General features: G+C 69.0%; 49 protein-coding genes and 1 tRNA gene (1 of these 50 running past the window's edge). 37 read left to right on the plus strand and 13 right to left on the minus strand.

All coding sequences use genetic code 11. The features are described 5' to 3' along the window. Positions 1–159: 159 nt before the first annotated feature. Both FJ108_00675 and FJ108_00680 read right to left on the minus strand, forming a co-directional pair. Positions 160–1,323, minus strand: a complete 1,164-nt coding sequence (locus tag FJ108_00675) for a hypothetical protein (protein ID MBM4334412.1) — start codon at positions 1,321–1,323, stop codon at positions 160–162. Further along, a complete protein-coding gene (locus tag FJ108_00680) occupies positions 1,323–2,450 on the minus strand; it encodes an acyl-CoA dehydrogenase (protein ID MBM4334413.1) in 1,128 nt (375 codons plus the stop codon). Before FJ108_00680 ends, FJ108_00675 begins: the two co-directional genes overlap by 1 nt. A gap of 480 nt (positions 2,451–2,930) precedes the next feature. Between FJ108_00680 and FJ108_00685 the strand changes: the two genes are divergently transcribed. Further along, entirely contained in the window at positions 2,931–5,714 is a 2,784-nt protein-coding gene (locus FJ108_00685; protein MBM4334414.1) for a vitamin B12-dependent ribonucleotide reductase, read from the plus strand. 33 nt (positions 5,715–5,747) lie between these two features. After that, a complete protein-coding gene (locus FJ108_00690; GenBank protein ID MBM4334415.1) occupies positions 5,748–6,311 on the plus strand; it encodes a DUF3617 domain-containing protein in 564 nt (187 codons plus the stop codon). Here the strand turns inward: FJ108_00690 and FJ108_00695 are convergent. Genes FJ108_00695 through FJ108_00705 form a run of 3 tightly spaced genes read right to left on the minus strand, consistent with a single transcriptional unit; the run spans position 6,308 to position 11,042 of the window. After that, positions 6,308–7,429 carry an NAD(P)/FAD-dependent oxidoreductase gene (locus FJ108_00695; protein MBM4334416.1) on the minus strand — a complete coding sequence of 374 codons (1,122 nt, stop codon included), beginning with the start codon at positions 7,427–7,429 and terminating at the stop codon, positions 6,308–6,310. The genes FJ108_00690 and FJ108_00695 overlap by 4 nt on opposite strands. Position 7,430: 1 nt before the next feature. Then, positions 7,431–9,146, minus strand: a complete 1,716-nt coding sequence (locus FJ108_00700; protein ID MBM4334417.1) for an electron transfer flavoprotein-ubiquinone oxidoreductase — start codon at positions 9,144–9,146, stop codon at positions 7,431–7,433. 6 nt (positions 9,147–9,152) lie between these two features. Continuing rightward, entirely contained in the window at positions 9,153–11,042 is a 1,890-nt protein-coding gene (locus FJ108_00705; protein ID MBM4334418.1) for an MFS transporter, read from the minus strand. A gap of 84 nt (positions 11,043–11,126) precedes the next feature. Here FJ108_00705 and FJ108_00710 point away from each other — a divergent pair, with 84 nt between their 5' ends. Next, positions 11,127–11,324, plus strand: a complete 198-nt coding sequence (locus FJ108_00710) for a hypothetical protein (protein ID MBM4334419.1) — start codon at positions 11,127–11,129, stop codon at positions 11,322–11,324. Here FJ108_00710 and FJ108_00715 read toward each other — a convergent pair. Both FJ108_00715 and FJ108_00720 read right to left on the minus strand, forming a co-directional pair. After that, the gene (locus tag FJ108_00715) at positions 11,314–12,096 is read right to left on the minus strand and encodes a prolipoprotein diacylglyceryl transferase (protein MBM4334420.1); all 783 of its coding nucleotides are present in this window, start codon (positions 12,094–12,096) and stop codon (positions 11,314–11,316) included. The genes FJ108_00710 and FJ108_00715 overlap by 11 nt on opposite strands. A gap of 15 nt (positions 12,097–12,111) precedes the next feature. Beyond that, positions 12,112–13,554, minus strand: a complete 1,443-nt coding sequence (locus FJ108_00720) for a hypothetical protein (GenBank protein MBM4334421.1) — start codon at positions 13,552–13,554, stop codon at positions 12,112–12,114. A 256-nt stretch (positions 13,555–13,810) separates the two neighbouring features. On the opposite strand from FJ108_00720, the gene FJ108_00725 reads away from it, so the two are divergent. The 5 genes from FJ108_00725 (at position 13,811) to FJ108_00745 (ending at position 17,356) form a co-directional block, all read left to right on the plus strand. Further along, positions 13,811–14,416 carry a lytic transglycosylase domain-containing protein gene (locus FJ108_00725; protein MBM4334422.1) on the plus strand — a complete coding sequence of 202 codons (606 nt, stop codon included), beginning with the start codon at positions 13,811–13,813 and terminating at the stop codon, positions 14,414–14,416. Continuing rightward, entirely contained in the window at positions 14,413–14,925 is a 513-nt protein-coding gene (gene moaC, locus FJ108_00730; GenBank protein MBM4334423.1) for a cyclic pyranopterin monophosphate synthase MoaC, read from the plus strand. Before FJ108_00725 ends, moaC begins: the two co-directional genes overlap by 4 nt. Positions 14,926–14,986: 61 nt before the next feature. Then, positions 14,987–16,198 (plus strand): hypothetical protein, encoded by a 1,212-nt coding sequence (locus FJ108_00735; protein MBM4334424.1) that lies wholly within the window; start codon positions 14,987–14,989, stop codon positions 16,196–16,198. Positions 16,199–16,273: 75 nt separating this feature from the next. Continuing rightward, on the plus strand, positions 16,274–16,957 hold the full coding sequence (locus FJ108_00740) for a JAB domain-containing protein (protein MBM4334425.1): 684 nt from the start codon (positions 16,274–16,276) through the stop codon (positions 16,955–16,957). Between the two features lie 36 nt (positions 16,958–16,993). Next, entirely contained in the window at positions 16,994–17,356 is a 363-nt protein-coding gene (locus FJ108_00745) for a TIGR02266 family protein (GenBank protein MBM4334426.1), read from the plus strand. On the opposite strand, the gene FJ108_00750 is transcribed toward FJ108_00745, so the two are convergent. Further along, complete coding sequence (locus FJ108_00750; GenBank protein MBM4334427.1) at positions 17,353–17,784, minus strand: single-stranded DNA-binding protein; 432 nt, start codon at positions 17,782–17,784, stop codon at positions 17,353–17,355. The two genes, FJ108_00745 and FJ108_00750, sit on opposite strands and share 4 nt — an antisense overlap. 247 nt (positions 17,785–18,031) lie before the next feature. Between FJ108_00750 and FJ108_00755 the strand changes: the two genes are divergently transcribed. From FJ108_00755 to FJ108_00800, 10 genes are all read left to right on the plus strand, one after another. Next, positions 18,032–20,308, plus strand: coding sequence for a DNA translocase FtsK (locus FJ108_00755; GenBank protein ID MBM4334428.1), 2,277 nt, complete (start codon positions 18,032–18,034; stop codon positions 20,306–20,308). Beyond that, positions 20,277–20,954, plus strand: a complete 678-nt coding sequence (locus FJ108_00760; GenBank protein MBM4334429.1) for an outer membrane lipoprotein carrier protein LolA — start codon at positions 20,277–20,279, stop codon at positions 20,952–20,954. The genes FJ108_00755 and FJ108_00760 overlap by 32 nt, the downstream gene beginning before the upstream one ends. A 511-nt stretch (positions 20,955–21,465) precedes the next feature. Then, entirely contained in the window at positions 21,466–23,298 is a 1,833-nt protein-coding gene (arc, locus tag FJ108_00765) for a proteasome ATPase (GenBank protein ID MBM4334430.1), read from the plus strand. Between the two features lies 1 nt (position 23,299). Next, complete coding sequence (locus tag FJ108_00770; protein ID MBM4334431.1) at positions 23,300–24,787, plus strand: proteasome accessory factor PafA2; 1,488 nt, start codon at positions 23,300–23,302, stop codon at positions 24,785–24,787. A gap of 15 nt (positions 24,788–24,802) precedes the next feature. Continuing rightward, a complete protein-coding gene (locus FJ108_00775; GenBank protein MBM4334432.1) occupies positions 24,803–25,060 on the plus strand; it encodes a ubiquitin-like protein Pup in 258 nt (85 codons plus the stop codon). A 4-nt stretch (positions 25,061–25,064) separates the two neighbouring features. Next, positions 25,065–25,847, plus strand: a complete 783-nt coding sequence (prcB, locus tag FJ108_00780; protein MBM4334433.1) for a proteasome subunit beta — start codon at positions 25,065–25,067, stop codon at positions 25,845–25,847. After that, on the plus strand, positions 25,847–26,536 hold the full coding sequence (gene prcA / locus FJ108_00785; protein ID MBM4334434.1) for a proteasome subunit alpha: 690 nt from the start codon (positions 25,847–25,849) through the stop codon (positions 26,534–26,536). Before prcB ends, prcA begins: the two co-directional genes overlap by 1 nt. A 13-nt stretch (positions 26,537–26,549) precedes the next feature. Continuing rightward, positions 26,550–27,956, plus strand: coding sequence for a Pup--protein ligase (locus FJ108_00790; protein ID MBM4334435.1), 1,407 nt, complete (start codon positions 26,550–26,552; stop codon positions 27,954–27,956). 4 nt (positions 27,957–27,960) lie between these two features. Then, positions 27,961–28,347: a hypothetical protein gene (locus FJ108_00795; protein MBM4334436.1), complete on the plus strand. Its 387-nt coding sequence runs from the start codon at positions 27,961–27,963 to the stop codon at positions 28,345–28,347. Positions 28,348–28,449: 102 nt separating this feature from the next. Continuing rightward, positions 28,450–29,484, plus strand: coding sequence for a rod shape-determining protein (locus FJ108_00800; GenBank protein MBM4334437.1), 1,035 nt, complete (start codon positions 28,450–28,452; stop codon positions 29,482–29,484). A gap of 6 nt (positions 29,485–29,490) precedes the next feature. Here the strand turns inward: FJ108_00800 and FJ108_00805 are convergent, their stop codons facing one another. The 4 genes from FJ108_00805 to FJ108_00820 are packed head-to-tail and all read right to left on the minus strand — an operon-like array spanning position 29,491 to position 33,105. Beyond that, entirely contained in the window at positions 29,491–30,090 is a 600-nt protein-coding gene (locus tag FJ108_00805; GenBank protein ID MBM4334438.1) for an SCP2 sterol-binding domain-containing protein, read from the minus strand. Then, positions 30,074–31,147, minus strand: a complete 1,074-nt coding sequence (gene mltG / locus FJ108_00810; protein ID MBM4334439.1) for an endolytic transglycosylase MltG — start codon at positions 31,145–31,147, stop codon at positions 30,074–30,076. The genes FJ108_00805 and mltG overlap by 17 nt, the downstream gene beginning before the upstream one ends. Then, complete coding sequence (gene ruvX, locus FJ108_00815; GenBank protein MBM4334440.1) at positions 31,144–31,560, minus strand: Holliday junction resolvase RuvX; 417 nt, start codon at positions 31,558–31,560, stop codon at positions 31,144–31,146. The genes mltG and ruvX overlap by 4 nt, the downstream gene beginning before the upstream one ends. Before the next feature lie 45 nt (positions 31,561–31,605). Next, positions 31,606–33,105 carry a hypothetical protein gene (locus tag FJ108_00820; GenBank protein ID MBM4334441.1) on the minus strand — a complete coding sequence of 500 codons (1,500 nt, stop codon included), beginning with the start codon at positions 33,103–33,105 and terminating at the stop codon, positions 31,606–31,608. 183 nt (positions 33,106–33,288) lie between these two features. On the opposite strand from FJ108_00820, the gene FJ108_00825 reads away from it, so the two are divergent. From FJ108_00825 to FJ108_00860, 8 genes are all read left to right on the plus strand, one after another. Then, positions 33,289–33,753 (plus strand): phosphatidylglycerophosphatase A, encoded by a 465-nt coding sequence (locus FJ108_00825; protein ID MBM4334442.1) that lies wholly within the window; start codon positions 33,289–33,291, stop codon positions 33,751–33,753. Beyond that, on the plus strand, positions 33,720–35,084 hold the full coding sequence (locus tag FJ108_00830) for a competence/damage-inducible protein A (protein ID MBM4334443.1): 1,365 nt from the start codon (positions 33,720–33,722) through the stop codon (positions 35,082–35,084). Before FJ108_00825 ends, FJ108_00830 begins: the two co-directional genes overlap by 34 nt. After that, the gene (thpR, locus tag FJ108_00835) at positions 35,081–35,680 is read left to right on the plus strand and encodes an RNA 2',3'-cyclic phosphodiesterase (GenBank protein MBM4334444.1); all 600 of its coding nucleotides are present in this window, start codon (positions 35,081–35,083) and stop codon (positions 35,678–35,680) included. Before FJ108_00830 ends, thpR begins: the two co-directional genes overlap by 4 nt. A gap of 9 nt (positions 35,681–35,689) precedes the next feature. Beyond that, the gene (gene recA / locus FJ108_00840; protein MBM4334445.1) at positions 35,690–36,760 is read left to right on the plus strand and encodes a recombinase RecA; all 1,071 of its coding nucleotides are present in this window, start codon (positions 35,690–35,692) and stop codon (positions 36,758–36,760) included. 90 nt (positions 36,761–36,850) lie between these two features. After that, complete coding sequence (locus FJ108_00845; protein MBM4334446.1) at positions 36,851–38,023, plus strand: type IV pilus twitching motility protein PilT; 1,173 nt, start codon at positions 36,851–36,853, stop codon at positions 38,021–38,023. A 64-nt stretch (positions 38,024–38,087) separates the two neighbouring features. Beyond that, the gene (gene alaS, locus FJ108_00850; GenBank protein ID MBM4334447.1) at positions 38,088–40,721 is read left to right on the plus strand and encodes an alanine--tRNA ligase; all 2,634 of its coding nucleotides are present in this window, start codon (positions 38,088–38,090) and stop codon (positions 40,719–40,721) included. 94 nt (positions 40,722–40,815) lie between these two features. Continuing rightward, on the plus strand, positions 40,816–42,729 hold the full coding sequence (locus FJ108_00855; protein MBM4334448.1) for a ShlB/FhaC/HecB family hemolysin secretion/activation protein: 1,914 nt from the start codon (positions 40,816–40,818) through the stop codon (positions 42,727–42,729). Positions 42,730–42,731: 2 nt separating this feature from the next. Next, positions 42,732–49,649 carry a filamentous hemagglutinin N-terminal domain-containing protein gene (locus FJ108_00860; GenBank protein ID MBM4334449.1) on the plus strand — a complete coding sequence of 2,306 codons (6,918 nt, stop codon included), beginning with the start codon at positions 42,732–42,734 and terminating at the stop codon, positions 49,647–49,649. 2 nt (positions 49,650–49,651) lie between these two features. Here FJ108_00860 and bamD read toward each other — a convergent pair whose 3' ends face one another. Next, a complete protein-coding gene (bamD, locus tag FJ108_00865) occupies positions 49,652–50,575 on the minus strand; it encodes an outer membrane protein assembly factor BamD (protein ID MBM4334450.1) in 924 nt (307 codons plus the stop codon). A 51-nt stretch (positions 50,576–50,626) separates the two neighbouring features. Between bamD and FJ108_00870 the strand changes: the two genes are divergently transcribed. From FJ108_00870 to dnaB, 11 genes are all read left to right on the plus strand, one after another. Beyond that, positions 50,627–50,902, plus strand: a complete 276-nt coding sequence (locus tag FJ108_00870; GenBank protein MBM4334451.1) for a hypothetical protein — start codon at positions 50,627–50,629, stop codon at positions 50,900–50,902. Next, positions 50,895–51,548 (plus strand): CDP-alcohol phosphatidyltransferase family protein, encoded by a 654-nt coding sequence (locus FJ108_00875; protein ID MBM4334452.1) that lies wholly within the window; start codon positions 50,895–50,897, stop codon positions 51,546–51,548. The genes FJ108_00870 and FJ108_00875 overlap by 8 nt, the downstream gene beginning before the upstream one ends. A gap of 89 nt (positions 51,549–51,637) precedes the next feature. Further along, positions 51,638–52,744 (plus strand): 4-(cytidine 5'-diphospho)-2-C-methyl-D-erythritol kinase, encoded by a 1,107-nt coding sequence (locus FJ108_00880; GenBank protein ID MBM4334453.1) that lies wholly within the window; start codon positions 51,638–51,640, stop codon positions 52,742–52,744. Then, positions 52,735–52,809 (plus strand) — tRNA-Gln (locus FJ108_00885). The genes FJ108_00880 and FJ108_00885 overlap by 10 nt, the downstream gene beginning before the upstream one ends. A gap of 26 nt (positions 52,810–52,835) precedes the next feature. After that, on the plus strand, positions 52,836–53,786 hold the full coding sequence (locus tag FJ108_00890) for a ribose-phosphate pyrophosphokinase (protein MBM4334454.1): 951 nt from the start codon (positions 52,836–52,838) through the stop codon (positions 53,784–53,786). Between the two features lie 21 nt (positions 53,787–53,807). Beyond that, entirely contained in the window at positions 53,808–54,479 is a 672-nt protein-coding gene (locus FJ108_00895; GenBank protein MBM4334455.1) for a 50S ribosomal protein L25, read from the plus strand. Between the two features lie 20 nt (positions 54,480–54,499). Further along, a complete protein-coding gene (locus FJ108_00900) occupies positions 54,500–55,102 on the plus strand; it encodes an aminoacyl-tRNA hydrolase (protein MBM4334456.1) in 603 nt (200 codons plus the stop codon). A 69-nt stretch (positions 55,103–55,171) separates the two neighbouring features. Beyond that, positions 55,172–55,651, plus strand: coding sequence for a 30S ribosomal protein S6 (gene rpsF / locus FJ108_00905; protein ID MBM4334457.1), 480 nt, complete (start codon positions 55,172–55,174; stop codon positions 55,649–55,651). 6 nt (positions 55,652–55,657) lie between these two features. Continuing rightward, entirely contained in the window at positions 55,658–55,933 is a 276-nt protein-coding gene (gene rpsR, locus FJ108_00910) for a 30S ribosomal protein S18 (GenBank protein ID MBM4334458.1), read from the plus strand. 10 nt (positions 55,934–55,943) lie between these two features. Further along, complete coding sequence (locus FJ108_00915) at positions 55,944–56,477, plus strand: 50S ribosomal protein L9 (protein MBM4334459.1); 534 nt, start codon at positions 55,944–55,946, stop codon at positions 56,475–56,477. A 70-nt stretch (positions 56,478–56,547) separates the two neighbouring features. Further along, a protein-coding gene (dnaB, locus tag FJ108_00920) for a replicative DNA helicase (GenBank protein MBM4334460.1) crosses the window boundary here: on the plus strand, positions 56,548–57,671 show its 5' portion. It continues 277 nt past the right edge of the window; only the first 1,124 of its 1,401 coding nucleotides appear in the window; the start codon lies at positions 56,548–56,550; the stop codon falls past the right edge of the window.

A 57,671-nucleotide genomic window follows, 5' to 3' on the forward strand; every position in this document is an offset into this window, starting at 1 on the left:
GCTTCGGTTCGCGAATCAGGGGCGCCACTCGCTCCCAGTCCCGATCCGTGAGGTCCACGCACCTCCCCCTTCGAAAGGGGAGACGAGTCTCGCGTCAGCACCCGCTGCCCGAACTCGCGTTGGCTACACCGTAGCGCAACATCTATTTTGGGACCGCTTCTAGTCCTTCGGCAGGTGCAGGATGCGCTCGGCGATGATGTTCTTCTGGATGTTGGGCGTGCCGCCGCCGATCACCACTTCCGGCCAGTTGAGCGCGCCGGTCGCCCAGCGCCCGCCGTCGACGGCCTCGTCGGCGCCGCGCACGTACTGGTGGGCGCTGCCCAGGAGCTCGAGTGCGAAGTCGCCCATTTCGACCTCGAGCTCGGCGCGGTGCAGCTTGTTCACGCTGGTCTCGCTGGAGAGCGGCTCGCCGCGCAGCTGCTTGGTCAGGTAGCGCAGGCCGTTCAGGCGCATCGCCTCGATCTTCGCCTCGAAGACCGCGAGCTGCCTTCGCACGCGCGCGTCCTTCGCGGCGGGCGCGCCGTTACGCGTGGTCTTCTTCGCCAGCTCCGCGAGCTCCTCGAGCTTGCGGAACATGGCGGTGACCTCGGCGATGCTGGAGCGCTCGCTCGCCAGTGCCGATACCGTCACCTGCCAGCCCTGGCCCTCGGCGCCGAGCCGGTTCTCCACCGGGACGCGCACGTCGTTGAAGAACACCTCGGCGAACATCGCCGTGCCCGACATGTTTTGGATCGGCCGCACCTCGATGCCCGGCGTCGACATCTCGACCAGCAGACACGTGATGCCGTCGTGCTTCGACTGCGAGCTCGCGTCGGTGCGCACCAGCAGGATCATCCACTTCGACCACATCGCGATCGAGGTCCAGATCTTCTGGCCGTTCACCACGTACACGTCGCCCTCGCGTTCGCCCTTGCACGAGAGCGCGGCGAGGTCGCTGCCGACCGCGGGCTCCGAGTAGCCGGTGCACCACTGGTACTTGCCGTCGAGGATGTCGGGGATGAAGCGCTGCTTCTGCGCTTCGGTTCCGTACTGCACGATCGACGGGCCCACCCAGGCCAGGCCCATGAAGCAGGTGCCGAGCGGCGGGGCGTGCCGCTTGGCCATCTCCTCCTTCAGGATCACCTGCTCGACGATTCCGCCCCCGCCGCCGCCGACCTCCTTGGGCCAGGAGAAGCCGACCCAGCGCTTCTCGCGCACCTTGCGGCTCCACTCCGCGATGAAGGCGAAGTCGTTGCGGTTGGCGTCCGCGGGCAGGTTCGCGTCGAGGAACGCGCGAACCTCGTCGCGGAAGGCCTCTTCTTCGGGCGTGAACTTGAAGTCCATCACAGGCCTCCGAGCCGGGCGACGCGCTCGTAGTGGAAGTCGGAATCGCCGAACGCCGGCCGGGCCCACTTCGAGCGCTTCAGGTAGAGCTGGATGTCGTACTCCGCGGTGTAGCCCACCGCGCCGTGCAGCTGCACGCCGTCGATGCCGATGCGGGCGAACGCGTCGCTGGCGTAGGCCTTCGCGAGCGACGCCGAGCGGGGCACCTCGGCCGGGCTCTCGCCGAGCGCCCAGGCCGCGTAGTAGAGCAGCGACTTGGTCGACTCGACGTCGACGTACATCTCGGCCAGCGGGTGCTTCACGCCCTGGTACTTGCCGATCGGATGGCCGAACTGGATCCGGTCCTTCGCGTACTGGACGGTGAGCGCGAGCGCGGCTTCGGCGGCGCCGATCATCTCGCCGGTGGTCGCGATCGCGCCGCGGTCGAAGAGCCGCTCGATCGCGGGCCAGGCGCGGCCGGGCGGACCGAGCAGCGCGCTCTTCGGCACGCGAGCGCCGTCGAGCGCGAGCGTTCCGACGCGCTTGGTCTGGTCCATCGTCGCCTGGCTCGTCGCGCGCACGCCGGGCGCGCCGCCGTCGAGCACGGCCAGCGCGAGGTCCTCGGCGCCCGCGCCAGTGCGGAACGCGACCACGAACAGGTTCGCGGCGCCCGCGTCGGCGACGAAGTGCTTGCGGCCGGAGAGCAGGAACGAGTCGCCGTCGGGCTTGCCGAGCAGCGTGATGCCGGACGGCGCGATCAGGTCGCTCGCCTCGAGCAGCGCCAGCGTCCCGATCCGGGTGCCGTCGGCGAGCCCGGGCAGCCAGCGCGCCTTCTGCTCCTCGCTTCCCGAATCGAGGATCGCGGCGGCCGCGAGCGTGGTCGAGACGAGCGGCGATGGGAACAGCGAGCGCCCGGTCTCTTCGAGCAGCACGACGAAGTCGATCCAGGAGAGGCCCGCCCCGCCGAACGCCTCGGGAATCGTGAGGCCGAGCCAGCCGAGCTCCGCGAGCTCCGACCAGAGCTCGACCGAGTAGCCCGGCTCGGTCGCCATGAGCTTTCGCACCTGCTCGAGCGGGCAGCGCGCGTCGAGCAGCTTTCGCACCTCGGCGCGCAGCAGGTCCTGTTCCTCGGAGAAGCCGAAATCCATGCCGCGTCCTCACGTCCTAGTCGGCGGCGATCATCTCACGGTTCGGAGCATGGTTCAGGGCGGCCCGCGGCCCCGGAGATGAAACCCGAGTGTTCTCGCGCGCTTGCGGGAACGGCCCCGAGACGGGCCCGCGTGGAACCACATGAGGGGGATCCCCGCCGGTCTGGAAACCCTAGAAAACTCAACATCTTGGAGATCAGACTCCGATACACTCAACATCTTGTGGTGTTGCACGTTGACCCGACCCCAGGCCAGGAGTACAAAGAATCTCCGGGATTCAAGGATTCTTCCTCGGCAGCCAGGGGGGCTACGGGCGGCAGAGGGGAAGCGGGCGGAGCGCTCAGGAGGAGGGCTTTCGTCCGGGGGCCCTGAAGGTCAGGGCCTCTCCTTGGCCCGGAAATTCTCCGTTTTCGGGTTCCCAGGCGTGCGGTTTCCAGGCGAGCGGTTCGGGGGGGTGTGAGAGTGGCGGAGTACCAGGCGATGACGGGCGGATCGGCGGGCGGCGGCGGCGCGAACGAGGGGAGCGTCCTGCGCGAGATTCCGATCCGCCGGCACTTCACGCGCGCGGGCGAGGACGTGTACGCGTCCGTCGAATGGGCCCGGCGCGCGGCGAAGATCAGCGCGGAGAACGGCGACGCCGTCTTCGAGCAGCCCGACGTCGAGGTGCCCGAGAGCTGGTCGGCCATCGCCACGAACATCGTCGCCTCGAAGTATTTCCGCGGGCATCTCGGTCAGCCTTCGCGCGAGTCGAGCGTGAAGCAGCTGATCGGCCGGGTCGTCGAGACGCTGCGCAAGTGGGGCCGAAGCGGCGGCTACTTCGCCGACGCCGAGCAGGAGCAGACCTTCGTCGACGAGCTCACCTATCTGCTCCTGCACCAGAAGGTCTCGTTCAACTCGCCCGTCCGGTTCAACCTGGGCGTGGCCGATCCCGACGGGCGGCTGGTGCCGCAGCAGGCCAGCGCCTGCTTCATCAACTCGGTCGAGGACTCGATGACCTCGATCATGGACCTCGCGAAGACGGAGGCGCTGCTCTTCAAGGGCGGGTCCGGCGCGGGAACGAATCTGTCGACGATCCGCAGCTCGAAGGAGACGCTCGCGGGCGGGGGAATCGCCAGCGGCCCGGTCTCGTTCATGCGCGGCTTCGACTCGTTCGCGGGCGTGATCCGCTCCGGCGGCAAGACGCGGCGCGCCGCGAAGATGGTGATCCTGAACGCCGACCACCCCGACGTGCTCGACTTCGTGCGCTGCAAGGCCCAGGAAGAGACGAAGGCGTGGGCGCTGATCGACGCCGGCTTCGACGGGCGCTTCAACGTGCAGGGCGGCGCCTACGACTCGATCCAGTACCAGAACGCGAATCACTCGGTGCGCGTCTCCGACGTGTTCATGAAGTCGGTGGTGAACGGCGGAACCTGGCAGACCCGCGCCGTCACGAGCGGCAAGGTGGTCGACACGCTCCCGGCGCGCGACCTGATGCGCGAGATCGCGACGGCCGCGCACGTCTGCGGCGACCCCGGCCTGCAGTACGACACCACGATCAACCGCTGGAACCCGGTCAAGAACTCGGGCCGCATCAACGCCACCAATCCGTGCAGCGAGTTCATCTTCCTGGACGACACCGCGTGCAATCTCGCGTCGTTCAACCTGCTGAAGTTCGCCGACGAGTCGGGCACGTTCAGGACGGAGGACTTCGCGCAGGCGGTCGACACGATGATCCTGGCGATGGAGATCATCGTCGATCCGGCCGACTACCCGACGCCGAAGATCGCGAAGAACAGCCAGACGCTGCGGCCGCTCGGGCTGGGCTACGCGAACCTGGGCGCGCTGATCATGCTGAACGGCCTGGCCTACGACAGCGACGAGGGCCGCAACCTCTGCGCCGCGATCACGTCGCTCATGACCGGGCGTTCCTACCACCGCTCGGCCGAGATCGCGGCGCGGATGGGTCCGTTCGCGGAGTACGAGAAGAACCGCGCGCCGTTCCTGGAAGTGATCGGCCTGCACAGCGAGTACGGCGATCGCGTGCCGGCCGAGGGCGTGCCGGGCGACCTGCACCGCGCGGCGCGAGAGAGCTGGCACCGCGCGCTCGAGGCCGGGCGGCGCTCGGGCTTCCGCAACGCGCAGGTCACCGTGATCGCTCCGACCGGAACGATCGCCTTCATGATGGACTGCGACACCACGGGGATCGAGCCGGACATCGCGCTCGTGAAGTACAAGCAGCTCGTCGGCGGCGGCATGCTGAAGATCGTGAATCGCACCGTGCCGGCGGCGCTGGCGCGGCGGGGCTACTCGAAGACTCGGATGGAGGCGATCCTCGAATACATCAACGAGCACGACACGATCGAGGGCGCGCCCGGGCTCGAGCCCGAGCACCTGTCGATCTTCGACTGCGCGTTCACGTCGGCGCACGGCATGCGCTCGATCCACTACATGGGTCACATCCGCATGATGGCCGCTGCGCAGCCGTTCCTCTCCGGCGGAATCTCGAAGACCGTGAACCTGCCGAAAGAGGCGACGATCGCGGACATCGAGGAGGCGTACACGGAGGGCTGGCGGCTGGGGCTCAAGTCGCTCGCGGTCTACCGCGACGGCTCGAAGCGCACGCAGCCGCTGAAGACGAAGGCGGACGCGAGCGAGGCGAAGGCCGCGGTCGCGCTCGTCGCCGCGCCGGCGGCGGCCGAGCCGGAGCCGCGCCGACGCAAGCTCCCGGACGTGCGCAACGCGCGGACGCACAAGTTCTCGATCCAGGGCCACGACGGCTATCTGACCGTCGGGCTGTACGAGGACGGCACGCCCGGTGAAGTGTTCCTGAAGATGTCGAAGGAGGGCTCGACCGTCTCGGGTCTGGTGGACACGATCGCGGTCATGACCTCGATCTCGCTGCAGTACGGCGTGCCGCTGAAGGCGCTGGTCGACAAGTTCAGCCACACGCGCTTCGAGCCCTCGGGCTACACGCCCAACCCCGAGATCCCGTACGCGAAGTCGGTGACCGACTACGTATTCCGCTGGCTCGGTCTGAACTTCCCGACCGGCGAATCCGCGGGGAGCGACGACGACGATCTGGCCGACGACGTGATCCTGGAGTCGCCCGCGCGCGCGAGCGGCGGCGAGCGCGTGGTCCCGATCCGCGGCGGAAGCGCGAGCGAGCCGCGCCGGAGCAGCAGCCAGGATGACGCGCCCGCGTGTCTCAGCTGCGGCTCGATCATGGTTCGCACGGGCACCTGCTACGGCTGCCCGAGCTGCGGCGAGTCCGGCGGCTGCGGCTGAGCTGCGGCTCCGATCCTCGTCGAAGGGAGCACCGTGAAAGCGAATCTCGCGCTCGTCGTCCTCGCGATCGCAGCAACCGCGATCTCCGCAACCGCGTCCGCACAGCAGCTCGAGCCCGGCCTCTGGGAAGTCAGCAGCAAGATGACGAGCGCCAGCGGAGAGCTCGAGAAGGCCACCGCCCAGATGCAGAAGGATCTGGCCGCCATGCCGCCCGAGCAGCGCAAGATGATGGAAGACATGATGGCCAAGCAGGGCATGAAGATGGGCGCGGGCGGCCCGGGCGAGATGATCGCGAGGACCTGCATCACCGCGGAGATGATCGAACGCAACGAGATCCCGGCGCAGCAGGGCAAGTGCAAGACCACCGCGAAGCCGCGCTCCGGTAACACCACGAAGATGAGCTTCGTCTGCACCGACCCGCCCTCGAGTGGAGAGGGCGAGTTCACCGTCGTTGGCCCGCAGGCCTACAGCTCGAAGATGGTGGTTCGCACGACCGCGCAGGGAAAGCCCGAGACGATGAACATGGATTCGTCCGGCAAGTGGCTCGGCGCGGACTGCGGGAGCAGCAAGCCGATGGCGTCGCCGGCGAGTCGCTAGCCGTCGCTTCGAGAGCCGGGCGGGCGAAGCGCGTCGCGAAGCAACCGCCGACCGAGCCCGGTGTAGGGTTGCGCGACCATCAGCATGTCGGCCATCAGCAATCGCGCGCGCCGGCTACGGGCGGCGAGCGCCAGCGAGAAGTCGACGGTGCGAGGGCGGTAGAGGCGACGGGCGAGTCGTGCGCAGGCCTCGAGCTCGCCACCCGCGCCTTCGCTCCACCGCTCGGTGTAGAGAGCGGGCGCGGCGTCGGCGCCCGCCTCGTCGAGCGCGTCGGCGAGAAGCGCGGCCGAGTCGAGCGCGTGCTGGATGCCCTCGCCGCTGATCGCGTCGTTCGCGTTGGCCGCGTCGCCGATCAGCGCGAAGCGCGCGCCCGCGACGGGTCCCCCGCCGACGGGAATGCTCGCGGCGTAGGGCTCGCGCGCGAGCTCGAGGCTCCCCGGGTAGCGCTTGGCGAGCATCTCGACCACGCGCGCCGAGAGCTTCGCGCCGCTCTCGGCGCCGATCGGCGCGGCAACTCCGACCGAGCAGTGTCCGGGCCGCGGGAACACCCACAGGTAGCCCGCCCACTCGCGCACGAACTCGATGTAGATCTCGCGTTCGTCCAGACCTTCGACGTGGAAGCCGGCCGTGGCGTAGCTCGCGGGGCCGCCGGGCTTGGCGCCCAGGAGCGAGCGGCGCACGATCGAAGCCGCCCCATCGGCGCCGACGACGAAGTCGTAGCGCGCCGAGTCGACCCGCGCGCCCGCAGCGTCGGCGGAGATCTGCCGCGCCCGTTCGACCCGAAGCTCCGCGCCGGCCTTGCGCGCGCGGTCGAGCAGGAGCGAGTCGAAGATCCGGCGCGAGAAGATCTCGATCGGGCGGGCGAGCGGTACGGTGAGCACGCGATCGCGTGGCCCGCGCATGCGCACGACCGAGGCGGGGCGACCCGAGCTCCGGATCGAGGCGAGCTCCGGGTACTTCTCGAACGCGCCCGGCGTGACTCCGCCTCCGCAGGGCTTCTCGCGCGGGTGGGAGGGATCGTAGATCGTGACCGCGAAGCCGGCGCGCGCGAGGCGCTCGGCGCAGAAGGCGCCGGCCGGGCCCGCGCCGATGACCGCGACCGAACCCCGCGGGCTCATGTCACATGTTCGTGTAGTCGGGCCCGTCGCCGCCTTCGGGCGTGGTCCAGGTGATCTGCGCGTACGGATCGGCGACGTCGCAGGTCTTGCAGTGCACGCAGTTCTCGTGGTGGATCACCAGGCGCCTGCCGTTCGGCGCGGCGGCGTCGGGGATCATCTCGTAGACGGCGGCGGGGCAGAAGTTCTCGCAGGGGTTTCCGTACTCACGCGTGCATCGGGTCGCGCACAGGTCCGTGTCGGCGACCTTCAGGTGGTGCGGCTGGTCGACCTCGTGCCGCGATCCGGCGAGCGCGACCGCGGTCACCTTGTCGAAGGTCAGCTTGTTGTCGTAGGCGACCTTCTGCTTCTTCGCCTGCTCCTTCGGCGTGAGCTCCGAGAGCTTCATCATGTGCTCGTGGTCGGGGTGCGTGTGCACCTGCTTCAGCAGGCCGCGGCCGCCCGTGACCATCGGGAGCGCCTGGCCGTTCACGAGCCACGGCAGCTGGCGCAGCCAGCCGAGCCAGCGCGGCATCTTCGACACGTACTTGAACGAGCCGTGGAAGTTTCGCGCCTTGAAGTGCTCCTTGGCGAGCCAGCTCTCGTGGAAGAGCCGCGAATAGCTCTCGAGCGTCTGCGCGGAGTAGTCGTCCTTCCGGATCGCCCCCACGAGCGCCTCGGCCGCGAGCATTCCGCTCTTGATCGCCAGGTGCACGCCCTTCAGACGCTCGCCGTTGCAGGTGCCGGCGGCGTCGCCGATCAGCAGCGCACCGTCGGCGAAGAGCTTCGGGAACGAGAAGTAGCCGCCGGCGGGCATGGTCTTCGCGCCGTAGCGGATGCACTCGCCGCCCTCGAGCAGCTCGCGCATGCGCGGGTGCGTCTTCCAGCGCTGCATCAGGTCGTGCGGATCGGTGTGCGGGTTGTCGTAGTCGAGTCCGGTCACGAAGCCGATCGAGATGCACGAGTCCTTGAGATCGTAGATCCAGCCGCCGCCGAACGTGGTCGGGTCGTGAGGCCAGCCCATCGTGTGCACGACGCGGCCGGGCCGGTGGTTCTCCGGGCGGATCCGCCAGATCTCCTTGATTCCCGTCTCGTACGCCTGCGGGTTCGAGCCGGCGAGCCCGAGCTCGTCGATCAGGATCTTGGTGCAGGATCCGCGCGTTCCCTCTCCGAAGATCACGCACTTGGCGTGGATCTCCGGCCCGGCCTCGAAGACGGACTTCGGGCTGCCATCCTTGTCGACGCCTCGGTCCTGGACCTGCACGCCGACCACGCGCTTGCCGTCGAAGATCGGCTTCGCGGCCGCGAAGCCGGGGTAGATCTCGATCCCGCGCTCCTCCGCTTTCGCCCCCAGCCACTTCACGACGTCGGACAGCGAGATCGCGTAGTTGCCGTGATTCACGAACGGCGGCGGCGTGACCGGAACCGTGATCACCCGGTTCGGCGTCATCGCCCAGGTGTAGTCCTCCGTGCACTGGTAGTGGAACGGGAACCCCTGCTCCAGGAAGTCCGGCATCAGCTCCGCGAGGCCGCGCGGATCCATCATCGCGCCGGAAAGCTGGTGGCCGCCGATCTCGGGCGCCTTCTCGATCACGAGCACCGCGGGCATCTCGAGGTTCTGCGCCTTGCACAGGTCGGCCAGGCGAATCACGCTCGCGAGCGTCGCCACGCCCCCACCCACGAAGAGAAGATCCACGTCCAGTCGCTCGCGCTCCACGGTCTCACTCATGGCGGCGAGCATACCGGATCAGGCTTGGGGCAGCAGCACCCGCGAGAAGGCCAGGAAGACCACGAGCGCGCCGAGCAATGCGATGCCGGCGAACAGGAACGGCGCCCCGGGGCCGATCGACGCGAAGACCCAGCCCCAGCACAAGGCGCCGATCGTGCGGCCCGTGTGCAGCATGGCCTGGCTCTGCGACATCGTCTCGCCCGCCTCGTGCGCGCCGCAGACCTTCGAGAACAAGCTCGTGAACGCCGGGATCGTGATCCCCGCGCCGAGCGCCATGCCGACCGAGCAGAGCGAGAGCGTCGCGAAGCCGTGGCTTGCGGACATTCCCGCGATCGAGATCCCCGTCAGCGTCAGGCCGACCATGGTCATTCGCGTCTCGCCGAGCGCGCGAGAGAGGCGGCCGACGAGCAGCCCCTGGCTCGCCCCCAGCACGATCGCGACGGCCGCGATGAAGAGCCCGGTCTGCGTCTCGTTCCAGTCGAAGCGAGCGGCCGCGAAGAGCGGGAACATCGCGTCGACCACGGAGAACGCGAAGAACATGTGGAAGAACAGATATAGGAAGAGGCGCTGGCTGCGCCCGTGGACGCTCGCCATGACGAGAAGCGGAGCGGGCACCAGCGCGCGCGCGAGCCCGCGCCAGCCGCCACGCGCGGGAACCGGGGCCTTGGATTCCGGGAGCGCGAACAGGGCGAGCACGAAGTTCAGCGCGGCCACGCCCGCCGTCGCGTAGAACGGCAGCGCCGGATCGATGCCGCCGAGGATTCCCCCGAGCGCGGTGCCGAGCACGATTCCGACGCCGGAAGCCGCGCCGATCAGACCCATTCCCTGCGCGCGTGAATCCTCGTCGGTGAGGTCGGTCATGTACGCCTGCGCCGTGCCGATGCTCGCGCCGAAGAATCCGCCGAGAAATCTCGCGATCAGCACGGTCGGCAGCGTCTGGGCGATCGCGAGCATCACGAACGAGAACACCGTTCCGAGGAGCGAGACGAGCAGCACCGGCCTTCGCCCCACGCGATCCGAGATCCAACCCCAGAGCGGCAGGAACAGAACCAGGCCCAGCGCGTAGAGCGCCGTGATCAGGCCGATGTGGAACGCGTCGATTCCGAGCCTCTCGACGAAACCGGGCAGCACGGGGATCAGGATCGAGAAGCCGACGAAGTCGATCAGGATCGTGGTGAAGATGATTCCGACGGCGAGGCGGCGGTGTCGCTTGGCTTCACTCATCGTTGTCTGCATTCTAGGGGGCAATCCGCCGAGGCGGGAGGTCGATACGTGGAGCTCCGCGAGCGAAGGCTTGCCCAGGTGGTGCGCGACTTCATGGAGGCGTTCGTGCTCGCGCGAACCCTGGGCGAGGATCTGCGCGCGGGACGGCTCTCGTTCCAGACCGTCACGCGCTTGGTGGGCGACGCGGAGGACAGCGCGCTCTACCGACTGAAGGAGGAGTGCCACGCGCTCTTCCGCCTCGATTTCGAACGGCCGAGGACCGAAGTCCAGGCCGAGGAGTTCTTCGACCTCGCCGTGGGCGCGCTCTTCCACGAGACCATGAAGTTCCGCGAAGGGTTCTACCTGACCGACCGCTACGGCCCACGGCTGCAGAAGATGATGGCCGAGGGATCGGCGACCGGGCCCCTCGCCGACACCTTCTGGCGCGTCGTCGAGGCCGGCCGACGCCGCATGCTCGAGTCCGAATCCGAGGCCGAGACCCTGTTCTCCGAGACGCGGGATCAGCTGCTGGTCCTGCTGCGTCAGCTCGAGTCGTCGGGCGCCGTGGCGCGAAGCCTGGTCGAGGATCCGGCGCGCGCGCAGCAGGTCTTCGGCCTTCCGCTGGCGCAGCTGCTCGCGGATACCTACGGCTCGGCCGAGCGCGGCTACCAGCTCGCGATCGACAGCCTGATCGACAACGGGCATTTCGAGGAGGCCGCCGCGGTGCTCGATCGCCCGGATGCGAGGGCCGCCGGTGTCACTGACGGTGCGCTCGACTTTGCGCGAGGCATGGCGAGCTACTATGCGGGTGACAGTCTGGCGACGGTCGAGTCACTCTCGAGGTGGAGCAAGAAGGGAACGGTTTCGTCCCCGGCCTGGCATCAGCGGGCCGCTCGCGTGCTCTTGGCGCTCGCGAAAAGCGTCGAGCTCACGGACCCGAAGCTGGCGAAGCACGCGAGCGCGCTCGCGCGCGACTTCAGCCCTTAGCGCGTGTCGCGGCTGCGGCCGGATTCGCCCGCAGCCACAGCCAGCCCGACGCGCCGATCGCGATGCACACCAGCGCGACGACCTGCGCATTCGAGAACGGGCCGACCAGGATCGGATTCAAGCGATAGCTCTCGATCACGAGCCGGCCGATGCCGGAGAGCATCAGGTACTCGCCGAACAAGAACGGCGAGCGCGCGCGCCGGCGCCAGAGCAACGCTCCGACGGGGAGCAGCCAGAGCGTCTCGTACAGCATCGTCGCATGGACGCGGAAGACCTCGTTCGTCGCGGGGTCGATCGTCGGCGGAAGGCCCTGCGGGAAAGCCACCGCCCAGGGGACGTCGGAGCGCACGCCGTAATCGTCGCCGACGAGGAAGCAGCCGATCCGACCCAGCGCCTGACCGACGGCGAGTGAAGGCGCGGCGCAGTTCGCGGCCGTGAGCAGCGGCACCTTGCTCGAGTGCGCGGCCCACAGACCGAGAATCGTCCCGCCCAGAAATCCGCCGTACCAGGTGATCCCGCCGCGAGAGGTGAGCAGCTCGAATGCGCTCGCGCCCCCGTCGCGCGCGACCTGCTCCGCCACGTACCAGAGCTTCGCGCCGAGCAGGCCGCCCACCACGCACCAGGTGACCATGTCCCAGGCCGCCTTCCCCGGCAGGCCCGCCCGTTCGAAGGAACGCGCCGCGAGAAAGCCACCGGCGAGAAAGCCGGCCGCGACCATCACTCCGAAGGTCGAGATGGGAAAGCCGAAGATCTCGAAGAGGACCGGGTACACGCGCGGGCAGGATACCTAAGCCTGGCCTTCGCGCTCATCCTCGCGCAGCCGCTCCTCGATCGCCGCGAGCTGCTCGGGGAAGCATTCCTTCGCGGTGCGCACGAACTCGGCGATCCTGCGCGTCTCGAAGAAGTCCGGGCTCGAGTCACCGAGCTCGAGCCCGAGCAGCCGCACGTCGGGTCGGCTCCGGACGAGCTCGAGATCGCGGCGATGCATCGTCTCGATGCTCGCGGCCGCGACCGTCTGCATGAGTCGCAGCTTGCCGATCCGTCCCGGGTGTGAGCGGTAGTTCTGCAGCCCGCCCGTGAGCTTCACGTACAAGATCACCAGTCGTCCGCGCTTCTCCACGCCGGCCGCGCGGTCGAGATCCCACTTCCGGACGATCGAGTGCAGTGGGACATCCTCGGTGGTCGAGCCATCGATGTAGTGCGACGTGTGCCCGAGGCGCGGGATCACGCGCGGCACGAAGAGCAGGGGCACGCTCGACGAGGCGAGCGCCGCGGAGCGCGCTTCGGTCTGGATCATCAGCTCGCCGAGGTGGGGCGGGACCACGCCCGGCGTCAGCACCTCGGAGCGGCAGTGCAGCAGGTTGAAGGCGATGCAGTAGAAGGGGATTCGCGGCTCGATCGAGCCGCAGTACCGCTCGAGCAGCCGCGAGAGCCCGTCGGCGCAGTCCACGAATCCGGCGCCAGCGGATCCCAGCGACGGAAGCAGCGCGTCGCGAACCAGGTGGCGCAGGAACTGCAGCTTCGAGGGGCGCAGCGCCAGATCGACGCGGCCCGTGTAGAGGTCGTAGCCGAGCTGCTCGATCGCGTGCGGCGAGAGCCCCTGAGCGTAGAGCAGCCCCGCCATGGCTCCGGCGCTCGAGCCCCAGACCTCGGTGAGGTGATCTGTTACTCCGAGCGTCTCGAAGAGCTGGAGCGCGGTCGCGTGCGCGAAGAGCTTCAACCCCCCCGAGCCGAGCGAGAGCACGACCCGCGCCTCGGGGTCGGAGCAGACCGCGCGAAGTCGGCGGAAGCGTTCGTGCAGCGCGGGCAGGGCCGCGTGCACTCCGGCGGGAATCACCTGCCAGACGTAGCGACGTTCTCCGCCTGCGCGGTCGAGAACGAAGCCGTCCGCGGGAACCCGGCGATTCCGGCCCAGGAAACGGATCTCGACCGAGCCGTTCGCGCGGTCTTCCGCGAGCAGGCGCGCGAGCACGGCCAGGCGAGCGTCCTCGGGCGGCCACTCGTCCACCGAGCCGTCGTGCGGCAGCGAGAAGCGCACCGGAAGCTCGGACTCGCTGATCCTGCGCACGATCTCCAGGCGGAGATCGTGCTTTCCCGTCTCGAGCAGCTCGACGTCGGTCAGGTAGAAGCTGCCGTCCGGAGCCTGGAATCGCAGCGGCGACTCGCGCTCCCGGAGCTCCGCCCAGACCTCCGGAGCCAGGTCGAGCTTGATCTGTACGACGTGACCCAAGGGGAGGCGGCGCTCCTTCGCTCGACCCATCGGCCTCGGGCAAGGGCACCCTTAGAGGGACCGATCCGGAACCCGTCCCTGGCGATAAAAACCTTTTGCGTCCATCGGTTACGGATCGATACCGCGGGCTTGGCGCGACCGGACTTCCGCCCCGAGATGGGTTGGCGGGAGTGTCTGCTCGGATCTGCCGATACGCGTTGACACCCCCCCCGGTCCAGATAGCCTGTCCCCGGGAATTCGGGGGCGTCGGGAGCCTATGAACGACCTTGCCAAGCTTCGCCGGATCGCTCTGCTAGGCGGTCTCCTCCTGCTGCTGGGCAGCGCGCTTCTCGATCGCGCCGGCGCGACATCAGGGATGCTGGCCGCGGTGTCCTCCGGCCCCGCGAGCGAGCCGGACGGCGCGCTGCGCCGCGGCGTGGTCGCCGCGCTCGAGGCGAAGGCGCCGCGTCTGGACCGACTGCTCTCGGCGCGAATCGCCGCCAGCATCGCGCGCTGCGGCCGCGAGCAGGCGCTCGCACCCGACCTCGTGCTCGCGGTGCTGATGCAGGAGAGCAGCGGTCGGCCAGGCGCGCGGAGCTCGAAGGGGGCGATCGGCCTGATGCAGGTGATGCCGCACATGTACGAGGTGCTGGCTCTGCCCGGCAGCGCGACGCACGTCGAGGCGAACATCGAGGCGGGCTGTCGCCTGCTCGCGGACAACATCCGCAGACTCGGCGAGGAGCGCGGAATCAGCAGCTACTGCTGGGGCAACGCCATCGGCAACGACTACTACCTGCGGCGCATCCAGCAGCTTCGCCGCGACCTGCGACCCTACCTGAACGACGGGAGCGCAAGCGGCCCGAGCGCTCCGGTCAGCGGATGAAGCGTCCCGTCCGCGGGCGCGCCCGACCGCGGCGCTCCAGCCACTTCGACGAGCGGGGTGCCGCGCGCATGGTCGACGTCGGCGACAAGGCGGTCACGTCTCGCGAGGCCGTCGCGCGCGGTCGAGTGAGCCTGTCGCGAGAGGCGTTCGACAGCATCGTCTCGGGCACCGCCAAGAAAGGGGATGTCCTGGGCGTGGCGAGGATCGCGGCGATCCAGGCCGCGAAGCGGACCGCGGACTGGATCCCGCTCTGCCATCCCCTGGCCCTCGACGCGCTAGAGGTCTCTTTCGAGCCGGATGCCTCCGGTCCGGCCATCTCGATCGAGGCGCTGGTCCGAACGAGCGCGCGAACCGGTGTCGAGATGGAGGCGATGGTCGCCGTCTCCGCGGCGGCGCTCACGATCTACGACATGTGCAAGTCGATCGACCGAGGCATCTCGATCGGAGACGTGCGCTTGGTGCGGAAGTCGGGCGGAAAGAGCGGGCTCTACGAGCGCGCAGGCTCCTAGGCGGTCTTGTCAGCCCCGTAGCCTTGGGGATAAGCTCGCATGGCCCTTCCCGGGCCCACCGATGAGAACGGTCGAACGGCTCCTCGCTCTGGCTCTCGTCTGCTCGCCGCTCGCCGCGGCGTCGGCCGCCCCGACTCCGGATCAGGGCGCGGCCGTGGTCGAGCTGATTCCGCTGGAGCGCGCCGCGTGGACGCCGAAGCACGTGCTGGTCGGCTTGTCGGGCGTCTTCGGCAGCTGGGACTACTGGTACGCCGACCGCGAGATCGAGATCGAGACCGTCCCTCCGGACGCCGAACTCGGCCTCTACTACCTGCGGCGGAATTTCCAGAAGCGCTTCGAGCGCGCGAGCGCGCCCGCGAAGGTGCGGCTGCCGCCGCGCGCGGACTCGACCCCCAGGGACGCGATCCGGATCCACGCGACCGCGAACGGCTACCTCGCGAAGGACGTGAGCTTCCCGTCTGGAGAAGTCCCGTCGCGGGTGACGATCACGCTCAGCGCTCTGCCGAACTCGCTGGTGTTCCTGGGCCAGACCAGCTTCAGGGGGCGGACCACGCTCACGCTTCGAACCACCGAGCAGCCGGAGGTGCGCCTCGCCAAGAGCTCGCGCAGCGACGGCTTCTCGATCGCGCTCACCAAGACCGCGCTGAAGCTCGAGCGAGCGGCGTCGGGCTCGGGCGCGCGGCTTACCAGCATCGACGCCACCCAGATCGCGGAGGATGCCGTCATTCGGGTCCAGACGGACGCGCCCGACGTGGAGGTCCGTTCGAAGCAGAGCTTCGATCCGGTGAACTCGCAGTACGTGCTGATCTTCGATCTGATGCGGCCCGGGTCGACCGCCCCGTCGGACGCGGAGATCCGCGCGCAGCTGCAGAGCGTCGCGTTCTCTCCGAGCCCTGACTGCGACGCCCGCTACGCCGAAGCGCTGCGCTCGCGCCTGGGCGACGCGGCGATCGCGGAGGCGCTGCGCCCGTCGGGCGGGGTCACGGATCTGTACCGACGCGAGGCGATGCTGCGGCTCGGGCGCTTCCGCGAGGGAAGCGTGCGAACGGAGGCCGGCGAGACGCTGCGCACCGGGAGCTCGCTCGAGATGGCCCTGGCGATTCAGTCGGCGGCCACGGTCGAGGGCTACCTGGCGCTGCTCGGTGCGCTCGCGCGCTCGGAGCCGCAGCCGGAACAGACCATGAGAAGCCTGGTCGCGCCGCAGCTCTCGGATTCCGAGTTCGCTCCGATCTACGAAGCCGTCGAGGGCGCCCGGCGCAGCTGCCACCGTTAGCCGCGATCCGCCACTCCCTCGGGCGGGCGAACGTCGCCCCTCTTTGCTCCTCACCCCGAACGAGGAGCCGTCGTCGTGAGCTTCGACTCGCGCTTCGAGTGGCCGCGCGAGCGCCTGGATCGCGAGGGGCCGGAGTCGCTCGCGCTCGCGGAGCTGATCGCGCTGCTCGTGCGCACCGGCGCGCGCGGGTCCACTTCGCTGCGGGTCGCGGATGCCCTGCTCGAGCGCTTCGGCTCGCTCGAGGCGCTGGCGCGCGCGGGCAACGCGGAGTTGCGACGGGTTCCGGGAATGGGCCCCGCGAAGATCGCCTCGCTGCGCGCGGCCTTCGAGATCGGCGCTCGGCTGGCGCGAACACCGCTCCTGCCCGGAGAGAAGCTGCAGTCTCCGGAGCAGGTCGCCGCGCACTTTGGTGCTCGAATGCGCCGCTATCGCCAGGAGGTCTTCGTCGTGCTTCTCCTGGACAGCCGGCACCGGATGATCGGCGAGGTGGAGGTCAGCCGCGGCAGCTTGAATCAGAGCCTGGTGCACCCGCGCGAGGTCTTCGCTCCGGCGCTGCGGGAGTCGGCGGCCGCGATCCTCGTCTTGCACAACCACCCGAGCGGGGATCCCCAGCCGAGTCGCGAGGACCACGAGGTGACGCGACGGCTCGTCCGCGCCGGCGAGATCCTGGGGATCCGGCTGGTCGACCACCTGGTGATCGCGAACGAGGCGTTCACGAGCTTCGCGCGGATCGGGCAACTCCTGGGCTCAAGTGACTGAACTGGCCGACCGATCGGATCGACGTAGGTGCGGAGGATGCCGATGGCACCGAAGGGCAGACCGACCCAGAGCGACCGGCGAAGATCCGATCGAGGGGATCTGAAGATCCGCGTCGACTACTCAGCCGTGGACGCCTTCTTCAGCGAGTTCACGACGAACGTCAACGAGGGCGGAATGTTCATCGCGACCGAGACTCCCGCGCCGCTCGACTCGGACGTCGCGCTGGAGTTCCGGCTCCCGGGCCTCGAGGGACCGGTGAGCGTATCCGGTCGCGTCGCCTGGATCAGCGACGGAAAGGGCGAGGCGCCCGTAGGAATGGGAATCGAGTTTCGCGACCTCGCCCCGGCGGCACGCGCGACGATCAACGATCTCGCGCGAAGCCTCCGGCGCCAGCGCTAGAACGGGATCTCGTCGTCTCCACCGCCGCCGGAACCCCCGGGCGCGCTGTACTCGAAATCCCCGCCGGATCGCGACGACGGTTCGTCGCCGCCGCCACGCGGTGAACCGAGCATCTGCATGCTCTGCGCGATCACCTCGGTCGTGTACCGCTTGTGCCCATCCTTGTCTTCCCAGTCGCGCGTCTGCAGGCGGCCCTCGATGTAGACCTGCCGGCCCTTCTTCAGGTATTCGCCGCAGATCTCCGCGAGTCGTCCCCACGCGACCACGCGGTGCCACTCGGTGCGGTCCTGCCACTCGCCGCTCTTGTCCTTGAACCGCTCGTTGGTTGCGACCGAGAACGTAGAGACGTTCTGGCCGCCCTGGGTCGTGCGCAGCTCCGGATCGCGCCCCACGTTTCCGACGATGATCACCTTGTTGACGCCAGCCATTGCGGACTCCTCTCGTGCACAGCGGGGCGAGGATTCGTCGACAGGCTAGCACACCGTCGCAGGCGCCGACCTCGAAGATCTTGCCTTTCTCGTCGGCGTTCCCGATCGTAGAGTTCCCCTCTGGGTTCGAGAGCGCGCTCGGCCCGTCGCCGCAGCTCGCGCTCGGCGGATCGGCGCGACGAGAGATCACGAGGACCGCGAATGAGGGGACAGCGCAACTCGCGAGCGATGCGACTTGGGTAGAGGCGTGAAGCGACCCGCGGCAAAACGCTCGGCCAGAACGGAGCCCCGGCTTCCCGGACGGCTCGAGGCCGAGGCCGTCGCGGTCACGCTCGCTGCTCTCGCCCTCTTCACGGAGGCGGCGCTGCTCTCCTACGATCCCGCCGATCCGCTGATCGCGAGCGGCGCGCGGGTCTCGAACTGGTGCGGCCCGGTCGGTGCCCTCGTCGCGGGAGCTCTCGCGGGAACTCTGGGCCTGGCGGCCCACGTGCTGCCGTTCGCCGCCGGCGTGGTCGCGATTCGCTACCTGCGAGGGCTTCCGTTTCGGCCGCGCTGGATTCCCTTGGCCGGTTGGTCGCTGAGCCTGCTCAGCCTCGCGGCGGGATTCGAGGTGCTGCACCGCGCGTTTCCGGAGACGATCCCCGTCGGCGCGGGCGGATTCCTGGGCGCTGGCGTCGTCGGGCCGCTGTCGCGGGCCCTCTACCTGGCCGGGTCTTCGTTCGTCCTGTTGATCACGGGCGCGCTCGGTCTGCTCGCAGCCACGGGGGTCTCGCTGCGAGATGCGACCCAGGGAGCGCGGCAGCTCGCGCGCGCGGCGACGCGCGAGCTCGGTCAGCTCGTGCGCGTGAACGGCGCGCGACTCCGACGGCGTCTCGCCGAGCGCGCGGAGGCCAGAGCTGCAGAGCGCGACGAGCCCGAGCCCGAGGAGGCGGAGGCGCGCAAGGCTCCCAGACCCGCGCTCCGTCTCACACCGAAGCAAAAGGCGAAGGCCGGCGAGCCGGAGGTCGTCGAGCATCGCGTCGCCGCCCCCGCGCCACTGCGTCAGGAGGCATTGCCCTTCGCCGACGGACGCGGCGAGGGGCCCTACAAGCTTCCGGACCTGGATCTGCTCGCGCGCGGTCCGGACCAGAGCCCGAATCTCGATCGCGACGCGCTGATCCGGAATTCGCAGATCCTCGAGAAGAAGCTCGCCGACTTCTCGGTGCTCGGGCGGGTGGTGAAGGTGCACCCCGGCCCGGTGATCACGATGTACGAGTTCGAGCCTGCGCCGGGTGTGAAGGTCTCGCGCATCGTCAATCTCTCGGACGATCTCGCGCTGGCGCTGCGCGCGATCTCCGTGCGCATCGTCGCGCCGATCCCGGGCAAGAACGTGGTCGGAATCGAGGTGCCGAACGTCGAGCGCGACGTGGTGGTGATCCGCGACGTGATCGCGCATCCGTGCTTCCAGGAGACCGACTCGCGAATTCCGATCGCGCTCGGCAAGGACATCTTCGGCAATCCCGTGACGGCCGACCTCGCCGCGACACCGCACCTGCTCGTCGCTGGCGCCACGGGAACCGGCAAGTCGGTATTCCTGAACGCGTTGCTCTGCAGCATCCTCATGCGTTCGACGCCGGAAGAGGTGAAGCTTCTGCTCGTCGATCCGAAGATGCTCGAGTTCTCGCTCTATCAGGGCGTTCCGCATCTGATCGCCGACGTCGTCACGAATCCGAAGCGGGCCGCTGCGGCTCTGCTCGGCATCGTGAACAAGATGGAAGAGCGCTACCAGCTGATGGCGAAGCGCGGCGTCCGGAACATCGATCAGTACAACAAGGCGATCGCCAAGGATCTCGCGACGAATCGACCGAAGGCCGACGACGAGATCGTCCCGAAGAAGCTTCCCTACATCGTCGTCGTGATCGACGAGCTCGCCGATCTGATGATCGTCGCGGCGCGCGACGTCGAGGAGTCGCTGATGCGGCTGGCGCAGATGGCGCGAGCTGCCGGGATCCACCTCGTGCTCGCGACGCAGCGTCCGAGCGTCGACGTCCTGACGGGCATCATCAAGGCGAACTTCCCGTCGCGCATCTCGTTCCAGGTGAGCTCGCGCACGGATTCGCGCACGGTTCTGGACGCAAATGGTGCGGAGCGCCTTCTGGGCATGGGCGACCTGCTCTACGTGCCGCCCGGAAGCTCAAAGCTCGAACGCATCCATGGGCCGTACATCTCCGAGAAGGAGGTCGAAGCGGTCACCCTCTGGGTACGCCAGCAGGGTTCGCCAGAATTCGACCCGACGCTGATTCGTCTGAGCCAGGAGAGCGAGAAGACCGAGGAGCGCGGAGGAGAGCTCGACGAGCTCTTCGATCAGGCCGTGGACGTGGTCGCTCGCAATCGCATCGCGTCGATCTCGTTCGTCCAACGCAAGCTGAAGATCGGATACAACCGGTCGGCGCGGATTCTGGAGCAGATGGAAGCCGACGGGATCGTCGGACCTCAAGAGGGAACCAAGCCCCGTGAAATCTTCGTCCGTCCGCCCGACGACTAGCGCATGCGCCCTGCTGGCGTGTCTGGCGCTCGCGCTCGTCGCTGCAGAGGCGGACGACGAGGCCGGCCGAACGCTCGATGCCGTTCAGAAGCGCTATGACGGCGTCCGCGACCTGCGCGCGAGTTTCGAACAGACGAGCTTCAGCGCGGCGCTTGGCACGGAGACCACGTCCAGGGGTGCGGTGACCGTCGAGAGGCCGGGGCGGATGCGCTGGGAGTACGCCGCGCCCGACGGGCGCGTGATCGTGCTCGACAAGGACTCGATCCGGATCTGGAATCCCGACGAGAAGCAGCTTCAGATTGCGGCGCTCTCCGAGGGAAACGTCTCACCGACAGCGCTCGGCTTCCTGCTCGGCCAGTCCGTTCTGCGAGAAACGTTCGATGCGGAGCTGATCTCCGAGCCCGCGCGTGCGGAGCGCGGCCTGCGCCTGCGACCGCGAAGCGACGGCGGCTTCGAGTCGCTCGAGCTCTGGGTCGATCCGAAGACGCTCCAGCTGCGGGAGTCGGTGGTCCTCGATCTGTTCGGCAATCGGACTCGCCTCCGCCTCGGGCAGATGCGCGAGAACGCGGGCGTCGAGGCGCGCGAGTTCGAATTCCCCGTCCCTGCGGGTGCGGAGGTCATCGATCTGCGAGCGAGGGGTCGATGAGACCTTCGAATCCCAGCCGAGCCGCGCACCATCGAAGTTTCAGTGCGCCGGATCTCCGCCCGAGTGGCGAAGTCTTGACGGTCGGGCCGTCGGCGATTCGTCGCGCGGTCTGGCGCGGAATCGCGTCGGATCGATGAGCGATTAACTCTTTCGTCTCAAGGGCTTTCGCCGCCCGGTGCGCGCTTGGGGCCGTTGCAATGAAAAGCCGTTTTGATAGAATTCGAGAGCATTCTAACTGGTCGATATATCAGGTGATTTCGGATCGAAGCCGGGTTCTGGAGTCGAGCCTTCACGTGACGGGCCGCGCAGCGCAGCGCCGGCGCTATGCAAGGACCTGCAGCGCGCGCGCGAGCTCCGCGTACAAGCCCTCGAAAGCTGAGGAATTTCCCGCGCTCGAGCGCGATCCCTCAGAGATCGCGTCGGTACCGCGAGCCGGTCGTCCCGCCGCCAGAGCTTGGTATGTCGATTGCAATTCTCGGTGGCGTCGATCAGCCGAAGGCGAGGAAGTTCAATGAGCGACACGGGTTCGGGTTCGGGTTCCGGGAGGAGAGGGTTCGTCCGAGACGTGATGAAACGCATCTCCGTGTCTCGCGGAGCTGATGACGAACGGGAGAGCCGCGTGCCTGACGAGATGGACGAGATCGAGAAGGTTCGAGACTCACTGCGCTTCCTGGGGCCCGAGTCGGCCGATCTTGCGCGGCGGGTCGAACACCTGCTGATGGAATACGAGCTGCTGCGACAGCGCATCGACCGGCAGCGGCAGCAGGTCTTCGACTCGGAGCGCCAGAACGAGAAGCTCGTCGGCGCGCTGCAGGACGCGAAGCAGCAGATCGACCTGCTGAAGCAGGAAGTCGACAAGCTCTGCTCGCCACCCAACACCTACGGGATATTCGAGCGCAGCAACAAGGACGGAACCTGCGAGATCAACGTCGACGGCAAGATGATGCGGGTGAACTCGCACCCGAGCATCCACGTCGAGGAGCTGATGGAAGGCCAGCTGGTCGTGTTGAACGAGGCGTTCAACATCGTCGACGCGACCACCTTCGATCCGCGCGGCGAGGTGATGACCGTTTCCGACGTGCTCGACGACGGCCGGGTGATCGTCCTCGGTCATGCCGACGAGGAGCGGGTGGTGAGCCTCGCGCAGCCGATGCGGCGCGAGAAGCTCAAGGCCGGCGACAACCTGCTCGTGAATCCGCGCACCGGGTTCGGCGTCGAGCGCCTGCCGAAGTCGACCGTCGACCAGGTCATGCTCGAGGAGGTCCCCGACGTCACGTACGAGGACATCGGAGGTCTCGGCGACCAGATCGAGGTCCTGCGCGACGCGATCGAGCTGCCGTATCTGCACGCGGACCGGTTCAAGCGCTACAACCTGTCGCCGCCGAAGGGCATTCTGCTCTACGGACCTCCGGGCTGCGGCAAGACCATGATCGGCAAGGCGGTGGCGAACAGCCTCGCGCTACGCATCCAGGAGATGCGCGGCGGCGAAGCGAAGAGCTACTTCCTGAACGTGAAGGGGCCGGAGCTCCTGAACAAGTACGTCGGCGAGACCGAGCACAAGATCCGCGAGGTGTTCAAGAACGCGCGCGAGAAGGCGGAGGAGGACGTCCCGGTCGTCATCTTCTTCGACGAGATGGACTCGCTGTTCCGGATGCGCGGTTCCGGGATCTCCTCCGACATGGAGGCGACCGTCGTCGCGCAGTTCCTCTCGGAGATCGACGGCATCGAGTCGCTGCGGAACGTGATCGTGATCGGCGCGAGCAACCGGCAGGATCTGATCGATCCGGCCGTGCTTCGCCCGGGCCGTCTCGATCTGAAGGTCAAGGTGCACCGGCCGGAGAAGGCGGGGGCGCTGCAGATCTTCACCAAGTACCTGACGACGGATCTCCCGTTCAGCCAGGACGCGACGCGGAAGTACGGGCCCGAACCGAAGGAAATCGTGCGCGGCATCCTCTCGGAGACGGTCGAATCGATGTATGCGGAGAACGAGGAGAACAAGTTCCTCGAGGTCACGTACGCGAAGGGCGAGCGGGAGATCTTCTACTTCAAGGACTTCTCGAGCGGCGCGATGCTGAAGAACATCGTCGACCGGGCCAAGAAGAAGGCGGTGAAGCGCGCGATCACCTCGGACGACGAGGGCGTGCGTCTCTCGGACATGCTCGAGTCCGTGCGCGAGGAGTTCAAGGAGAACGAGGATCTCCCGAACACCACCAACCCCGACGACTGGGCGCGGATCTCCGGCCGGAAGGGCGAGCGCATCATCAACGTCCGCACGCTCATCACCGGCATGAGTCGCACGGAGCACCAGATCGAGAACGTCGGCGGCTCGGGGCAGTATCTCTGACATGCCACTTCCGTGTGTATTCGGCAGCGAGATCGAATACGGGATCACCGTCCAGGGAGACCCGGACTTCGATCCGATCTCGAGCTGCGTCCTGCTGGTCAACGCGTACCAGGACATCGAGGACGCGCGAATACTCTGGGACTACGAGCAGGAGAACCCGCTGGCCGACGCTCGCGGCTTCCACGTCGAGGGCGAGAAGTACACGCCCAACCAGCAGGAGAACATCGCGCGCAACAAGACGCTCCGGAACGGCGCGCGCTTCTACGTGGACCACGCGCACCCGGAGTACTCGACGCCAGAGGTCACGAACGTCCGCGATCTGATCGCGTTCGAACGCGCCGGCGAGCGCACGATGGAGGCGGCGAGGCGCGCCGCCACGGCTCTTCTGCCCAGCGGACAGACGGTCCTGATCCACAAGAACAACAGCGACCGCAAGGGCAACTCCTACGGGAATCACGAAAACTACCTGATCGAGCGCCGGACGCCGTTTCGCGAGATCGTCGAGCACATGACGCCGTTCCTGGTCACGCGCAACATCTTCTGTGGCGCGGGCAAGGCCGGCAGCGAGAACCGCGCGCAGCCGTGCGACTACCAGATCAGCCAGCGGGCCGACTTCTTCGAGACCGAGGTCGCGCTCGACACGATGGTGAAGCGGCCGATCATCAACACACGCGACGAGCCCCATGCGGATCGCGAGAAGTACCGACGCTTCCACGTGATCATCGGCGACTCGAATCTCTGCGAGGTCTCCACGTATCTGCGGATGGGCACGACTGCGGTCGTGCTCGCCCTCGTCGAGGACGGGGCGATTCCGAGGAGTCTCGCGGTCAGCGATCCGGTCAAGGTCGTGAAGGAGATCTCCCACGACCTCGCGTGCAAACGAAGCTACGCCATGGAGCGCGGCGGACGCCTGACCGCGATCGAGATCCAGAAGGAATACCTGGAGTACGCGCTGCGCTACTTCTCGTCCCGCAGCCTCGACCCGATCGTGAAGGACGTCCTGGTCAGGTGGGAGCGCGTGCTGTCGAAGCTCGCAGAGGATCCGCTACAGCTCGACCGAGAGGTCGACTGGGTGATCAAGCACAAGCTGATCACGAGCTACATGAAGCGGCACGGTGTGGACTGGCACCATCCGCAGGTCCACATGCTCGATCTGCAGTACCACGACATCCGCCCCGACAAGGGCCTCTACCACGTGCTCGAGCGACGCGGCGAGGTCGACCGGATCGTCGATTCCGATGCGATCGAGCGCGCCGTGCGGACTCCTCCGAGCGACACTCGCGCCTACTTCCGCGGCGAGTGCATCCGACGCTATCCTGATGAAGTGTTCGGCGTGAACTGGGATTCGATCTCGTTCAACGTCGGCGACGAGCCGATCAAGCGCATCCTCATGAACGAACCGCTGAAGGGCACGCGGGCGCACGTGGGCGAGCTGCTCGACTCGAGTCCGACGGCCCGAGTTCTGGTTCAGAACCTCACGACCGCGTGAGCTAGGGAGAGAGGCATGAAGATCGTACGACCCAAGACCGAGCCGGCCACCGGCATCTGGGGCGCCGCGGGCGACCAGACGCAGAAGCAGAAGTCCGGTGGCGGCGACTCGAGCGGCTCTTCCTCCTCCGACGCCGGCGGGCAGAAGAAGCTCGCCAAGAAGGGCGAAGACCTGAAGGAAGAGATGGACAACCTGATCGACGAGATCGACGAGGTCCTCGAGGCGAATGCCGAGGAGTTCGTGAAGAACTACGTCCAGCGCGGCGGCGAGTAGCCCGGTGTTCAAAGGCCAGACGTACGCCGGTGACAGCTTCTACGAGTTCCTCCGCGTCGACCACCCGGGGCTGCTTCCCGACTGGACGCGAATGGATTGGACGCAGGTCTCGCTGCTCCACGGAACCACCGTGCTCGCGATCGTCTGCAAGGAAGGCGCTCTGATGGCGGGCGACCGGCTCGCCACCGAAGGCCACCAGGTCGGCACGCGGGATCTCGAGAAGGTGTTCCGCATCGACGAATCGAGCCTGATGGCGATCGCCGGCGCCGCGGGCCCGGCGATCGAGATGGTCCGGATGTTCCAGCTCGAGCTCGAGCACTTCGAGAAGCTCGACGGTCAGCCGCTGACCTTCGAGGGCAAGGCGAACCGGCTCTCGTTCCTGCTGCGCCAGAATCTGCCCGCTGCGATGCAGGGCTTGGTCGTGATGCCGATCTTCGCGGGCTTCGATCACGACAAGGGTCGCGGCCGCATCTACAAGTTCGACATCACCGGCGGTCGCTTCCGCGAGGCCGACTACTACTCCACCGGATCGGGCGGCAAGGACGCGAGGAGCTCGTTGAAGCGGATCGTGCGCCACGAAGACCTCTCCCGCGAGGAGGCGATTCGCGCCGCGATCGAGGCTCTGCTCGATGCCGCCGACGAGGATCGCGCCACGGGCGGCATCGATGTGGCGCGCGGCATCTTCCCGACCGTGAAGCTCGCGACGCGCTCCGGTGTCGAGGACGTCAAGGACGAGGAGCTGAAGCGCATCCACGAGGCGATCGCGGCCGAGAGGAGAGCCGCCTGATGAGCACACCCTTCTACGTCTCTCCCGAGCAGTGGTACCAGGACAAGGCCGAGTACGCGCGCAAGGGAATCGCGCGCGGGCGGCCGATCGTCGCGCTCGAGTACGAGACCGGCATCGTGATGATGGCCGAGAACCGCAGCGCCACGCTGCGCAAGATCTCGGAGATCTACGACCGCATCGCGTTCGGCGGGGTCGGAAAGCTCGACGAGTACGAGACGCTGCGGAAGTCCGGCGTGCGCTACGCCGACATGCGCGGCTACTCGTTCTCGCGCGAGGACGTGGCCGGCAAGAGCCTGGCGAACGAGTACTCCAACGTCCTCGGCTCGGTCTTCACGCGCGAGATGAAGCCGCTCGAGGTGGAGATCCTCGTGGTCGAGATCAAGGAGAACGGGAGCGCCCTCTATCAGATCCGTTACGACGGAAGCATGAGCGACATGACCCACTTCGCGACGATCGGCGGGGACGGCGACAAGCTCGGCGACCTGATTCGCGCCGGCTGGAAGCCGGGGATGCCGCTCAAGGACGCCGCGAAGCTGGCTCGTCGCGCGCTCGCCGGCTCAGGGAACTCGGGATCGGTCGAAGACCTCGACGAGAAGAGCCTCGAGATCGCGATACTCGACCGGACGCGCACGGGACGTACCTTCAGGCGGATCGCGGGCGAGGAGGCCAGGGCTCTCCTCCGGGATTGATCGGCGGAAACAAGTGCAGAAGCGGATCTACGGCCTCGAGACGGAATACGGGATCATCTTCACGCCGGAGGGTCGCAAGACCCTGCCGGTGGAGAAGGCGATCCGCTTCCTGTTCGAGAAGCTGATCACGACCGAGCACTTCCTGAACGTGTTCCTCGAGAACGGGGCGCGCTTCTACCAGGACACCGGCTGCCACCCCGAGTACGCGACGCCCGAGTGCGCGAGCCCGCGGGACCTGGTCATATTCGATCGCGCCGGCGAGCGCATCCTGGAGGACCTGCAGCTCTACGCGGAGGAGAAGATCCGCGAGGAGCGCGTCCCCGGGAAGCTCTCGATCTTCAAGAACAACACCGACTTCGTCGGGAACTCCTACGGCTGCCACGAGAACTACCTGGTCGACCGCGACGTCGACTTCTACTACCTCGCCGAGCAGCTGATTCCGTTCCTGGTCACGCGCCAGATCTTCAGCGGCGCGGGCAAGGTGTTCCAGACGCAGGACGGCGTGCACTACTGCATCAGCCAGCGCGCGCAGCACATCTACCAGAAGATCTCGGGCACGACGACGAACGACCGCTCGATCATCAACACGCGCGACGAGCCCCACGCCGATCGCGAGAAGTACCGCAGGCTGCACGTGATCGTGGGCGACTCGAACATGAGCGAGTACACGAACTTCGTGAAGATCGCGACGGCCGCGGTCGTGCTGCAGATGATCGAGGACGGGTTCATCAACAAGGACTTCACGCTCCGACACCCCGTGAAGGCGATCAAGGACATCTCCTACGACACGACCTGCAAGCGCAAGCTGCGGCTCGAGAACGGGCGCGAGTACTCGCCGATCGAGATCCAGCGCGACTACTGCGAGATGGCGCAGCGCTACATGGAGCAGTTCCCCGTGAGCGACCAGCTTCGCGAGGGCGTCCGCGAGTGGCAGTACATCCTCGACTGCCTCGACAGCGACCCCGAGAAGCTCGATCGCAAGATCGACTGGATCATCAAGCGCAAGGTGCTGCGCAGCTACATCGAGAAGCACCAGATCTCCTGGCACGACCCGCGCGTCTTCATGATCGACCTGCAGTTCCACGACCTGCGCCGCGACCGCGGCTTCTTCTACATGCTCGAGCGCGGCGGGCACGTCGATCGGCTCTACACCGACTCGGAGATCGAGAAGGCGAAGACCGAGCCGCCTCAGGACACGCGCGCGAGGATGCGCGGCGATTTCATCAAGCTGGCCCGCCAGAACAACATCCAGTACGACCTCGACTGGTCGAACATCCGGCTGGGAAACCTCCTGAACGTCCGCGTGATCTGCAACAACCCGTTCGAGACCGACACCGAGAAGGTCACCGAGCTCGTGCGCACGATCCAGAAGACGAACCTGCGCCGCACCTCGCTCTCCAAACTCGTGATCCAGAGCTGAACCCATGGACCAGGAACCCAAGCTCCGCTCCGTTTCCCCCACTGCCGCCGAGTCGCGCCGCGATCCGGCGTCGCGATCCGAGCCGGACCGGCCGCAGAACCGGACGCAGCTGGTGCTGGCGACCGCGCTCGCGCTGGCGCTCGTCCTGCTGATCTGGAGCTACATCTCGCTCGGCTCCCGCATCGACTCGCTCGAAGGCGAAGCGCAGCTCCTGCGCGCGGCTGTCGCCGAACGGGACGAGCTAATCAACGCCCAACGCGCCCGGCTCGACGAGGTCCGCGGCCGCGTGAAGGATCTGCTCCAGATCGTCGAGCAGCCGATGATCAGCGCGCCCGCCGCGGGACCCGAAGCGCCCGAGGCGTCGCCCGCGCCGCCCCCCGAAGACCCGTAGTCGGCGCCCGAACCGGGCGCGCGCTCTCAGGGTCCGCCGCTTCCTTGCCGATGGAAGAGAAGGCTTGGGGCGGGGTCCCCCTCGAGATTCGGAGCCGACACGATGTACAAGTGGCTTGCTGGGCTGCTCTCGAACGATCTCGCCATCGATCTCGGGACCGCCAACGTGCTCGTCTACGTCAAGGGACGCGGCATCATCTGCAGTGAACCGTCGGTCGTGGCCGTCGCGGACGGTCCGAACGGCACGCGCAAGGTGCTCGCCGTCGGCACCGAGGCCAAGGAGATGGTCGGCCGCACGCCCGGCTCGATCCGCGCGATCCGGCCGATCAAGGACGGCGTCATCGCCGACTTCGAAGTCACCGAGGCGATGCTCCGCTATTTCATCCAGAAGGCGCACAACCGCCGCCGGCTGGTCCGCCCGAGAATCGTGATCTGCGTTCCGCCCTGCATCACCTCGGTCGAGAAGCGCGCCGTGCGCGAATCGGCGATCTCCGCCGGTGCCCGCGAGGTGTACCTGATGGAAGAGCCGATGGCGGCCGCGATCGGCGCGGGTCTGAACGTCACGGAGCCGACCGGAAACATGGTGATCGACATCGGCGGCGGCACGACCGACGTGGCCGTGATCTCGATGGCCGGAATCGTGACCTCGAGCTCCGTCCGCGTCGGTGGCGACAAGCTCGACGAAGCGATCATCCACTACGTGAAGCGCAAGCACAATCTGCTGGTCGGCGAGCGCACCGCCGAGATCATCAAGATCACGATCGGCACGGCGATGGCCAACGGCCCGACGAAGACCATGGAGATCAAGGGCCGCGACCTCGTCGCAGGCATCCCGAAGATGATCGTCCTCTCGAGCGACGAGGTGCGCGAAGCGCTCTCGGAGCCGATCCACCAGATCATCGACACCGTTCTGCAGACGCTCGAACGCACTCCGCCCGAGCTCGCGGCCGACATCGTCGACCGCGGCATCGTCCTGGTCGGCGGCGGCGCGCTGCTGCGCGACTTCGATCAGCTTCTGCGGCAGGAGACCAAGCTTCCGATCGTGCGCGGCGACGATCCGTTCACGGCCGTCGCGGCGGGTGCCGGCAAGGCGCTCGACAACATCGGCTTGCTGCGCGAAGTCGCGATGGCGTACTAGCCAGCGCTAATCGGGCGTCATGATGGCCATCGCCATCTTCATCGGAACCTCGACGTCGCCGCCGAGCTCGAGCTTGCCCGTCATGAACGCGCCCTGAAGATCGAGCTGGCCGCCGAGAAGCTGGCCGAACTCGGCCTCGCCGATCGAGACCGTCGTCGTGACCGAGGGTACGGGGGGCGCGCCGAAGTGCAGGACGACGCCCCAATCCGTCGCACCCTTCACCTCGATCCGCATCGTTCCCCTGATCTCGCGCAGCGCGGCCAGGCGCGCCGGCGTGAGCACGAAGTCGGGATTGCCGCCGACCCCGCCGAGGAGCGCCATCGGCGATGGACCGACGCTCGTCTCGAGCCGCGCGCAGTCCGCTTCCGACAGTGCGAGCGTCAGCAGTGGTGCGGCGTGCGCGCCGGGCGCGGCGCGCATCTCGCCCCGCTCGGTCGAGAGGTGGAAGCGTCCGCCGTCGCCGATCTCGACCTCGAGGGCGAAGTCCGCCGCGCGCATCTTCGCGAGCAGATCCGCGCCGCCCGCACCGCGCGCGACCTGGTCCGCGAGCCGCTGGTTCCATGCCTCGGGCACGCGCTTCTCGAAGTAGCTAGCGGCGTTGGCCATCTTCGTTCCTCACCAGATTCCTCCCGCGTTTGCTCTGATGGCGTCTCACCGCCGAATTGTGGTCCGCAAGATTGGTCGAGAATTCGTGCGAGCCGTCGTTTCGAGCCACGAAATACAGGTAGGGCATGTCGGCCGGAGAGAGCACCGCCCGGATCGCCTCGATCGACGGGCTCGCGATCGGGCTCGGCGGCAGGCCGGCTCGCGTGTAGGTGTTCCAGGCGTTGTCCTCGCGCAGATCCCGGCTGCGGATGTCGCCGTCGAAGGACCCACGGGTCCGGACGATTCCGTAGATCACCGTCGGATCCGACTGCAGCCGCATCCCGATCCTGAGCCGATTGCGGTACACGCCCGCGATCAGCGGCCTTTCGTCCGCCCGCGCGGATTCCTTCTCGACGATCGAGGCCAGCGTCACGATCTGATCCAGGGTGAGTCCGGACTTCGCGACCGCATCCAGATCCTCGGGCGTGAGCCGGCTGCGGAACTCGGCCAGCATCCGCTCGAGCACCTCTTCGGGAGGCGTGTGGCGGCGGAAGTGATACGTCTCGGGATACGCGTAGCCTTCGAACGAGCTCGTCAGCAGGCCGAGCCCGCGCGCGAAGCTCTCGTCGTGGGCCAGGGCTAGAAACGCCTCGCCATCCGTGATGCCGGCATCGCCCAGACGCAGAGCGACCTCGTCCAGACGCAGCCCCTCCGGAAGCGTGACCTCGTGCATCTTGACCTTGCCCTGCACGATCCTCTCCAGGATCTCGATCGGCGACATCGCGGCCGACAGCTCGTACTCGCCGCTCTTGATCTCGCGGTCCCATCGGTTCAGCCGCGCGTAGGCGACCAGCGCGCGCGGTCCGGACATGCTGCGCTCGCGAATCAGCCCGGATTCGGCGAGGCGCCGGGCGATCGGCGAGAGCGACTCGCCCGGCGCGACCCAGAACAGTCGGTCGCCCGCATCGGGGTCCGCGGGCTCGCGCAGTCCGGATGCGGCAAGGGCCAGGAAGATCGCGCTCGCGGCGACGATCGCACCAACGGCTGCAAGCGCCGCGACCCATGCCCTGCGGATCATTTGGGCCGGCGCTCCAGCCAGGTACGCAGGAGCAGCGACGCGGCGATCGGATCGACGCGACCGCGCTGCTTCTTCCGCGACACGCCGGAGTCGTCGAGCATCCGCTCCGCCTCGCGCGAGGACCAGCGCTCGTCCAGATACTCCACGGAGACTCCGGTGCGCTGCTTCACCTTCTCGCCAAAGGCACGGGTGCGCTCGGCTTCCGGCCCCGCGCGCCCGCTCATGTGCAGCGGCAGGCCGATCACGATCTGACCGACGTCACGCGTGGCCACGATCTCCGCGATCCGTGACATGGCGGCGGCATCCCCCGGCTTCGTCGCGATCGTCTCGAGCGGTTGAGCGAGGATCCCCAACGAGTCGCTGATCGCGACGCCGATTCGTGCCTCTCCGTAGTCGAGGGCAAGGATTCGCACTCGGAGAGCATAGCGACGATCCGAATCCGACTCGCGCGACGCCCGTCACGTTTTTCCGGCAGCCGCTCCCGCGAGCCGCCGCAGACCCTCCTGGCACGCCCTGCTCACGGAGGGATCCCCGCGACGCTCGTGCACCCGGAGCGCCTGAAACGCTGCGACGCCGCCGATCTGGGCGATCGCCTGCGCAGCCGCGATACGCAGCTCCCTGACCCGCGCCGCCCCGAAGAACGGGACGCGGTCGAGAATCTCCTTCAGGCTGCGGAGCGCAGCGGGGTTGCCGATCCGGCCCAGCGCCTGTATCGCGGCTCGTCTCACGCTCTCGGATCGACCTCGCCGCTCATCGATCACCTCGTGGAGCGCCGGGAGCGCCGTGGGTCGACGCAGGCCTCCGAGACAGCCCGCGCACGCCTCCGCGACCTCGTCGCTGCCGCGCAGTCCGCGGAGCAGCGCCTGCAGCGCGGCGTCGTCGCCGATCCGCGCCAGCGACAGCGCCGCCTCTCGCGAAAGTGATGGGTCGGGCCCGGCCAGCGCGTCGGCGAGGAAGCAGACGCCCTTGGGATTTTGCATCTCCCCGAGCAGGCGAGCGGCGCGGCGCGCGCGTTCCGGCTGCCCGGAACCGAGTTCGTCGACGACCTGCGCGATCGCCGCGTCTCCGAGCGCGATCAGGAGCTGCGTAACGCGGGCGCGAGACGCGTCCTTGCGGGTCTCCAGTCCGCGGAGCAGCCGCGCTGCCGCGATGCTGCCGACGGCGATCAGGACCTGGCTGGCCTGCACGCTCGCCAGCCCCGAGTCTCCGCACGCTTGCTCGACCACCGCGTCGAGCAGCTCTTCCTTGTGCGCGAGCCGTCGCAGCCGATCACCGGCTTCGCGCCGGATCGCATCGCTTCGCGTTCGCGGGTCGGTCGCGTGGCGCGCGACGACCAGCATCGCGCGGTACGCGTCCATGCTGCGCTTGGCGCGCACGAGCACGTCGACGCTGCTCTCGATCTTGTTCGCCGTCAGGTTGTAGCTGGCCAGGTCGTCGCAGCTCTCGAGCTCCGAGAGGCGCCGGACGAGATCCGCGATGTGCTGCGCCAGGAACCCGCTCTGCTCGCGGCTCGCGGAGCCGTCGCGATCCGAGGTGCGCGCCACCGCCTCGACGCTGCTCGCTCCACAGGCGCGCAGCGCGGTCTCCAGACCGCCTTGCTTCGCGAGTGCTTCAGGCTCGCGAGCGAGTGCGTCCACGAGCGCCGCGAGCTCGGCCGCGCTCGGCGCGCCGCGGAAGCGAACCTTCTGCACCTGGCGGGCGCGCAGCTCGTCCGCGAGGTCGTCGGCGCCAGGCCCGGTGACCCTTGCGCCGTCTTCGAGCACGAGCCCGGCTTCGCCGGGCCCGAGCGAGAACTCGGCTGCGCCGGCTCCGAGCTCCCGCCACGCCGAATCGCAGCGCTGCAGCGCCGCTTCCGCGACCGGGTGGCGTGCGGGATGCAGATGTCTGGCGCGAATCGCGCGCGTCAGCTCGAAGACGAGCGGCGCGAGCTCCGCTGCGGTCGCTCTCCCCGGCTGCATCGCTTCCCCTCGGCTCGCAGGATCGGCCCTGCGGATGCTTGACTTGAGCGCGGAGCTGCCGCTCCCTGAAGTCCCGGTCAATGGCTTTGCGTGCGGTCGTAGTTTCGCTATTCATTCGTCTTCTTGACGCAGGTAGAGACGCGGTCTAGGATCGGCAAAGGATCCAGAAGTGCTTGAATTTCAATGAGAATATTCATTCTCGCGATCGCCACCGCAGGCGGGTCGGGCTATGCGCCGATCGCCTCCGGGACGTTCGGGTCGGCGGTCGGGCTGCTGCTCTGGTGGGCAATCGCGGGGATGGGGGCGGCCGCGCACGCGATCGGTCTCGTGCTGGTCGTCCTGATCGGGATCTGGGCGGCGGACCGCGCTCAGGCGATCTTCCGGCGCCACGACGACGGCCGAATCACGATCGACGAGGTCGCCGGGATGCTGCTCTCCCTGCTCTTCCTGCCCGCGCGTGCCGAGGTCGCCGGGGCCGCGTTCCTGCTGTTCCGGCTCTTCGACATCTGGAAGCCCGCACCCGCTCGCGCCGCGGAGCGGCTTCCCGGCGGACTCGGCGTGATGGCGGATGACCTGGTCGCGGGCCTCTACGCCAATCTCGTCGGCCAGCTGCTCTGGCGCGTGATCTTCGCGGAGGCTGCGGCGTGAGCGCGCCCGCGGCGCGCGACGCGGTCTGGGTGATCACGATCGGCGACGAGCTGCTGCGCGGCGAGATCGTGGACTCGAACAAGTCTCACCTCTCGGAGCGGATGCTCGCGCTCGACCTCGAGACCGCGCGCCACGTCAGCGTTCCAGACGATCCGGACGCGATCGAAGAGGTTCTGCGCGAGGCGGCGACCCGTGCGCGAGTGGTGCTGGTCTCGGGCGGGCTCGGCCCGACGCGCGACGACATCTCCACGGAAATCGCCGCGCGCACGTTCGGACGCAAAATCTACCGGGACGAGGCCGCGCTGGAGCAGATCCGCGCATTCTTCCGCCGCTTCAATCGCGAGATGGCGGAGAACAACGCGAAGCAGGCCGATTTTCCCGAGGGCGCCGTCGTGCTCGCGAATCCGCTGGGCACTGCGCCGGGGTTCATGCTCGAGGTGACCGACCCCGCGAGCGGCGAGCGCACGCAGCTGTTCTTCATGCCCGGAGTTCCGCGCGAGCTCTACCGCATGCTCGACGAGGAGGTCGTGCCGCGAATCGCCGCGCGCCTCGGCCGCAGCCAGGTGGTTCGCGCGCGGCTGCTGCGCACCTTCGGGATCGGCGAGTCGAATCTCGACCGCATCCTCGACGACCTGGCGAGAGGCGACGCCGGCACGGTGCTCGGCTTCCGCACGCAGTTTCCCGACAACCTCGTGCGGATCCTGGTGCGCGCACCCGACGCGGCCGGCGCGGAGCGCCGGCTCGACCAGCTCGAAGCGGAGATCCGCGAGCGGCTCGGCGACCTCGTGCTCGGCGTCGGCGAGCGCGGGCTCGAGGCGATCGTCGCGGAGCTCCTGCTCGAGAGGAAGCTCACGATCGCCGTCGCGGAATCGCTCACCGGGGGGCTCGTGACGAGCCGGCTCACCGACGTGCCCGGCAGCTCCGCGTATCTGCTCGCCTCCTTCGTCGCGTATGCGAACGAGGCGAAGCTGCGCGAGTTCGGCGTGGATCCGGAAGCGCTCACCCGACACGGAGCCGTGTCGGAGATGGTCGCCCGTCAGATGGCGGAGGGCGCGCGGCGTCGAGCCGGCACCGACCTGGGCCTGGCGACGACCGGGATCGCGGGTCCGGACGGGGGCTCGCCGGAAAAGCCGGTCGGAACCCTCTGGCTGGCCCTGGCCGACGCCAGCGGAACCATCGCGCACCGCTACCAGATGATGACGGAGCGCCGCCGCAACAAGGAGCTCGCGAGCCAGCTCGCGCTCGACTGGGTGCGCCGACGCCTGCTCGGGCTTCCGATCACGGCCAACCTGTTTCCGCGGCTGGCGAGCGCGCCGGGGCCGCGCGAATGAGCGACCTGCTTCGCGCGTTCTTCGCGATCGACCTGCCGAGCGAGGCGCGCGCGCGCTCGACCGAGGCGGCCGAAAGCCTCAGAGCGGTGGCGCCGCGCGGGGTGCGCTGGATGACGCCCGACAGCCTGCACCTGACGCTGAAGTTCCTGGGCGAGATCCCCGAGGCCGGCGTTCCGCGTCTGGTCGAGCGCGCGCGGGCGAAGCTGGCGCCCGAGCAGCCCTTCGAGATCGAGCTCTCGGGCTTCGGCGCGTTTCCGAACGCGCGCGAGGCGCGCGCCCTCTGGCTCGGCGTGCGTCAAGGTGCCGCGGCGCTCGCGCGGCTCGCGCGGAAGCTCGACTCCGCTGCGCGCGTGATCGGCGCGGAGCGAGAGCGCCGGCCCTTCGAGCCCCACCTCACGCTCGGACGCCTGCGCGACCCGCTTCGCGTCGAGCTCGAACGCGCGATTGCGCAGGAGCCCGTCGCCTGGACGGTTTCCGAGGTCATACTCTACGAGAGTCGCCTTCCCCCCGGCGGCGCTCGTTTCGTTCCCCTGGCGCGCTTTCCGCTCGGAGCGGGTGGCGACGCCGATTTCGCCGAATTCGCCCCAGAGACGTAGGAGAGACAGATGTCGCGAGCGCAGTCCGGGAACAAGGACGAGAAGAAGAAGGCCGTCGACCTCACGGTCGCATCGATCGAGAAGCAGTTCGGCAAGGGCTCCATCATGCTGATGGGGCAGGATCAGCTCGACCGGGAGATCCAGGTGATCTCGACGGGCGCGCCATCGCTGGACATCGCGCTCGGAGTCGGGGGTCTGCCGAAGGGTCGCATCGTCGAGATCTACGGCCCGGAGTCGTCGGGCAAGACCACGCTCTCGCTGCACGCGGTGGCCGAGTGCCAGCGCAAGGGCGGAGTGGCGGCGTTCATCGACGCCGAGCACGCGCTCGACGTCGGCTACGCGAAGAAGCTCGGTGTGAACGTCGAGGAGCTGCTGGTCTCGCAGCCCGACACGGGCGAGCAGGCGCTCGAGATCACCGACATGCTCGTGCGGTCCGGCGCGGTCGACATGGTCGTGATCGATTCCGTCGCCGCGCTCGTTCCCAAGGCGGAGATCGAGGGCGAGATGGGTGACGCACACGTGGGTCTGCAGGCGCGTCTGATGAGCCAGGCGCTGCGCAAGCTCGCCGGAAATCTCTCGCGCTCGAACACCTGCCTGATCTTCATCAACCAGCTGCGCATGAAGATCGGCGTGATGTTCGGCAATCCCGAGACCACGTCGGGCGGGAACGCGCTGAAGTTCTACGCCTCGATCCGCCTCGACGTCCGCCGCATCGGCCAGATCAAGGACGGCGAGCACACGATCGGCAGCCGCACGCGCGTGAAGGTGGTGAAGAACAAGTGCGCGCCGCCGTTCCGGCAGGCCGAGTTCGATCTGATGCACGACAAGGGCATCTCCCGAGAGGGGGACATCCTCGACCTCGGCTCCGAGCGCGGCCTGCTCGAGAAGAGCGGAACCTGGTACAGCTTCGAAGGCACGCGGATCGGCCAGGGCCGCGAGAACGCGAAGGCGTTCCTGGCCGCGAATCCGGCCGTGTACGAGCGCCTCTCCGAGCTCGTCTTCGCCAGCGCCGGCATCAAGAAGAAGGTTCCGGTGGCGGATTCGGGCCTTCCCGTTCCCGGCGAGGCGCTCGAGAGCTAGGCGCACGGGCGCCCTCAAGAACGGCTCGGGTCGGGACGATCCACCCGCAGGTACCCCTTGCATCCATGCGAGCGGTGAGGCTTGGCGGGAATGGAACTCAACGACATCCTGACGATCGCGATCAAGGGCCTGGCGTCGGACATCCACCTGAAGGCCGGCCTGCCGCCGCTCTTCCGGGTGGACGGCGCGCTGGTTCCGCTCAAGAACGGCGAGCGGCTCACGCCCGAGCAGCTTCACGGCATCGCGACGTCGATCATGACGCCGGGCCAGAAGAACCACTTCGACAAGCACCACGAGGTGGACCTCGCCTACTCGATCGCGGGTCTCGGCCGGTTCCGCGTGAACGCGTTCATGCAGCGAGGCACGGTCGGAATCGTCTTCCGCGTGATCCCGTTCGGCGTGAAGACGATCGAGCAGCTCGTCATGCCCAAGGTCGTCGAGCGTGTCGCGATGGAAGCCCGCGGACTCGTGCTCGTGACCGGCACGACCGGATCCGGCAAGTCGACCACGCTCGCCGCGATGATCGACTACATCAACACGAACCGGACCTGCCACATCATCACGATCGAGGACCCGATCGAGTTCCTGATCCGGGACAAGCGCTCGATCGTGAATCAGCGCGAGATCGGCGTCGACACGAACAGCTTCGCGACGGCGCTGCGCGCCGCCCTGCGTCAGGATCCGGACGTCATCCTGGTCGGCGAGATGCGCGACTTCGAGACGATCGAGACGGCGCTGATGGCGGCCGAGACCGGACATCTGGTCATGTCGACGCTGCACACGATCGACGCGGCCGAGACCATCACCCGCATCGTCTCGGTCTTCCCGCCGCATCAGCAGCCGCAGATCCGGCTGCAGCTCGCGAGCATCATCAAGGGAGTGATCAGCCAGCGTCTGGTGCCGCGGGCGGACGGCAAGGGCCGCGTGCCCGCGGTCGAGATCCTGGTCGCCTCGGCGCGCGTGCGCGAGTGCATCGCCGACCCCGAGATGACCAAGGAGCTGAACGACGCCATCGCCAAGGGCTTCACGACCTACGGCATGCAGAGCTTCGACCAGTCGCTGATGCAGCACGTGAAGGCCGGCCGCGTCTCGTACGAAGAGGCGCTGCAGCACGTGTCCAACGCCGACGACTTCGCGCTGCGCTTCAAGGGCATCTCCGGCACCTCCGACAGCTCCTGGGACGACTTCGACAAGGAGCAGGCGGAGAAGGGGATCGAGCTCAACGAGCCGGCGGACGACGATCTGAAGATCGACCGTTTCTGAGCCGCGGCACCCGCTCCGCGCGCGAGCCCTGTCTCGCGGGCGCGGCGCTGGTACCATGACGCGGATGACCGGAAACGAGATCCGCAAGGCCTTCCTCGACTACTTCGCCGAGCGCGGGCACGCCGTCGTGGCGTCGGGATCGCTGGTCCCGCCGGGCGACGCGACGCTGATGTTCGCGAACGCCGGCATGGTCCAGTTCAAGCGCCTGTTCACCGGCGAGGAGCGCCGCGACTACGTCCGCGCCGTGACCTCGCAGAAGTGCATGCGCGTCTCCGGCAAGCACAACGATCTGGAAGAGGTCGGCCGCTCGCCCAGCCACCAGACGTTCTTCGAGATGCTCGGGAACTTCTCCTTCGGCGACTACTTCAAGAAGGAGGCGATCGAGTACGCCTGGGATCTGCTGACGCGCGTCTTCGGCCTCGATCCGGAAGACCTGGTCGTCTCGGTGCACGACGACGACGACGAGGCCTACGCGCTCTGGCGCGACGGGATCGGGCTGGACCCCAAGCGGATCTTCCGCCTCGGCGACGCCGAGAACTTCTGGCAGATGGGCGACACGGGGCCGTGCGGGCCGTGCTCGGAGATCCACAAGATCACCGACCGGGCGATCTTCGAGCGGGGCGGCGATCCGTCGGGGCCGGGCTTCATCGAGATCTGGAACCTGGTCTTCATGCAGTTCGAGCAGTCCGCCGACGGCAGGCGAGTCCCGCTGCCGAAGCCCTCGATCGACACGGGGCTCGGGCTCGAGCGCATCACGCGCGTGCTTCAGGGCGTCGCGAGCAACTACGACACCGATCTGTTTCGACCCCTGATCCAGCGCACCGCCGGGATCGCGGGCCGCGCCTACGGGACGAACCCCGAGAACGACGTCTCGATGCGGGTGGTCGCCGACCACGCGCGCGCCTGCGCGTTCCTGATCGGCGACGGCGTTCTGCCGTCGAACGAGGGCCGGGGATACGTGTTGCGCCGGGTGCTGCGGCGCGCGGCGCGCCACGGCGTGCTGCTCGGCGTCGAGCGGCCGTTCCTCTTCGAGGTCGCGGACGTGGTGATCGACGAGATGGCCGGCGCGTACCCCGACCTGGCCAAGCGGCGCGCGTTCGTGATCGACACGATCCGGCGCGAAGAGGAGCGCTTCGGCAAGACGCTCGGCCGCGGGCTCGCGCTCCTCGACGAGGCGATCGCGAGCGCGCGGAAGGCCGGCAGCCGCAGCCTCTCGGGGGACGTCGTGTTCCGGCTCTACGACACGTTCGGCTTCCCGACCGATCTGACCGAGGACATCCTGCGCACCCACGCGCTCTCGTACGATCGCGCCGGCTTCGACGCGCGAATGAGCGAGCAGGCGGAGCGCGCGCGGGCCGCCTGGCGGGGAACCGGCGAAGCCGCCCCCGCCGAGGTCTACAACGCGATCGCGAGCGAGCTGCGCTGCTCGTTCACGGGCTACCAATCGACGCAGGGCCGCTCGCTCGTGCGCGCGCTGCTGCGCGCCGGCGAGCGCGTCGAGCGGGTCTCGGAGGGGGACCGCGTCGAGGTCGTCGTCGACGAGACGCCGTTCTACGGCGAGAGCGGCGGCCAGGTCGGCGACGTCGGCGAGATCGCGGGTGCCGAGGGGCGAATCGAGATCGAGGACACGCAGAAGCCCGTCGAGGGGCTGATCGTCCATCAGGGCCGAGTGGTGCTCGGAAGCATCTCGCAAGGCGAGACCGTCTCGCTCGAGGTCGACGCCGAGGCGCGCGCAGCGACCGTGCGCAACCACTCCGGCACGCACCTCTTGCACTGGGCGCTGCGTGAGGTGCTGGGGCCGCAAGTCTCGCAGGCGGGCTCGCTGGTCGGCCCCGAACGGCTGCGCTTCGACTTCACGCACGATTCGGGCCTCGACGAGGAGCAGGTGCGCCAGGTCGAAGATCGCGTGAACGACCTGATCCTGCGCAATCTGCCCGGTCGCGTCGCCGAGAAGTCCTACCAGGAGGCGCTCTCGTCGGGCGCGATCGCGATCTTCGAGGAGAAGTACGGCGATCGCGTGCGCGTGGTGAGCTTCGGCCCGTCGACGGAACTCTGCGGCGGAACGCACGCGAACGCGACCGGCGATCTCGGGTCGTTTCGCATCGTCGCGCAGTCCGCGATCGGCGCCGGCGTGCGGCGCATCGAGGCGCAGACCGGCCGCGGCGTGCTCGAGCACGCGCGGCGCGAGTCGCGCACGCTGCGCGATGCCGCGGACCTGCTGCGCACGCCGCCCGCCGAGCTTCCCGCGCGCGTGTCGCGGCTGCTCGAGCAGCAGCGCGAGCTCGAGCGCGAGCTCGAGAAGGTGCGCGCGCAGATGCGGCGCGGGGGCAGTGCAGATCCCATGCAGCACGTGCGCGAGATCGGCGGCGTGCGAGTGCTCGCGACCGAGATCGAAGGGGCCAATCCCAAGGAGCTGCGGCAGCTCGTCGACGAGCTGAAGCAGCGCGTAGGCTCCGGCGTCGTGCTGCTCGGCGTGCGGCACGAGGGCAAGGCGGCGCTCGCGCTCGGCGTCACGAAGGACCTGGTCGGGCGCTTCGCCGCAGGCGAGCTGATCCGCGACCTCGCAAAAGAGGTGGGCGGCACGGGCGGCGGCCGCCCGGACTTCGCCCAGGCCGGGGGGCCGGACGCCGGGAAGCTCGACGCGGCGCTGGCCCGGCTCGCGGAGTTGCTGGCGAACGAACCCCGATCGGGCGCCTAACCCACCGAGAACGCTGGCAAGATCGAGGTCGGCCCGCGCCACCCAACCGGCGGGACGGCCACTTGGAGTAGAGTTCGTCTACACTCGGACTGAATTGGGAGCGCGGATGGGCGTGCGCAGCGGAATTCGGACGCTCTCGATTCTGCTCGTGGTCTTCGCCCTTCCGCTGCCAGCGCGGGCGAGCTTCGACCCGAGCGATCCCCCGGCGGGCGAGCACACCCGGACCGAGGGCCCGCGCTACGCGATCGGGGAGATCGAGCTCCGCTACGCCGAGAACCACCTGCTGCACCCGCCGGTCGACCTGGTGAGCTCCGGGCAGTACGGACTCGGGCGGGCCTCCGACGGCTACGTGGGCGCGCGCCGCGGCGGCGACATCGAGTGGTTCGAGCTCCGCGATCTCGGCGTGGACGGCGCGGTTCCCGTCTACGCGACGGGGCTCCGCGACCTCTGCGAGCAGATCGTCGCCGAGCTCGGCGAGCGCGGGCTGATCGGCGTGTACGTCGCCCCCGATCCGGCGCAGATCGATCCCGACACCGGCGCCGATCTGCGCGAGGACACCACCACGCTCGCGCTCGTGATCCACACCGGCCGGGTGCGCGCGGTGCGCACGTTCACCGCGGGCGAGGCGCCCCCCGGCGCGCTACCGCCGGTACAGGAATCGCCAGAGCACGAGCAGATCGCGAGCCGCTCGCCGCTCCAGCCCGTCGGCGCCGGCGACCCGCTCGCCAAGCGCGAGCTCGACGCCTACGTCGCGACGCTGAACCGACTTCCCGGCCGCGTCGTCGACGTCGTGATCACGCCGACGCTCACGCCCGGCGTGGTGAACCTCGACTATCTCGTCTCCGAGCAGCGGCCCTGGACGATCTCGAGCTCGATCTCCGACACGGGGACCGACCAGACCGGCGAGATGCGCCAGCGCTTCAGCTTCGCGAGCTACCAGCTCACCGGTCACGACGACGTGCTTCTGCTCGACTACATGACCGCGAGCTTCGACGAGGTGAACGCGCTGGCCGGCTCGTACGAGGCGAATCTGCCGCTGGCCTTCGGCCTGCGCGGTCGCCTGAACGGCTCCTGGAGCGAGTACGCCGCGGACCAGTTCGGCCTCAGCAACGCCTTCGAGGGCGAGCAGTTCGAGATCGGCGGCGCGCTCGTGTCGAGCCTGGTCCGGCGGCCGGGCTTCTTCGTCGACGCCACGCTCGGCGCGCGCTGGATGGACATCGACGTCACGAACCTGAGCACGAGCGCGAGCATGCCGTTCTTCGTGCCCGAGCTCGCGCTCTCGCTCGAGCGCACGCGTTCGACCTCGCGCGTGTTCGCGCGCCTCGGCTTCGAGCAGAGCCTGCCGTTCCTGGCCGGCACGAGCTCGAGCGACCTCGACGACTTCTCCGCCGCCGGCCGCAGCGACGTCGACGACAGCTGGCGGCTGGTCTCGCTCGACGTGCGCGGATCGTTCTTCCTGCGCCCCTGGCTGCGCGGTGTGCCCGTGCGGGACGGCCGCACGCTGCGCCCGCGAGAGCTGGTGCACGAGATCGCCTGGCGACTCGGCGGCCAGTACTCACTCGGCACGCGCCTGATCGCGCAGGTCGAGGGCGTGCTGGGCGGCCCGGGCACCGTGCGCGGCTACCCGCAGTCGATCGTCGCGGGCGACTCGATGCTCGGCGGCAGCATCGAGTACCGCTACCACATCCCGCTGTCGCTTTCGGCGACGGTTCCGTGGCAGCTGCCGTGGCTCGGCGAGTTCCGGCCCGGACCGGACGCGAATCAGCGCATGCCCGACTGGGACTTCGTGATCGCGACCTTCTACGACTACGGCCAGACCTGGAACGACCAGGCCGTTGCCGGCGAGGAAGACGCGACGCTCTCGTCGCTGGGTCTGGGCCTGGAGATCGTCGTGCGGCAGAACCTATCGCTGCGGATCGACCACGGCTTCGTGCTCAGCGACGTGGAGGCCGCGGACGTCTCGTCGGGCGACAGCAAGACGAACTTCGCCGCGACGGTGCGGTATTAGCCATGAAGACCCTGCGAACGCTCCCCGGACTGATCGCGCGCGACGCGCTGGTCTCCTTTCTGGTCGCGGCGATCGCGGCCGGGCCCGCGGCGCTTCCCGCGCTCGCCGGTCCGCGCGGTGAGTCGGTGCGGCGTGGCGACGTCTCGATCGACCACGTGGAGGGGAGCACCAACTGGGTGATCCACGCCTCCGACGGCAGCATCATCCAGTACGACAGCTTCGACATCGCGCTCGGCGAGGCGGTGCAGTTCATCCAGACGCGGAACGGCGTCGTGAACGACGACGCGCGTGTGCTGAACCGCATCCTCGGCGACGCACCCACGCGGATCGAGGGCTCGCTCACCGGGAACGGCCACATCTACATCGTGAACCCCGCCGGCGTGTTCTTCGCCGACGGCGCCGTGGTGAACGCCAACGCGATCCACGCCGCGGGCGGCCGCCTGTCCGACGCCGACTTCGCGAGCGGGGTCGACCATTACACCGGTGTGTACGGCGACGTGGGGAACGCCGGCGAGATCGCCGCTTCGGCCGTCAGCCTGGTCGGAGCGCAGGTCACGAACTCCGGGCGGATCATCGCCGAGGCCGGCTGGATCGTGATGGCCGCCGGCAACGACGTGCTGATCGGTCGCGACGACGGCGGCCGAGGGTACCTGCTTCGCGTCGAGGGCGCGGCCAGCTCGGTCTTCGACCAGAACGCGACGGGCGTGTCGAATACGGGCGAGATCTCCGCAGGAGCCGACGGCACGGTCCGCGTCGGCGCGGGCGATCTCTACGGCACGGCGATCTTCAGCAACCAGGCGATCCGCGCGCGCGAGATCGCGCTCGCGGCCGGCAATCGCGGCGACGTCGCGCTTGCCGGCGCGGTCGAGGCGGAGAAGCTCGACGTTTCGTTCCGCGGAGCGACGCCGGGCGAGCTGCGCAGCGCGGCGGCCGCGGGCGAGACCACGACCGTTCGCGCCGACGAGCTCCGGCTCTCCGCGAGCGGCTCGGGCGCGCAGGTCACCGTCGGCGACGGCCTTGCGTTTCGCAGCCGAGACGACGCCGCGCAGGGTCCGGGCAAGGTCACGCTCCAGCAGTCGGCGTCGCTCGCGAGCTCTCGGCTCGCCGCGCTCGATCTCGGCGCCAGCGCGGGACGCGAGATCACGCTCTTCTCGACCGGAAGCAGCGTGGTCATCGACGACAAGGCCGTCGTCGCGGATAGCCACCTTGCGCTGACCGGCACGACCTCCGAGATCCGCGGCACGGACGCGCTCCAGGTCAGGTCGCTCGCGGTGACCGGCAACGCCAGCTCGCAGGGCGACCTCGTCGCGAGCGAGGGCGACATCGCGGTGAGCGGAAACCTCCAGCTCGTCACCAAGCCGGTGGAGACGGGAGACCCCGAGCCCGAGACGCTCGTCTCGGCCCACCAGGGCACGCTGGACGTGAACGGAAACGTGAGCACGAGCGCCGGCGGCCGGCTCCGGCTCGAGGCGCGCGACGTCGCGATCGGCGGCACCGCCGCCGACGGCACTCCGCTGGCGGGCGCGATCACCTCGCGCGGCGCCGTCCAGATCGGCTTTGCCGACGCTGGCGTGGAGCAGACGCAGACGGTTCGCGTCAATTCCATCGACACGCGCGGCGCGAGCGGCGCCGAGGGCGGGAACGTCGCGGTGGCGGCGAGCGGCGACGTGACGATCGGCGCGATCGCGACCAGCGGCGGCGCGGCGAGCTCGTCGTCGCGACCTCCGCTGGACGGCGGCTCGGTGTCGGTCCGCACGGGCGCAGCCGCAACGCTCGAGATCGGCTCCGTCGCGACCGGCGGCGGCAGCGATGTGGAGAAGGGCACGATCGACCTCTCGGCGGGAACCGTCCGGCTCTCAGGGCCGCTCGACGCGACCGGCGGCTCGATCTCGAACGCGGACGGCGCGCGCGATCGCGCGGTTCAGGTACAGGGAGACATCCGGCTCGCCGCGAACTCGCTCAGCATCGCGGGCGGCGACGTCCACCTCGACGGCGCGATCTCCGGAGCAGAGGTCGTTCCCGCGACGGACCCGCCCACGACGCGCCGGGTCGATCTCCGCATCGCCGCGAGCGGAGAGACGCGCCTCGGCTCGAGCGCCGACCTGCGGTCGCTGTCGATCTCGAGCACGGGCGACTCGGTCGTGCTCGGCGGAGACGTCGTCGCGGACCGCTCCATCGCCATCGCCTTCGAGGGGTCGGGCACGGGAACGGTCTCGAACGCCGGCACCGACGTCGCACTCCACACCAACCGCGTGGAGCTCGCAGCTTCCGATTCGAGCCAGACGGACGGCCGCACGGCGCAGATCGTGCTCGGCGAGGGCGTGCACCTCGACCTCGAGGCGATCACCGGAACCGCTCCGGCGCCCGCGACGCTCGTGCTCGATCAGGATGGCGCAATCGACAGCGCCGCCGTCTCGCGTCTGGCGGATGCCGCCTCGGGCGTGACCGATCTGGCGCTCTCGCTGCGCTCGAACGACGCCGTCTCGCTCGACGCCGCCTCGCGAGCCGATCTGGCGGGTCTCTCCGGCATCGACCTCGCGATCGTCGCGCGGAGCTTCAGCGCGCTCGGCGCGACGCAGACCGCCAGCGACTTCACGCTCTCCTCGTTGGATCTTACGACGCGGGATGCGCTCGACGTCGACTTCGGCGTGACCGCGGAGAGCGTGAGCCTGGCCGGCGGCGCCAGCGGAACGGGCGACCTCCTGCTTCGCTCGGAGCTTCGCGCCGACACGATCCGCCTGCTCGCCGGCGACGGCGCGGGCGGCGCGGGGGCGGCGTCCAAGATCGAGATCGCGGCCGGAGGCAGCTTGCGGAGCCGCTCGGACGCGAGCGCTCAGCCGACGCGCGTCGATCTGATCCAGGACGCCGCGCTCGACAGCGCCGCTCTTCCGGACGCCGATGTATTCGGGGCCGCGGGCGTCGCAGGCCTCGACTACCGGCTCCAGTCTCGCGACGGGGCGATCAGCCTCTCCGCGGGCAGCTCGGCCAAGTTCACCGGCAGCCGACTCGATCTGCGCGGTCAGACGGGCATCGATCTCGGGGCCGAGCCGCTCTCGCTCGCCTCGCTCACGGCCGAAACTCCCGCCGGACTCGTGGTGGGCGCGCGTATCGACGCCGACGAGAAGATCCGCCTGCGTGCGGGCTCGGACGGAACCGGCGACCTCGAGATCGGCGCGCGCCTGGCTTCGGACGAGATCGAGCTCGTGGCGGGCTCCGGCAACGGCACCGATCTGTCGGCCAGGGTTCTGCTCTCGGAAGGCGCGCGCTTCTCGGCGGCTTCGAGCGACGCCGCGCCGGGCAGCTTCACGCTCGAGCAGGACGCGGCGATCGGCGCGACGAGCGCGGGCGTGCCGAACACGGCGCTCCCCGGCCTCGCGGTCTTCGGCGGCAGCGTCGCCGGGATGGACTACGCGCTGCGCTCGAAGGGCGCGAGCGTGCGAATCGACGACACCTCTGTCGTGGCGGGCTCGAATCTCGCGCTCGCGGGCGATACGGGCGTCGACATCAACGGCAACCTCGACGTGGCCGGGCTCGAGCTCGAGACCGCCGCGAATCTCTCGGGAAGCGTCGCGAGCTCGGGCGACGTCACGATTCGCGGCCCGCTCTCGCTCGACGGAACGGGCGCTCAGAGCCTCTCGGCGGGAGCGGGCGTTCTCGGCGCCACCGGCGCGATCTCGAAGCAGGGCGCCGGGGCGCTCGCGCTTTCCGGACGGCAGGTCAGCGTCTCTACGGTCACGACCGGGCGAACCGGCGACTCACTCTCGATCACCGCCAGCGAGGGAGTCACGACCGGCGCGCTCAACGCGTCGGGCTCGCTCGGCATGGACGGCGGCGACGTCTCGATCGACGGCGGCACCGGGTCGGTCGTGATCGCCAGCGTCACGACCCGCGGTGCGAGCGGACCGGTGTCGACCACGGCTCCGACCGACGGACGCGACGGCGGCGATGTCGCGGTTTCGGGCGCGACGATCGCGATCGGCAGCGTGGACAGCCGCGGCGGCGACGCGAGCGCGATCGCGACGGGCACGACCGAGATCACGCGGCAAGGCGGCGACGCGGGCGCGATCACGCTTTCCGCGGGCCAGATCACCCTGACCTCGGGTCTCGACGCCAGCGGCGGCGCGGGGGCCGCGAGCTCCCCGAGTCTGGTTGCCGGGCTGGCCGGTGACTCGGCGGACGTGCTCGTGGATGGCGCGCTTCGTCTCGGAGCGAACGCGACGACCGGCATCGTGAACTCGATCCGCGGTGACCACGTGGCGGTGACCGGCGCGGTGAGCCGCGCGGACGGCCGCGCCGCGGGCGAGACGGCGCTCGTCGTCGCCGCAAAGCGCGGGATCTCCTTCGGCGGAGACCTCTCGGCGGGCCGGATCGACCTCGAGCTCGCCAGCGGAAATCTCGAGCTCGCGGCGGGCGGAGTGGGCCAGATCTCGGCGGACACGATCCGGCTTTCGGCGAGCGACGGAAACGGCGGCAGCACGACCGGCGAGGTGATGCTCACGGGCCTGCTGCTCGCGAACGAGGCCGGAGACGCGGCGCCGAAGTCGTTCACGCTCGATCAGGATCGCTCGATCGGCGGCGCGTCCGGCTCGGCCGTGCCGGACGGCGGGCTGTTCCTGGGCGGCTCGATCAGCGGCGCCGGCCACTCGGTCGCGCTGATCTCGCACGACGGCGAGGTCGCGCTGGGTCCGAGCGAGGTCGCGACGTTCGCCGGCACGAGCCTCACCCTGGCCGCGAACGGTCTGGCGGGAAGCACGGGCTACGCGGTCCGCGTCGACGGCTCGGGCCTCGACCTCGCCTCGCTCGCGATCGGCAGCGACGTGAACGGCGTGCGCGTCGACGGCGACGCGCGCATCGACGGCGATCTGGTCGTGGGCAGCTCCGGATTCCTCTCGTACGCCGACGTCGACGTCGTGGGCGGCGCGGTGATCGGCGGACCCGCGCGATTCCTCGGCACGGGTGACCAGGTGCTGCGCGTCGGCGCGGGCGAGACCCTCGAGCTCGGCGGCGCGCTCACGTCGAAGAGCACCGACGGCAAGCTCACCCTCGACGCGGACCGGATCGAGCTGACGGCGAGCGGCGCGCAGACGATCGAGAGTCGCTTCGGAAAGCTCGAGATCGGCTCTGCGGCAGGCACCGGTCTGGTGCGCGGCAGCTTCGACGCCTCGGGCGCGCCGGATCCGGCGAGCGCGCGCTCCGATCTCACCCTGCGCGGCTCCGCGGTGGACGGAACCGGACCTGCGATCACCGTGCACGGCACGCGAACGCTCGGCGACGGTCGCAGCTACGCGCTCGCGCTCGCCAACGGCGACCTGCTCGTCGACGCGCGCGCGATCGCGTCGGAGACGAACGCGACGCCCGGTCCCGCGACGTGGGCGGCGGACGGCGACGTGCTCGCGTACGGAGACGTCGACCTGAAGGGCCGCGGAGTGCTGGCCGGCGGCGCGGCGGACTACGCGATCACGGCGCGGCGCTTCGGGACTTCTGCGACGAGCTTGCGAGGCGGCGTGCTGCGAATCGGCGGCATCGCCAGCGTCGACGGGAATCTCGCGCTGCGCGCCGATGGCGACGCTCCGACCGCGCTGGCCCCCGACCCGAGCGCCGTCTTCCTCGGCGGCGAGTTCGATCTGGCGCACGACCTGGTGGTCTCTGGAACGACGGAGACGAGCGCCGACTCGGGGATTCGCGCGGCTGGCGACGTGGTCTTCGAGTCGCTTGTCCGCGGCACCGGTGATCTCTCGGTCGAGAGCGAGGGCCGCATCGACCTGCGGAGCGACGTCGCGCTCAGCGGATCCGATTTCGCGGCCTTGGGCGCGGAGGGGATCGCGTTCTCCTCGACGCAGCCGCTCCAGACGATCTCGGCGGGGAGCGTCTCGTTCGGGTCCGGGAATACGGCGCCCGCGGGCGCTCCGATCCTCCTGTACCGAGACGGCGACCTCGCGCTGCAGGCCACGTCGGGCAACGTGGAGTTCGGCGCTGGCCAACGCCTGATCGTGGCGGGCGACCTGGATGTCTCCGCGGCCAAGAAGGCCACGCTCGCGGATGCGGCAGCGCTCGACATCGACGTGCGCGCGCAGGAGATCCAGGTCCGCGGTCGGTCGGTCGTCGTCGCCAACGAGATCCACCTCTCGAATCGCCCCAGCGCTCGCGGCGGCAGAGGCGGGACGATCGCCGCTCCCACGCGCGAGCTGATCCGCGGCGACGTCTCCAACGAGGAAGTGCTGCTGCGTCAGATCGCGAACGGTTACGTCGAGCTCAGCCAGGCCGACCTCGCGGCCGGGATCTTCCCGACCGTGACCGGCCCGGCGTACTTCGACTACGGGCGGGAGACGCCGATCCTCGGCCGCCCGGCCGCGATCGCCCGCCCGCGCGCGGATGTCGCGCGCCTCGCGCTCGCGGAGGACGCGCGTCCGCTCTGGGCCGACGAGCTGCTCGTCTATCTCGATGCGCGCTCTCGCCGCGCGCCGAGCGAGCGGGAGCAGGGCGCACTTCCGCCCGTGAGCGCCGGGCCGACCGCGACGACGTCGGATGCGGACCTCGCGCAGACGAGCCCCGCCGTGGAGGCCGCAATCGCGCCGTACCGCGCGCTGTTCCGCCCATCGGCGGACGTCGATCCCGAGACAGGCATCGTGCAGGAGAGGGACCGAGCTCCCGAGATCCGGGCCGCCTTCGAGCGCGCCGTCGGCGTCGCGACGGGCGGTCGGACTGGCGCGAAGGCGACGGCGGCCGAGGTCGCAAGCGCGCTCGAGCGCGATCCGAGTCTCTCCGACGCTCGCGCCTACCGCAGCGACCTCGCGGCCCTCGTGGCGCAGGCGAACCGCGTGCTCGACGCGAATCAGCGCGCTCGCTTCCGCGGGCTGCTGCTGGCGCGGGTCACGCCGGCTGGAATCGAGCCGGCCGAGTTCGACGCGCTGATCCCCTAGAGTTACTCGATCCTGGGACAGGACGGATTCGGATCCGTGACGCAGCTCTTGGGCAGCACGCGCGGGCCGTAGAGTGGAAGGTGCGCGAGCTGGTCGAGCTCGAACTCTGCTCGGTCCCGGACCTCTTCGTCGGGCCCGAGCTCGAGCGCGCGCCGCAGCGTGCCCTCGGCCTCGCCGTGGAGACGCAGGCGCGAGAGCGAGACGCCGAGCATCACCATCGTGCGCGCGCGGTCTCGGTGACCCGGGTAGCTGGTGAGAGCCAGGCGATAGCGCCGCGCCGCGGCGTGATAGTCGTGCTGAGAGTAGTAGAAGTCGGCGATGTCGATGATCTGCTGCGCGAGCCGACCCTCCGCCTCGGCCAGGCGAACTCGCGCATCGGGAGCCATCTCGGAGCTCGGAAAGCGCTCGAGCAGCGCGCGAAACTGCGCCGCCGCCTCGCGCGTCGGCGCCTGATCGCGATCCGCCGCGCGCATCTGGTTGTACGAGCACAGGCCGTTGCGGTACAGCGCATAGGCGACCTTCGCGTGATTCGGGTGCAGCTCGACGAAGTCGTGGTAGTAGCTCGAGGCCTCTTCGTAGTTCTCGCGATCGAAGTGGATGTCTGCGATCGCGAGCTCGGAGAGCAGCGAGTATTCGCTGTAGGGGTAGTTGTCGATCACCTCCTGGAAGGACTCGATCGCCTTGGGGTAGTCGACGTCGCGGAAGAACAGGAACGAGCGCTGCCCCTCCAGGATCTTCTGGCCTCGCTGGTAGTACGATTCGGCGGACGGAAGCTCCTCTTCGGGCGGCGCAGTTGCGCAGGCGCAAAGAAGGGCGATCGTCAGGACCACGATCGCCCGCGACGCCTTCTCGAGCCCGCCGGGTCGGGGCTCGCGGGCTTCTGTAAGTGTCCGGTTTTTCACGGATTTTGCACAGTAAGCGGCGATCCGAGCGCTGTCAACGCCGGATCCCGCGCGAACTCGAGAAGAGGACCCACGATGTCAGCCGAGAATCCGAGCAGCGACCTGCGCATGGTCGAGCGAGAGCAGCGAAGACAGGGAACGGCGACGCGCAGCGCAGCCCCCGACCAGAAGGGCCTGGCCGATCTGGCCGCACAGGTCGCGACTCCGACGGCGGAGGAGCTCGAGAAGCTGCGCGCCGAGCTGATCAGCGAAGGCGAGGCCAGGAATCGCCGCATCGAGCGATTCGTGCGCGAGGGTCCGCTGAAGCCGGTGCCGCGAATCGTGGTCCCGGTCTCGGAGAACGATCTCTAGCGCCGGAGACGGCCTCGTGATCAAGGAACGCCTCGGATCGGACGTCGACGCGGTCGTGTACCGCCTGTTTCCGTTCGTGCGCTCGCTGCGCATACACCCCGACACCCTCACGCTGACGGGCGCGCTGGTCTCGCTCGCAGCGGCGTGGGCGCTCGCGGAGGAGCAGCGATTCGGCGCGGGTCTGCTGCTCATGGTCGCGGGCTTCTTCGATCTGGTCGACGGTGTGGTGGCGCGGCAGCAGGGGCTCTCGTCGAGCGCGGGCGCGTTCTTCGACTCGTCGATCGACCGGCTCTCCGACCTCGTGATCTTCGGCGGAATCGCCGTCGCGCGCGCATCGGCGGGCGACACGGGTGGAACCGTGCTGGTGATGTGGGCGATCACGGCGACCGTGATGACGAGCTACACGCGCGCATCCGCCGAGAAGCGCCTGCACACGCTGAAGGTCGGCGTGATGGAGCGCGGCGAGCGGTTCGGCGTGCTGATCGTCGGGGCGCTCTCGGGCTTCTTGCTCACGGCGGTCTTCGCGATCGCGGTCGGGGCGACGATCACGGCTCTGCAGCGGGTGCGTGAGGGGCGCCGGCTGCTGCGCGAGCTCGACGCGACCGGCGTCGATCCGACCCGCGAGGAGGTGGCCAGTGGCGGGTGAACAGGGCGGACCGCGCGGATTCAAGCTGGTGGACGACGCGGGCGAGGCGGCGCTTGCGGAGATGAGCTTCGGGACGCTGGTGATCTCGCTTGCGAGCAGCGCGCTGGTTCACCTCGGCGTCGCGCCCGAGCCGGGTACCGCGAACCCGGGCCCGCCCGACCTTCCGCTCGCGCGTCAGACGATCGACATCCTCGAGGTGCTCAAGCGCAAGACGCGCGGGAACCTCGACGCCGACGAGGAGGCGCTCCTCGAGCAGACGCTTCACGACCTGCACATGCGATTTCTCGCTGCGAGGCGGAGCTAGCGCGAAGGTGATCGAGCGCCTCGCGCCCGCGAAGCTGAATCTGGGTCTTTCGGTCCTGCGCCGCCGCGAGGACGGCTACCACGAGATCGAGACGATCTTCCTGCCGCTCCGGCTCGCGGATCGACTCGTGGTCCGACGCGGGGCTGCGGGAAGCGGGATCCGGCTCGCGATCAGCGGCGCCGAGCTGCCGGCGGATCGCGAGAACCTGGTCCATCGTGCGGCGGCGCGCGCCTGCGCCGAGCTCGGCGTGCGTGCGGATCTCGAGATCGAGCTCGAAAAGCGCGTTCCGATCGCGGCCGGGCTCGGCGGAGGCTCGTCCGACGCCGCGGCCACCCTGCTCGCGCTCGAGGCGCTCTTCGGGCAGACGCTCGGCGAGGCGCTGCGCAGCCGGGTGGCGCTCTCGCTCGGGGCCGACGTCCCGTTCTTTCTCGACCCGAGGCCTGCGCTGGGGCGCGGGGTCGGGGAGCGCCTCGAGACCCTGGACGGCGTGCCCGAGATGTCCTGGGTGCTGGTGGCGTTCCCGTTCCCGATCTCGACGGCGCAGGCCTACGCCGAGGCCACTCGTGAATTGACGCTCCCGCGCGTCCCGACTAGTATCGGCGCGCTTCTGGGGCCCGCCGGCCTGCTCGCATCTCCTCGCAACGACCTCGAAGCGACCGCTTTGCGGCGCCATCCGGAGATCCGAGAGGCGCAGCGGGCGCTCGAGAGGGCCGGCGCGCTCGCGACCGGCATGACCGGAAGCGGGCCGACGGTGTTCGGGCGTTTTCCGAACGACCACGCGGCGCAGCAGGCAGCCGTTCGAATCGAGGTACCGGCGGGAGCGAGGACGATCGCAACGAGTTCGCCCGGCAGCGCCTCCGCCGAATCCAAGGGGAATCGGGCTGGGGCGTAGCCAAGCGGTAAGGCAGCGGCCTTTGGAGCCGCGCATCGGAGGTTCGAATCCTCCCGCCCCAACCAAGTAGAGAATCGAGCGAGAACCCACGATGGCCAGCAACATCACGAAGATCTTCACGGGCAACGCGAGCCCCGCGCTGGCGGGCGCAATCTGCGAGCACCTCGACCTCGAGCTCGGACGCGTAGAGGTCGGCACGTTCGCGGACGGCGAGACGTCGGTCGACATCGGCGAGAACGTGCGCGGAATGGACGTCTTCGTGATCCAGTCCACCTGCGCGCCCGCGAACACGAACCTGATGGAGCTCCTGATCCTGCTCGACGCGCTGCGCCGCTCGTCGGTCCGCAGGGTCACGGCGGTGATTCCGTACTACGGCTACGCCCGCCAGGATCGGAAGGTGAAGCCGCGCACGCCGATCACCGCGAAGCTGGTCGCCGATCTGATCTCCACCGCGGGTGCCGAGCGGGTGCTCTGTCTCGACCTGCACGCCGGCCAGATCCAGGGCTTCTTCAACATCCCGGTCGACAACATCTACGGCATGCCGGTCCTGTTGCAGCAGATCCGCACGCTCGTGCCGCCGAGCGACGAGGTCGTCGTGGTCTCGCCGGACGCGGGCGGAGTCGAGCGCGCGCGCGCCTTCGCCAAGCGCCTCGATGCGACCATCGCGATCGGCGACAAGCGGCGCGAGCGCAAGGACATCGCCGAGGTCACGCGAATCGTCGGCGACGTCGACGGCAAGACCGCCGTGATCGTCGACGACATCGTCAGCACCGGCGGCTCGATCGTGCAGACCGCGGAGGCGCTGCGCGAGGCGGGCGCGAAGAGCGTGCTGGCCGCGATCACCCACCCGGTGCTCGCCGGCGAGGCGGTCAAGCGCATCGAGGAATCCTGCATCGAGCGCTTCATCACGACCGATACCATCCCGGTGAAGCAGGCGGTGCGCGACAGCGAGAAGTTCGTGATCACGACCGTGGCGCATCTCCTCGGCGAGGCGATCCGGCGCATCCACAATGAAGAGTCCGTGAGCTCGCTCTTCGTCTGAGCTCCCGCGGAGGAAATCGAAATGGCGATCGAAAGACTCGAGCTCGAGGTGAGCCTGCGCGACGGGCGCGGCAAGAGCGTCACGCGCAAGCTTCGCGCCGCGGGCCAGGTCCCCGCCGTCGTCTACGGAAGCGGCATCTCGCCGACGGCGATCTGTGTCGAGAGCCTCGCGCTCGCGAAGGTCCTGCGCGGCGGCGCAAACGCCCTCGTCGATCTGAAGGGCGCCAAGGCGATCGAGGGCAAGCCGGTGCTGGTGAAGGAGATCCAGCGCGATCCCCTGTCGCGGCGGGTGGTCCACTGCGACCTCTACGCCGTGAACCTGCAGGCGCGGCTCGACGTCGAGATCCCGATCCACTTCGTCGGCGTGCCGCGCGGCGTCGCGCTCGACGGCGGCGTGCTCGAGCCGCTGCTGCGCACGCTCGAGGTCTCCTGCATGCCGCTGGCGATTCCGGAGTCGATCGATGTCGACGTCTCGGATCTCGGCATCGGCGACGCGATCCACGTGCGCGACATCACGTTCCCGGCCGACGTCGTCAGCAAGACCGATCGCGACCTGACGGTCACGCACGTCGTCGCGCCGAGGCTCGAGGAGGTCGCTGCACCGGTCGCTGTCGAGGGCGCGGCGGTCGAGGGCGAGGCCGCACCGGCCGCGGGCGCCGCGCCGGCCGCGGGCGCGGCGAAGTCCGGGGAGTAGCGCGGGGCGCGGGCTCGCAGATGCTGCTCTTCGTCGGACTCGGAAATCCCGGGCCCCGCTACGCCGAGACCCCGCACAACGCCGGATTCGCGGTCTGCGATCGCCTGATCGCGAAGCACCGCTTCCCGGCGGCGGCCGAGAAGTTCCAGGGCCTGTTCACCCGCGGCAAGCTCTCGGGTCGGGAGGTCGGCATCCTGAAGCCACAGACCTTCATGAATCTCTCCGGCCAGTCGGTTTCCTCCGCGCTGCGCTACCTGCCGGTCGAGCCTCCGGACCTGGTGGTCGTGTTCGACGAGATGGACATCCCCGGCGGCAAGCTGCGGCTTCGCCGCTCCGGCGGGCACGGGGGCCACAACGGCCTGCGCTCGATCATCGAGCAGCTCGGCTCTTCCGACTTCCCGCGGATCCGCGTCGGGATCGGCCGCCCGCCCGCGGGCCGCGAGCCGACCGGCCACCTGCTCTCGAAGGTCCACGCGGACGATCGCCAGCGCTACTCGGCCACGATCGATCTCGCGGTCGACGCGCTCGAGATGGTGGCGAGCCAGGGATTCGAGGCGGCGATGAACCACTTCAACGGGCTTCCGGCGGTCGGGCCGCTGGCGTCGCCGGACGCCCCGGTCTAGACTGCGCCGGCCGAACGGAACCTTCCTTGGTCCTGGCAGCGCCAGGGCCCGAAGCCACGAGGAGAGGACGTGCGAGAGTACGAGTTTGTCTACGTGATCCAGCCCGACGCGACTCCGGAGCGCGAGGCCGAGATCCACCAGCGCATCGATCAGGTCGTCGCCGACCAGAACGGGCGCTTCCTGCTTCGCGACGACTGGGGCAAGCGCCGGCTCGCCTACGAGATCAAGAAGTTCCAGAAGGGCCATTACTTCCAGGTGAACTTTCTCGGCAGCGGCAAGGAGATCGGCGAGATCGAGCGGCTCATGCGGATCGACGCCGACGTGCTCCGCTACCTCTCGGTGCTCGCCGACGAAGAGGTCACCGACATCGAGACCCGCGTGGTCGAGGCGGCCAAACAGGCCGCCGAGCAGGCCCAGCGGCGCGCGGAGCGCGAAGCCGAGCGGGTGGCGCGCGAGGAGCGCGACAAGGAGCGCGAGCGCGGCGCTCCGGTGGGCGACGACGACGAGGACGAGCCGCGCTTCCGGGCCGACGACGAGGACGAGGAGTAGACGATCATGGTCGACGTCATTGCCAAGAGGCCGGCCAAGAAGCGACGCCGCGCCGGGCGCAAGATGTTCTCGCGCCACAAGGTGTGCCGCTTCTGCGCGGACAAAGAGATCGACATCGATTACAAGGACGCGAAGACGCTGCGCATCTTCCTGACCGAGCGCTGCAAGATCATTCCCCGCCGGATCAGCGGAAACTGCGCCCGGCACCAGCGCCGCCTGACCACGGCCGTCAAGCGCGCCCGGCATCTCGCGCTCGTTCCGTACACGACGGCGCACGTCTAGGGAGATCGCGATGGCGACGATCGAGGTGATTCTGACCGAGGACATCCACCGGCTCGGCAACGCCGGTGACGTCGTGCGCGTGAAGGCCGGCTTCGGGCGCAACTATCTGCTCCCGCAGGGGAAGGCCATGCTGGCCACGGCCTCGCGCGTGAAGCAGGTCGAGCACCAGCGCCGCGTGATCGACGAGCTGCAGAAGAAGGCGGTCGCCGGATTCCAGGACCTGGCGCGGCGCGTGGCTGCGGTCGGGATGACCTTCGAGATGCAGGCGAGCCCGGAGGGCAAGCTCTTCGGCTCGGTCACGAACGCGGACATCGCGGCGCGACTGGCCGCGGGCGGTGTCGAGATCGAGCGCCGCAAGATCGTGATCGCGGAGCCGATCAAGAGCGTCGGCGACCATGCGGTCGTGGTCCGGCTCCACCGCGAGGTGCAGACGCCGATCGTGGTGAAGGTGGTGGCCGCGAGCCACGCGGCCGCCGAGAGCGCAGAGGCCGAGCCCGAGGGAATGGAGACCGAAGAGCGGCGGGATTTCGACGACGAGGGCTGATCCGCTCGTGTAGTATCCAAGGCGACTTCCGGCGAGGTAGGGGGGCCACTTGCCGAGATCCGCAGAGCCAATTCGCGCGATCCCGACCGACCATGACGCCGAGAAGGCCGTGCTCGGCGCGATCCTGCTCGACGGCGATGCGCTGTTCAAGGTCGCGGATCGCCTGGAGCCCGCCGCCTTCGACCTGCCTCGACACCGAATCGTGTACGAGGCCCTGCGCGACCTGGCGGCGAAGGGCCAGGGCGTGACGCTGATCACGCTGCGCGCCGCGCTCGAGGAGCGCGGGGTGCTCGAGCAGGCCGGCGGAGCTGCATTCCTCTCGCACCTGCTAGACGCCGTGCCGACGGCCGCGCACGTCGAGCACCACGCCGAGATCGTGCACCAGAAGTCGACCGCGCGCGCGCTGATCCGCACCTGCGAGCGGATCGCCGCGCGCGGCTACGACGCGCAGGAGAGCGTCGCGCTTCTGCTCGAGGAGGCCGAGCGCGAGGTGCTCTCGATCGCGATGCACGGCGTGCACAAGGGCTTCACCTCCATGAAGGAGGAGATGCAGAGCACGTTCGAGTACATCGAGCGGGTCCAGTCGGGCCAGATCGTCGGCGTGCGCACCGGCTTCGAGGACTTCGACGTGCTCACCGGCGGGCTGAACGGCGGAGACCTGGCGATCCTCGCCGCGCGCCCGAGCATGGGCAAGACGGCGCTCGCGCTGAACATCGCCCGAAACCACGCGATCGACTTCAACGGCTGCGTCGCGTTCTTCTCGCTCGAGATGACCAAACGCGAGCTCGTGCTTCGGCTTCTGCTCGGCGAGGCGCAGGTCGACAACAGCCGCTTCCGCAGCGGCGTGCTCTCCGACAAGGACTGGCGCCGGCTCACCCAGGCCGCGAGCGTGCTCGAGGGCGCGCGCATCATGTTCGACGACAGCATGGCGGTCACCGTCGGCGATCTGGCGGCGAAGGCGCGCCGGCTCGACCGCGAGCAGAAGCTCTCGCTGCTCGTGATCGACTACATCCAGCTCGTCTCCGGCCGCGGCGACGGCGAGCGCCGCGAGCAGCAGGTGGCCGACATCAGCCGCTCGCTGAAGCTGCTCGCCAAGGATCTCGACATCCCGGTGATCGCGCTCTCGCAGCTGAACCGCGGCCCCGAGAACCGCCCCGACAAGCGGCCCCAGCTGGGCGACCTGCGCGAGTCGGG

Source organism: Deltaproteobacteria bacterium, from assembly GCA_016875225.1.
GTDB lineage: Bacteria > Myxococcota_A > UBA9160 > SZUA-336 > SZUA-336 > VGRW01.

Coding starts and splice junctions, on each gene's coding strand:
- FJ108_00735 (MBM4334424.1), top strand. CDS start 14,987: ATGAGAACGGTCGAACGGCTCCTCGCTCTGGCTCTCGTCTGCTCGCCG.
- FJ108_00710 (MBM4334419.1), top strand. CDS start 11,127: ATGGCGAGCTACTATGCGGGTGACAGTCTGGCGACGGTCGAGTCACTC.
- FJ108_00845 (MBM4334446.1), top strand. CDS start 36,851: ATGGAACTCAACGACATCCTGACGATCGCGATCAAGGGCCTGGCGTCG.
- FJ108_00680 (MBM4334413.1), bottom strand. CDS start 2,450: ATGGATTTCGGCTTCTCCGAGGAACAGGACCTGCTGCGCGCCGAGGTG.
- alaS (MBM4334447.1), top strand. CDS start 38,088: ATGACCGGAAACGAGATCCGCAAGGCCTTCCTCGACTACTTCGCCGAG.
- FJ108_00750 (MBM4334427.1), bottom strand. CDS start 17,784: ATGGCTGGCGTCAACAAGGTGATCATCGTCGGAAACGTGGGGCGCGAT.
- FJ108_00900 (MBM4334456.1), top strand. CDS start 54,500: ATGCTGCTCTTCGTCGGACTCGGAAATCCCGGGCCCCGCTACGCCGAG.
- FJ108_00860 (MBM4334449.1), top strand. CDS start 42,732: ATGAAGACCCTGCGAACGCTCCCCGGACTGATCGCGCGCGACGCGCTG.
- FJ108_00870 (MBM4334451.1), top strand. CDS start 50,627: ATGTCAGCCGAGAATCCGAGCAGCGACCTGCGCATGGTCGAGCGAGAG.
- FJ108_00685 (MBM4334414.1), top strand. CDS start 2,931: ATGACGGGCGGATCGGCGGGCGGCGGCGGCGCGAACGAGGGGAGCGTC.
- FJ108_00695 (MBM4334416.1), bottom strand. CDS start 7,429: ATGAGCCCGCGGGGTTCGGTCGCGGTCATCGGCGCGGGCCCGGCCGGC.
- FJ108_00745 (MBM4334426.1), top strand. CDS start 16,994: ATGCCGATGGCACCGAAGGGCAGACCGACCCAGAGCGACCGGCGAAGA.
- FJ108_00700 (MBM4334417.1), bottom strand. CDS start 9,146: ATGCTCGCCGCCATGAGTGAGACCGTGGAGCGCGAGCGACTGGACGTG.
- FJ108_00800 (MBM4334437.1), top strand. CDS start 28,450: ATGTACAAGTGGCTTGCTGGGCTGCTCTCGAACGATCTCGCCATCGAT.
- FJ108_00805 (MBM4334438.1), bottom strand. CDS start 30,090: ATGGCCAACGCCGCTAGCTACTTCGAGAAGCGCGTGCCCGAGGCATGG.
- moaC (MBM4334423.1), top strand. CDS start 14,413: ATGAAGCGTCCCGTCCGCGGGCGCGCCCGACCGCGGCGCTCCAGCCAC.
- FJ108_00915 (MBM4334459.1), top strand. CDS start 55,944: ATGGCGACGATCGAGGTGATTCTGACCGAGGACATCCACCGGCTCGGC.
- FJ108_00895 (MBM4334455.1), top strand. CDS start 53,808: ATGGCGATCGAAAGACTCGAGCTCGAGGTGAGCCTGCGCGACGGGCGC.
- FJ108_00890 (MBM4334454.1), top strand. CDS start 52,836: ATGGCCAGCAACATCACGAAGATCTTCACGGGCAACGCGAGCCCCGCG.
- FJ108_00825 (MBM4334442.1), top strand. CDS start 33,289: ATGAGAATATTCATTCTCGCGATCGCCACCGCAGGCGGGTCGGGCTAT.
- prcA (MBM4334434.1), top strand. CDS start 25,847: ATGAGCACACCCTTCTACGTCTCTCCCGAGCAGTGGTACCAGGACAAG.
- FJ108_00675 (MBM4334412.1), bottom strand. CDS start 1,323: ATGGACTTCAAGTTCACGCCCGAAGAAGAGGCCTTCCGCGACGAGGTT.
- FJ108_00795 (MBM4334436.1), top strand. CDS start 27,961: ATGGACCAGGAACCCAAGCTCCGCTCCGTTTCCCCCACTGCCGCCGAG.
- mltG (MBM4334439.1), bottom strand. CDS start 31,147: ATGATCCGCAGGGCATGGGTCGCGGCGCTTGCAGCCGTTGGTGCGATC.
- FJ108_00775 (MBM4334432.1), top strand. CDS start 24,803: ATGAAGATCGTACGACCCAAGACCGAGCCGGCCACCGGCATCTGGGGC.
- FJ108_00820 (MBM4334441.1), bottom strand. CDS start 33,105: ATGCAGCCGGGGAGAGCGACCGCAGCGGAGCTCGCGCCGCTCGTCTTC.
- FJ108_00770 (MBM4334431.1), top strand. CDS start 23,300: ATGCCACTTCCGTGTGTATTCGGCAGCGAGATCGAATACGGGATCACC.
- thpR (MBM4334444.1), top strand. CDS start 35,081: ATGAGCGACCTGCTTCGCGCGTTCTTCGCGATCGACCTGCCGAGCGAG.
- rpsR (MBM4334458.1), top strand. CDS start 55,658: ATGGTCGACGTCATTGCCAAGAGGCCGGCCAAGAAGCGACGCCGCGCC.
- recA (MBM4334445.1), top strand. CDS start 35,690: ATGTCGCGAGCGCAGTCCGGGAACAAGGACGAGAAGAAGAAGGCCGTC.
- arc (MBM4334430.1), top strand. CDS start 21,466: ATGAGCGACACGGGTTCGGGTTCGGGTTCCGGGAGGAGAGGGTTCGTC.
- FJ108_00725 (MBM4334422.1), top strand. CDS start 13,811: ATGAACGACCTTGCCAAGCTTCGCCGGATCGCTCTGCTAGGCGGTCTC.
- FJ108_00705 (MBM4334418.1), bottom strand. CDS start 11,042: ATGCCCGTTGTCGATCAGGCTGTCGATCGCGAGCTGGTAGCCGCGCTC.